This is a genomic window from Aquimarina ulvae, from assembly GCF_053613295.3.
In genome coordinates this window covers 403,701-461,371 of record NZ_JBSIBP030000001.1, presented here as the reverse complement: position 1 = coordinate 461,371, position 57,671 = coordinate 403,701, and the positions used below count along the sequence as shown (strand labels likewise).

At 33.9% G+C, this 57,671-nt stretch carries 50 protein-coding genes (2 of these 50 cut by a window edge); 30 read left to right on the top strand and 20 right to left on the bottom strand.

All coding sequences use genetic code 11. The features are described 5' to 3' along the window. Nucleotides 1-1,133 carry the 5' portion of a metallophosphoesterase gene (locus ACWGOQ_RS01995; protein WP_452056877.1) on the bottom strand. Its footprint begins 106 nt before the window's first position, so only the first 1,133 of its 1,239 coding nucleotides appear in the window; it begins with the start codon at nt 1,131-1,133; the stop codon falls past the left edge of the window. A gap of 398 nt (nt 1,134-1,531) precedes the next feature. On the opposite strand from ACWGOQ_RS01995, the gene polA reads away from it, so the two are divergent. Both polA and ACWGOQ_RS01985 read left to right on the top strand, forming a co-directional pair. Further along, nucleotides 1,532-4,363: a DNA polymerase I gene (gene polA, locus ACWGOQ_RS01990; protein WP_452057202.1), complete on the top strand. Its 2,832-nt coding sequence runs from the start codon at nt 1,532-1,534 to the stop codon at nt 4,361-4,363. Between the two features lie 69 nt (nt 4,364-4,432). Then, nucleotides 4,433-5,263, top strand: a complete 831-nt coding sequence (locus ACWGOQ_RS01985; protein ID WP_452056876.1) for a TerC family protein — start codon at nt 4,433-4,435, stop codon at nt 5,261-5,263. A 77-nt stretch (nt 5,264-5,340) separates the two neighbouring features. On the opposite strand, the gene ACWGOQ_RS01980 is transcribed toward ACWGOQ_RS01985, so the two are convergent. The 3 genes from ACWGOQ_RS01980 to ACWGOQ_RS01970 form a co-directional block, all read right to left on the bottom strand. Continuing rightward, complete coding sequence (locus tag ACWGOQ_RS01980; RefSeq protein ID WP_452056875.1) at nt 5,341-5,826, bottom strand: lipocalin family protein; 486 nt, start codon at nt 5,824-5,826, stop codon at nt 5,341-5,343. Between the two features lie 87 nt (nt 5,827-5,913). Further along, the gene (locus tag ACWGOQ_RS01975) at nt 5,914-7,113 is read right to left on the bottom strand and encodes a serine hydrolase domain-containing protein (RefSeq protein WP_452056874.1); all 1,200 of its coding nucleotides are present in this window, start codon (nt 7,111-7,113) and stop codon (nt 5,914-5,916) included. A 75-nt stretch (nt 7,114-7,188) separates the two neighbouring features. Next, nucleotides 7,189-9,885, bottom strand: coding sequence for a DUF5916 domain-containing protein (locus ACWGOQ_RS01970; RefSeq protein WP_452056873.1), 2,697 nt, complete (start codon nt 9,883-9,885; stop codon nt 7,189-7,191). 276 nt (nt 9,886-10,161) lie between these two features. On the opposite strand from ACWGOQ_RS01970, the gene rplM reads away from it, so the two are divergent. From rplM to asnS, 9 genes are all read left to right on the top strand, one after another. Further along, entirely contained in the window at nt 10,162-10,617 is a 456-nt protein-coding gene (gene rplM / locus ACWGOQ_RS01965) for a 50S ribosomal protein L13 (RefSeq protein ID WP_452056872.1), read from the top strand. Further along, a complete protein-coding gene (rpsI, locus tag ACWGOQ_RS01960) occupies nt 10,617-11,003 on the top strand; it encodes a 30S ribosomal protein S9 (RefSeq protein ID WP_452056871.1) in 387 nt (128 codons plus the stop codon). Before rplM ends, rpsI begins: the two co-directional genes overlap by 1 nt. 129 nt (nt 11,004-11,132) lie before the next feature. Continuing rightward, the gene (gene rpsB / locus ACWGOQ_RS01955) at nt 11,133-12,011 is read left to right on the top strand and encodes a 30S ribosomal protein S2 (protein WP_452056870.1); all 879 of its coding nucleotides are present in this window, start codon (nt 11,133-11,135) and stop codon (nt 12,009-12,011) included. Nucleotides 12,012-12,174: 163 nt separating this feature from the next. Further along, nucleotides 12,175-13,140 carry a translation elongation factor Ts gene (gene tsf / locus ACWGOQ_RS01950; protein WP_452056869.1) on the top strand — a complete coding sequence of 322 codons (966 nt, stop codon included), beginning with the start codon at nt 12,175-12,177 and terminating at the stop codon, nt 13,138-13,140. A gap of 454 nt (nt 13,141-13,594) precedes the next feature. After that, nucleotides 13,595-14,302 (top strand): UMP kinase, encoded by a 708-nt coding sequence (gene pyrH, locus ACWGOQ_RS01945; protein WP_452057201.1) that lies wholly within the window; start codon nt 13,595-13,597, stop codon nt 14,300-14,302. Nucleotides 14,303-14,353: 51 nt separating this feature from the next. Further along, nucleotides 14,354-14,917, top strand: a complete 564-nt coding sequence (frr, locus tag ACWGOQ_RS01940; RefSeq protein ID WP_452056868.1) for a ribosome recycling factor — start codon at nt 14,354-14,356, stop codon at nt 14,915-14,917. Nucleotides 14,918-15,003: 86 nt separating this feature from the next. Next, nucleotides 15,004-17,445, top strand: coding sequence for a DUF5686 family protein (locus tag ACWGOQ_RS01935; protein ID WP_452056867.1), 2,442 nt, complete (start codon nt 15,004-15,006; stop codon nt 17,443-17,445). An 85-nt stretch (nt 17,446-17,530) separates the two neighbouring features. Further along, nucleotides 17,531-19,939, top strand: a complete 2,409-nt coding sequence (locus tag ACWGOQ_RS01930; RefSeq protein WP_452056866.1) for an efflux RND transporter permease subunit — start codon at nt 17,531-17,533, stop codon at nt 19,937-19,939. A gap of 680 nt (nt 19,940-20,619) precedes the next feature. Continuing rightward, a complete protein-coding gene (asnS, locus tag ACWGOQ_RS01925) occupies nt 20,620-22,062 on the top strand; it encodes an asparagine--tRNA ligase (RefSeq protein ID WP_452056865.1) in 1,443 nt (480 codons plus the stop codon). 8 nt (nt 22,063-22,070) lie between these two features. Here the strand turns inward: asnS and ACWGOQ_RS01920 are convergent, their stop codons facing one another. The 6 genes from ACWGOQ_RS01920 to ACWGOQ_RS01895 form a co-directional block, all read right to left on the bottom strand. Next, nucleotides 22,071-22,652, bottom strand: a complete 582-nt coding sequence (locus tag ACWGOQ_RS01920) for a hypothetical protein (protein WP_452056864.1) — start codon at nt 22,650-22,652, stop codon at nt 22,071-22,073. Next, nucleotides 22,649-23,116, bottom strand: coding sequence for an ankyrin repeat domain-containing protein (locus ACWGOQ_RS01915; RefSeq protein WP_452056863.1), 468 nt, complete (start codon nt 23,114-23,116; stop codon nt 22,649-22,651). The genes ACWGOQ_RS01920 and ACWGOQ_RS01915 overlap by 4 nt, the downstream gene beginning before the upstream one ends. Before the next feature lie 156 nt (nt 23,117-23,272). Beyond that, complete coding sequence (locus tag ACWGOQ_RS01910; RefSeq protein WP_452056862.1) at nt 23,273-24,037, bottom strand: LytR/AlgR family response regulator transcription factor; 765 nt, start codon at nt 24,035-24,037, stop codon at nt 23,273-23,275. Nucleotides 24,038-24,041: 4 nt separating this feature from the next. Continuing rightward, nucleotides 24,042-25,055: a sensor histidine kinase gene (locus tag ACWGOQ_RS01905; protein ID WP_452056861.1), complete on the bottom strand. Its 1,014-nt coding sequence runs from the start codon at nt 25,053-25,055 to the stop codon at nt 24,042-24,044. A gap of 723 nt (nt 25,056-25,778) precedes the next feature. After that, nucleotides 25,779-28,145 carry a TonB-dependent receptor gene (locus tag ACWGOQ_RS01900; protein WP_452056860.1) on the bottom strand — a complete coding sequence of 789 codons (2,367 nt, stop codon included), beginning with the start codon at nt 28,143-28,145 and terminating at the stop codon, nt 25,779-25,781. A 172-nt stretch (nt 28,146-28,317) separates the two neighbouring features. Continuing rightward, nucleotides 28,318-29,076, bottom strand: a complete 759-nt coding sequence (locus tag ACWGOQ_RS01895) for a helix-turn-helix domain-containing protein (protein ID WP_452056859.1) — start codon at nt 29,074-29,076, stop codon at nt 28,318-28,320. 325 nt (nt 29,077-29,401) lie between these two features. Here ACWGOQ_RS01895 and ACWGOQ_RS01890 point away from each other — a divergent pair, with 325 nt between their 5' ends. From ACWGOQ_RS01890 to ACWGOQ_RS01835, 12 genes are all read left to right on the top strand, one after another. Next, nucleotides 29,402-29,797, top strand: coding sequence for a type III secretion system chaperone family protein (locus ACWGOQ_RS01890; protein ID WP_452056858.1), 396 nt, complete (start codon nt 29,402-29,404; stop codon nt 29,795-29,797). 4 nt (nt 29,798-29,801) lie between these two features. Continuing rightward, nucleotides 29,802-30,515 (top strand): PspA/IM30 family protein, encoded by a 714-nt coding sequence (locus ACWGOQ_RS01885; RefSeq protein WP_452056857.1) that lies wholly within the window; start codon nt 29,802-29,804, stop codon nt 30,513-30,515. Between the two features lie 62 nt (nt 30,516-30,577). After that, entirely contained in the window at nt 30,578-30,736 is a 159-nt protein-coding gene (locus ACWGOQ_RS01880) for a heavy metal-binding domain-containing protein (protein WP_452056856.1), read from the top strand. A gap of 35 nt (nt 30,737-30,771) precedes the next feature. Next, nucleotides 30,772-31,497 carry a hypothetical protein gene (locus ACWGOQ_RS01875; protein ID WP_452056855.1) on the top strand — a complete coding sequence of 242 codons (726 nt, stop codon included), beginning with the start codon at nt 30,772-30,774 and terminating at the stop codon, nt 31,495-31,497. Nucleotides 31,498-31,503: 6 nt separating this feature from the next. Beyond that, nucleotides 31,504-33,570 (top strand): flotillin family protein, encoded by a 2,067-nt coding sequence (locus ACWGOQ_RS01870; protein ID WP_452056854.1) that lies wholly within the window; start codon nt 31,504-31,506, stop codon nt 33,568-33,570. Between the two features lie 216 nt (nt 33,571-33,786). Then, on the top strand, nt 33,787-34,038 hold the full coding sequence (locus tag ACWGOQ_RS01865; RefSeq protein WP_452056853.1) for a hypothetical protein: 252 nt from the start codon (nt 33,787-33,789) through the stop codon (nt 34,036-34,038). Continuing rightward, nucleotides 34,038-34,337, top strand: a complete 300-nt coding sequence (locus tag ACWGOQ_RS01860) for a hypothetical protein (protein ID WP_452056852.1) — start codon at nt 34,038-34,040, stop codon at nt 34,335-34,337. The genes ACWGOQ_RS01865 and ACWGOQ_RS01860 overlap by 1 nt, the downstream gene beginning before the upstream one ends. 16 nt (nt 34,338-34,353) lie before the next feature. Then, a complete protein-coding gene (locus ACWGOQ_RS01855) occupies nt 34,354-34,734 on the top strand; it encodes a P-loop NTPase family protein (RefSeq protein ID WP_452056851.1) in 381 nt (126 codons plus the stop codon). 33 nt (nt 34,735-34,767) lie between these two features. After that, a complete protein-coding gene (locus ACWGOQ_RS01850) occupies nt 34,768-35,247 on the top strand; it encodes a hypothetical protein (RefSeq protein ID WP_452056850.1) in 480 nt (159 codons plus the stop codon). Nucleotides 35,248-35,278: 31 nt separating this feature from the next. Continuing rightward, a complete protein-coding gene (locus ACWGOQ_RS01845) occupies nt 35,279-40,210 on the top strand; it encodes a DNA repair ATPase (RefSeq protein WP_452056849.1) in 4,932 nt (1,643 codons plus the stop codon). Between the two features lie 4 nt (nt 40,211-40,214). Further along, entirely contained in the window at nt 40,215-40,787 is a 573-nt protein-coding gene (locus ACWGOQ_RS01840) for a hypothetical protein (protein ID WP_452056848.1), read from the top strand. A gap of 115 nt (nt 40,788-40,902) precedes the next feature. Further along, the gene (locus ACWGOQ_RS01835) at nt 40,903-41,067 is read left to right on the top strand and encodes a GIY-YIG nuclease family protein (RefSeq protein ID WP_452056847.1); all 165 of its coding nucleotides are present in this window, start codon (nt 40,903-40,905) and stop codon (nt 41,065-41,067) included. A 321-nt stretch (nt 41,068-41,388) separates the two neighbouring features. Here ACWGOQ_RS01835 and ACWGOQ_RS01830 read toward each other — a convergent pair whose 3' ends face one another. Then, nucleotides 41,389-44,556: a DUF5060 domain-containing protein gene (locus ACWGOQ_RS01830; protein WP_452056846.1), complete on the bottom strand. Its 3,168-nt coding sequence runs from the start codon at nt 44,554-44,556 to the stop codon at nt 41,389-41,391. A gap of 301 nt (nt 44,557-44,857) precedes the next feature. Between ACWGOQ_RS01830 and ACWGOQ_RS01825 the strand changes: the two genes are divergently transcribed. Together ACWGOQ_RS01825 and ACWGOQ_RS01820 are read left to right on the top strand one after the other, a co-directional pair. Further along, on the top strand, nt 44,858-45,340 hold the full coding sequence (locus tag ACWGOQ_RS01825) for a MarR family winged helix-turn-helix transcriptional regulator (RefSeq protein ID WP_452056845.1): 483 nt from the start codon (nt 44,858-44,860) through the stop codon (nt 45,338-45,340). Nucleotides 45,341-45,343: 3 nt separating this feature from the next. After that, complete coding sequence (locus ACWGOQ_RS01820) at nt 45,344-45,817, top strand: GNAT family N-acetyltransferase (protein WP_452056844.1); 474 nt, start codon at nt 45,344-45,346, stop codon at nt 45,815-45,817. Between the two features lie 66 nt (nt 45,818-45,883). Here ACWGOQ_RS01820 and ACWGOQ_RS01815 read toward each other — a convergent pair whose 3' ends face one another. Together ACWGOQ_RS01815 and ACWGOQ_RS01810 are read right to left on the bottom strand one after the other, a co-directional pair. Beyond that, nucleotides 45,884-46,738: a hypothetical protein gene (locus ACWGOQ_RS01815; RefSeq protein ID WP_452056843.1), complete on the bottom strand. Its 855-nt coding sequence runs from the start codon at nt 46,736-46,738 to the stop codon at nt 45,884-45,886. 30 nt (nt 46,739-46,768) lie between these two features. Continuing rightward, nucleotides 46,769-47,587: a hypothetical protein gene (locus ACWGOQ_RS01810; protein ID WP_452056842.1), complete on the bottom strand. Its 819-nt coding sequence runs from the start codon at nt 47,585-47,587 to the stop codon at nt 46,769-46,771. 728 nt (nt 47,588-48,315) lie between these two features. On the opposite strand from ACWGOQ_RS01810, the gene ACWGOQ_RS01805 reads away from it, so the two are divergent. From ACWGOQ_RS01805 to ACWGOQ_RS01785, 5 genes are all read left to right on the top strand, one after another. After that, nucleotides 48,316-49,056, top strand: coding sequence for a hypothetical protein (locus ACWGOQ_RS01805; protein WP_452056841.1), 741 nt, complete (start codon nt 48,316-48,318; stop codon nt 49,054-49,056). Nucleotides 49,057-49,697: 641 nt separating this feature from the next. Beyond that, nucleotides 49,698-50,489, top strand: a complete 792-nt coding sequence (locus tag ACWGOQ_RS01800) for a sensor histidine kinase (RefSeq protein WP_452056840.1) — start codon at nt 49,698-49,700, stop codon at nt 50,487-50,489. A gap of 238 nt (nt 50,490-50,727) precedes the next feature. Next, nucleotides 50,728-51,366, top strand: coding sequence for a response regulator transcription factor (locus ACWGOQ_RS01795; protein ID WP_298541748.1), 639 nt, complete (start codon nt 50,728-50,730; stop codon nt 51,364-51,366). A 303-nt stretch (nt 51,367-51,669) separates the two neighbouring features. Beyond that, on the top strand, nt 51,670-53,130 hold the full coding sequence (rpoN, locus tag ACWGOQ_RS01790) for an RNA polymerase factor sigma-54 (RefSeq protein WP_452056839.1): 1,461 nt from the start codon (nt 51,670-51,672) through the stop codon (nt 53,128-53,130). Further along, a complete protein-coding gene (locus tag ACWGOQ_RS01785; RefSeq protein WP_452056838.1) occupies nt 53,130-53,735 on the top strand; it encodes a hypothetical protein in 606 nt (201 codons plus the stop codon). The genes rpoN and ACWGOQ_RS01785 overlap by 1 nt, the downstream gene beginning before the upstream one ends. Here the strand turns inward: ACWGOQ_RS01785 and ACWGOQ_RS01780 are convergent. The 7 genes from ACWGOQ_RS01780 to ACWGOQ_RS01750 all read right to left on the bottom strand — a co-directional run. Further along, entirely contained in the window at nt 53,730-54,431 is a 702-nt protein-coding gene (locus ACWGOQ_RS01780) for a porin family protein (protein ID WP_452056837.1), read from the bottom strand. The genes ACWGOQ_RS01785 and ACWGOQ_RS01780 overlap by 6 nt on opposite strands. 160 nt (nt 54,432-54,591) lie before the next feature. Continuing rightward, on the bottom strand, nt 54,592-54,945 hold the full coding sequence (locus tag ACWGOQ_RS01775) for a biopolymer transporter ExbD (RefSeq protein ID WP_452056836.1): 354 nt from the start codon (nt 54,943-54,945) through the stop codon (nt 54,592-54,594). A 148-nt stretch (nt 54,946-55,093) separates the two neighbouring features. Then, nucleotides 55,094-55,234 (bottom strand): hypothetical protein, encoded by a 141-nt coding sequence (locus tag ACWGOQ_RS01770; protein WP_452056835.1) that lies wholly within the window; start codon nt 55,232-55,234, stop codon nt 55,094-55,096. Next, the gene (locus ACWGOQ_RS01765; protein WP_452056834.1) at nt 55,224-55,709 is read right to left on the bottom strand and encodes an ExbD/TolR family protein; all 486 of its coding nucleotides are present in this window, start codon (nt 55,707-55,709) and stop codon (nt 55,224-55,226) included. Before ACWGOQ_RS01765 ends, ACWGOQ_RS01770 begins: the two co-directional genes overlap by 11 nt. 381 nt (nt 55,710-56,090) lie before the next feature. Next, nucleotides 56,091-56,576 (bottom strand): ExbD/TolR family protein, encoded by a 486-nt coding sequence (locus tag ACWGOQ_RS01760; RefSeq protein ID WP_452056833.1) that lies wholly within the window; start codon nt 56,574-56,576, stop codon nt 56,091-56,093. A 21-nt stretch (nt 56,577-56,597) separates the two neighbouring features. Next, nucleotides 56,598-57,206 carry an ExbD/TolR family protein gene (locus tag ACWGOQ_RS01755; protein WP_452056832.1) on the bottom strand — a complete coding sequence of 203 codons (609 nt, stop codon included), beginning with the start codon at nt 57,204-57,206 and terminating at the stop codon, nt 56,598-56,600. Nucleotide 57,207: 1 nt separating this feature from the next. After that, nucleotides 57,208-57,671 carry the 3' portion of a phosphoethanolamine transferase domain-containing protein gene (locus ACWGOQ_RS01750; protein WP_452056831.1) on the bottom strand. 31 nt of this gene lie beyond the right edge of the window, so only the last 464 of its 495 coding nucleotides appear in the window; its start codon lies beyond the right edge, outside the window — the gene reads right to left on this strand; the stop codon is at nt 57,208-57,210.

Below are 57,671 nucleotides of genomic sequence, written 5' to 3'. Positions count from 1 at the left end.
TAACGCCCCATTTCATTATACATTCCGGCCCATTGTTTGTATACATACTGAACTGGGCTCCATTTTAAAAACCCGGGAATCTCTATCCCAAACTGAAATCCATGAGTATGTCCACTCAGTGTTAGATGATAATGATCCTCGTGTTTCTTTACTTCATACTCCCAATGTGAAGGGTCATGACTCAGCAAAATTTTAAAATCTTCTTTAGAAACACCTTCTGCCGCTTTCGTTAGATCACCAGCTTTTTTAAAGTTGTGCCCCCAATTCTCTACTCCTACTATAGCGATACGTTCTCCGCCTTTTTCTACAAAAGTATTTTCGTTAAGTAACAACTTAAAGTCTATTTTAGAGTGCACCTGTTTTATCGCTTCAAAATTAGCTGCCTTTTCTTCTTCAGTTTCCCAAGTCACATATTCACCGTAGTCGTGATTACCTAAAATAGAATATTTACCATAAAATGGGGTTTTCAACCTTTTAAAAGTATCAATCCATTCATCCATTTCACTGGCCATCGTATTTACGATATCTCCTGTAAAAACTAACAAATCAGTTTCCTGTTGATTAATTAAATCTACTGCATATTCAATTTTAGCAACCTCATCAAAACTACCAGAATGAATATCAGAAATCTGAGTCAATCGAAATCCATCAAACGCTTCAGGTAAATCATTAAAATAGAGTACATGATTTATCACCTTGAAATTATATTTCCCTCTAACTATTCCGTGGATCAATCCAGCAAAAGGTATAGCAGCAACACCAACAGCAAGCTGGCTAATAAATTTCCTTCGATCAGGTAAATACCTAGTAGCGTTACCATCAAAAAAAGTATTGGTCAAATACGTATATCCCGCAACACATAGCCTTATAATATCCTCTCCAAACATAAACAATACCAGAATTAATTTAGGCGCCAGTGTAACCAATAGTAAGCCACTTGCTCTAAGAGTGTATTTTGTAGGGCCTACACTTCTGTCATAATTAGCAAACACATACACTACATATCCAATAATAAATAACGAAATAACCAAATATACAACGTGTAACCATTGATATTTTGTAATAGTTCTTATTACTTGATATGCATATATTTCTATAATTACGTAAAGTATTAAAGGGATAATCCAACGCATATAACTGATAAAATTTGTTTACCAAACAAAACTATCCCTCCTATTATCAATCCTAGTTATATTTAAGTAAAAATTAACGATTTGCGAATGTATCACATAAAAATATCTGTGATTATGTAGTTGTACAGAGACTTACCGCTATAAATCTTATAATTTTCTTTTATATGTAAACTTTTTATTCGTACCTTCGTTTCACCATTTGATTATGGGGGATTTACAAAAAAATCTACTTTATTTAGAAAATATTACTATCGTATTTATAGCAATTGATAACATTGTTATCAATTTTATTTTGGGGCGAAATGCCGTCATTCTTTGACGGCATTTCTTATTTAATAGAATTTTGAATCCATTTTCACTAATCTTCTTTTTATATTGCGTTTCTAAAAACTAAACAAATTATGTCACAAAAACGTCTTTTCCTTCTGGATGCTTATGCGCTGATTTTTCGCGGCTATTATGCTTTGATAAAAAATCCAAGAATTAATTCAAAAGGACAAGACACCTCTGCAATCATGGGGTTTGTCAACTCACTTTTTGATGTAATTAAAAGAGAAAACCCAGATCATCTTGCCGTAGCTTTTGACAAAGAAGGCAGTAAAGATCGTGTAGAAATGTATGCAGATTACAAAGCCAATCGCGACGAAACTCCTGAAGCCATAAAAATAGCAGTTCCTATTATACAGAAAATATTAAAAGCCATGCATATCCCAATTATTGAAAAAGCTGGGATTGAGGCAGATGACCTGATCGGAACTCTTGCAAAACAAGCTGAGAAGGAAGGCTATCAAACCTTTATGGTAACGCCTGATAAAGATTATGCGCAGCTAGTGTCCGAAAACATTTTTATGTATCGCCCTGCCAGAATGGGGAACGGTATTGAAATATGGGGAATTCCTGAAGTACAAAAAAGATTTGAAGTTGAATACCCTGAACAGGTTATTGATTATTTAGGTATGATGGGGGATGCGGTGGATAATATTCCTGGTTTACCAGGTGTAGGAGATAAAACTGCGAAGAAGTTTATTGCTGCTTATGGATCTATGGAAGGGCTCTTTGAAAATATCGACCAGTTAAAAGGTAAAATGAAAGAAAAAGTTGCAGCTAATAAAGAGCTAGGACTTCTATCTAAAAAATTAGCGACTATCATGCTTGACTGTGATGTTACTTTCGATGCAAAGGATTATGAGATTTCTGAACCAGACGCAAAAAAAGTACAAGAGATTTTTGAAGAATTAGAGTTCAGGAGATTAACTGATCAATTTACTAAAATCTTCTTCCCTTCAGAAACTTCATCAAGTTCTTCGAACAACATTATATCATCTAAAAAACAAGGTGAGCAAGCTGGTGCAGGGCAGTTTTCATTATTTGGCGACAATCAACAAAACACCGCTTCAAACAACTCATTTTCAAGCAGAAAAAATATTTCGAATACAGAACATCTCTATCAATGTGTTTTACCAGGAATGGCAATGAAGTTGTTTCTTCAGAATCTACTTAAACAGGAAAATGTTTGTTTTGACACAGAAACGACAGGTCTTGATCCGCTTACCGCAGAATTGGTGGGTATTGCTTTTTCGTGGGAAACAGGAAAAGGATTTTACATTCCGTTTCCGGAAAACCAGAAAGACGCTCAGGAATTAATTGAACAATTGAGACCATTTTTTGAAGCTGAAAACATAACTAAGATTGGTCAAAACCTGAAATATGATATTAAAGTATTAGCCAAATATGATCTTACCGTTAAAGGCGACCTTTTTGACACGATGTTAGCTCATTATTTGATCAATCCTGACATGAGACATAATATGGATGTACTTTCTGAAACTTATCTTAATTACACACCTGTTTCTATTTCCGAATTGATAGGAAAAAAAGGTAAGAATCAGTTATCATTCCGACAAGTTCCACAGGAGCAGCAGACAGAATATGCTGTAGAAGATGCAGATATAACCTATCAATTAAAGGAGCATTTTACTCCAGAACTTAATGAAGCCAATATATTATCATTATTTGAAGATATCGAAGTGCCCTTACTACGAGTGCTCGCAGACATGGAAATTGAAGGAATCAACTTAGATAAAAAATTCTTAAAATCGCTTTCAGAACAACTAGATAAAGATATTAAAGCATTAGAGTCCAAAATTTATACTGAGGCTGGAGAAGAGTTTAACATAGCCTCTCCTAAGCAAATGGGTGTTATTTTATTCGAAAAAATGAAGTTGGTAGACAAACCTAAAAAAACAAAAACAGGCCAATATTCTACTGCAGAAGATGTATTGTCTTATCTGGCAAAGGATCACGAAATCATTCAGAAAATATTAGATTACCGAGGGTTATCAAAACTAAAAAGCACCTATGTCGATGCATTACCCAATCAAATAAATGAAAGCACGGGTCGTGTACACACGGATTATATGCAAACAGTAGCCGCTACAGGCCGATTAAGTTCTAACAACCCCAATTTACAAAATATCCCAATCAGAACAGAACGTGGACGACAGGTTCGAAAAGCCTTTGTACCAAGGAATGATGAATATACTTTGCTCGCAGCAGATTACTCTCAAATAGAATTAAGGATCATTGCAGCGCTCAGTGAAGAAGAGACCATGATCAACGCTTTTAAAAACGGGGAAGACATTCACGCTTCTACCGCTGCAAAAGTATTTAACATCCCTATTGAAGAAGTAACTAGAGAGCAACGAAGTAATGCAAAAACCGTAAACTTTGGGATTATTTATGGTGTTTCTGCTTTTGGATTAAGTAACCAAACAAATCTTTCCCGAAGCGAATCCAAAGAATTAATAGACACATATTACAAAACCTACCCTAAACTTCGCAATTATATGAGCGAGCAGGTTGATTTTGCCAGAGAGAATGGATATGTACAAACCGTACTAGGAAGACGTCGTTATCTCAAAGATATTAACTCTGCCAATGCAGTCGTAAGAGGAGCCGCAGAACGAAATGCTGTAAATGCACCTATACAAGGTAGTGCCGCTGATATTATCAAAATAGCCATGATCAATATACATCAGAAATTGAACGAGGGCAAGTATAAAACCAAAATGCTACTACAGGTACATGATGAATTAGTCTTTGACGTATACAAACCTGAATTAGAAAAGTTACAGTCACTTATAAAATCCGAGATGGAAAGTGCTTATAGCCTTGCGGTGCCGCTAGATGTAGATTTGGGTCTGGGAAATAACTGGCTTGAGGCTCATTAAAAAAGCAACTGCTTTTGATACATATATAACTATATAGAAAAACATAACGAACTAATCATTATTTATTTTATGGAACAACTTTTTACTGCTGATAGTCTTTTTACTTTATTTATGCTTGTTTTGTTACAAGCAGTATTGGGTTTTGATAATCTTTTATACATTTCTTTAGAATCTAAAAAAGCCCCCGCAGAAAAACAAAGTTTTGTTAGAAAAATGGGAGTAGGACTTGCCATCATACTTCGTATCGTATTACTTTTTGTTTTGATGTCGTTAATTCAGTTTTTTCAGGATCCGTTCTGGAGTCTCCATGATAACGGTATTATAGAATTCGAATTCAACGTGCATAGCATCATTGTTCTGGTGGGTGGAGTATTTATTATATATACGGCCGTTAAGGAGATTTGGCATATGATGCTTCTCAATGAGCACGAAGAGCAGCATAAAGACACACAAAGAGGCTCTACAAAAAAAATCATTTTTTGGATTGTCATTATGAACCTGGTATTTTCTTTTGATTCTATTCTAAGTGCGATGGCATTGACTAGTCACATGGAGTATGCATCTCAATTAATTTTAATGTCCATCGCCATCATTATGGGCGGTGTTTTAATGATTGTTTTAGCAGATAAGGTATCTAATTTCCTTCAGAAAAATAGAATGTACGAAGTATTAGGGCTTTTTATATTATTCATCGTAGGTATTATGTTGTTATCAGAAGGCGGTCATTTGGCACACTTACATTTATTCGACAATGCGATTACACCTATGAGTAAAACAACCTTCTATTTTGTTATTATTGTCTTGGTGATTGTTGATATAGTACAAGGACGTTATCAAAAGAATTTATTAGCTCAAAAGAAACGTAAAGAAGTTTTAGTTGAGAAAGAGGACGATAAATAACTTTTAAGAGATTATAATGCATAAAAAAGTCGCTTCTTTTTTGAAAGAAGCGGCTTTTGGTTTAAGTACATCGTGAATTACTGTCTGGTAAAGATTAACGCTACTGCGCCTAAATCCGTTACTTCATCTGTAAAAGAAAGTGTAGTCTCTGTTAGTGTAACCGTTACCGTTTTTGGATCCATTCCAGCAGGAGTAAATGTCAATTGATCAGCATCCAGCATCCACGCACCAGTTTCTGTAAGCGTATTACCCGTGCAATCTGCAGTTACTACAGGAGGAATTCCTGGTTCAAACATAACCGAAATTTCAGTAACATTCTGATCATAAGTATTATCTTCATTTACTGTAATATTATCTTCAAAGCAAGGTAACTCCTCTAGCAAATTAGTAGATGCGGTTCCGTCCATATTAAGATCTACAGGTCCTGCACCAGAAGCAGAAGTAAGTTTCCAAACCCCTACTAACGAAACATTTATTGGGTCACCCCCGTTATCATCATCAGAACTACAGGATGTATAGAACAATGTAAACGACAATGCGAAAAGAAAAAATTTAGCTTTCATAATTTGAGTTTTAAATATTAATAACGATTCATTCTAAACTATTAGTATGTATGAAAGAATAATATGCTTATCTAAAAAAGTACTACTTTAATGGGTAGCACTTTTAGTTGCAGTAAAAAAGTCATAGTAATTTAAAAACGTAGGGATTACTGGACCATTAAAAGAATTAGGGGCATTAAATAAAACACATACACCGATTTTATTTGCTGGATCTATCATTAACTGTGTTTTATATTGATTTACATTTCCGCCGTGATAAATTATAACTCTATCCCTATAATCTAAAACTCTCCACCCTTTCGCATAATAAGAATCTGTAACTCCATCCCATAAATTTACATACGTATCTTTTTGACTCGTACAAATCATTGGGTTAAAAATCTCCGTCAGGCTTTCTTTAGAAATAATATCGGGACGATATCCTAATAACACTTTTAAATATTCAGCCATATCAGATATCGAAGCATTAATTCCTCCGGCTGCCGCCACGTTATAATAATTTTTATGAATAGCTGTTAGATAAAACTTTTTAGAATAATGATTCCATTTATGCGGCAAGGCTACGTTAGAATGCTGCTTGATATCAATAAAAGAACTAGAAGCATTCTTCATTCCTGCCTGGATAAATAATCGTTCTTTAAGTAAAGTGTCGAAAGATTTTCCCGTTGCATTTTCCATTACTTTTTCAACTACAGAGAAAACAGCATTTTGATATTCATAGTTGGTTCCTTCTCTGTCAACAACTCCGTTTCTCTTAAAATTGGATATGATATTTTTTAAGGACAGTCCCTTATGTATAAGCTTAGAGTTGGTATACTTATATAATCCGGTAGTATGAGACAACAGATGATTTACTTGTAATCGGTTGGCTTGTGCTTTATCTCTTAGATCAAAATTACTCACCGATTCTTTTACTCCCTGATCCCATTGAAGTTCTTTGCGATCAACCAGATTTCCTGCCAAAACAGAAGTCACTCCTTTAGACAAGCTTGCAATCCTAAATACGGTGTTTACATTAACTGAATCGGTTGTATGGATTTCTTTTACTCCAAAACCTCTTTTATATATCACTGTAGAATCTTTTACGATTACTATAGCCGCACCGGGGCACTCTGATATATTAAAGTTGGTCGCAAAAAACTTCTCATAATGTTCCAAAAAAAATGATACAGAATCTCTTTTGTTTACCACTGGTTTTTGATCTACAACCACCACTTTTTCTTCCATTTTAGAAGTTGTACATCCGACAATTAAAATAGAAATAAAAAATCCAAGAAAGTTTTTCATATAGCCATAATCTAATAGGCTGCAAAATACAGGTAAAAACTTTTATCTGAAAAATTCCAAGATCCTTTTTATATTTTATAATACAAATCTATAAGTAGCCTTAATTAAGAATGTATTGTCAGGTTGTTGACCAAAAATTTGATTATCTAAACTTCTAAACAAATGATCTCCTGGATCACCTGAACCATTAACCCCTTGCGACCATACTACGAAGATCTCTGATCCTGGTATATACTCCCAACGTAATACCAAATTAGACCGAAACTGCACAAAGGCAAAATCAGGATTGTCGATTGTATAATCCTCTGTACCATCCCTATTTTCATCGACTGAATAAATATCATCTGTAAAAGATATTTGTTCTTCATCATATAGAGTTACTCGCTCATTTAAATCTACTGCCGTAGCATTGTTTACGTAGTTGAAATCCGTATATGTACCTCTAGAAATAAATGGTTGTCCGTAATATTGGATTGTAAGATTCGGGTTGATATTGTAATTTAAGCGAATACTAGCACTTAAGGTTTGCTGATCAATTCTTGCAGTTATATACCTTGGTGTCCCTGCAAAATTGGTCTCCGTTACATATTGCGTTTTATTAGGGTTTCTTTCAAATTCTGGATTTATGGACATACTAAATGCATTAAATGGTTGATATTTTAGCCTCAAAACATATCGTTGCACGGAAAAATTATTTTGTCGTGCCCCCGAATTCACATAGCCCATTGTGAAGTTAAACTTCTTTCTGCTATCTGAGCCAAAAAACAGAAAGGCAAAATTCTCTTCGGAAAATCTCCATCTAGGACCTCCTCTTAAAATAGTATTTGTAAAAATTCTAGGTTTATGAGCTGCCCCTATCTCAGTCCACCAGTTGTTTTGATAATTGATATAACCGTTGAATTCATATTGAATTCTATTATAATTTCCTTCAAAATCAAAAGCAGAGGATTGTTCGAAACTAACATTAGCACGTCTATAGAACTTTGTGGGTTTCAGGAATAAATAACGAACATTGACAAATTGTCGTATATCATCAGCCTGTCTTAAGAACCCTACATCGTTTAACTCTAATTCCGGAGATCTCCAGAAGACTCCCGCTGTATACCTCCAGTTCCCACCACCTGATTTACCTCCTATAAGTTTTCCTCCTGTTCCGGTAAGCGATGTTCTATTTGGATCTACTTCCACATGGCTTGCATCTACTCTTTGAAAAAGGTGCGTTAACTCATTTTGTGTTGCTTCAATTGCCTCTTTGGATCCTTCTACATGACTTGTCACTAAATTTCCTTCTATAAAATATTTCCTTTCTTTCCAATTATGCCTAAAATCTAATCCTCCTGTATATGCAGATTTTCTTAAAAAGTTCAGATTATTTTCTCTCAATCCAACTAATTCTGATGTTTCATCGGTATTCGGATTATCATAATCTACATTAAGTATATCTCCAAGATTACGATTTGTAGCTGTAAAAATACCTCCTATATAACTATTACGGTCATTAAAATCCTTTTGCACTCTACCTACAAAATAGTTTGTTAGCGGCTCTACGATAGTTTCTCTTCTATTTCCATCAGCATCTTCAATTTTAGCTATTTCTCTCTCAGTAACACTTTCTAAAATGCCAATAGACCATCCATCTTTGGTTTTACCACTAAACTTAGCAGCCCCCAAAATAGTAGTATTATTAGGCCTATCCACGAATTCTGTATTTATAGGGCTCGAACCAATAGAACCTTGTGGACTTCTTCCGATTCTTCTAGAATAAAATACATTATCTTGACCATTAGCAAATCTATAGTCAAAAATATTTTTGTTTTCTACAAAAAATGGTCGTTGTTCTCTAAAGAAAATCTGAAAACCATCCAAAGCAATAGCCGCAGGATCTGCTTCCACTTGACCAAAGTCCGGATTAACTGTTAAATCCATGGTAAGATCATTAGTTATACCAATTTTAGCATCAAGACCGCCGTTTAACTTAAAATCATCTCCATCTCTAAAAGGATTACCACCTTCTTCTGGAAAAGTGTCGTATTGCACAACTCCAAAAGGCTGGATTTCTAATTGTTTTTGCGGTTCTATATTGATCAATCCGTGTAACTCTCCAAATTCACTAACCCATCCGGGAGCATCCTGCGGAACTCTTTGCCATACGGATTTTTCTTCTTTTCTAAAAAATCTTCTGGTCAATTGAAGTCCCCATATTTGTTCTTTACTCTTACCGAACTTCAATTGACTTAATGGAATCTTCACTTCTGCGGTCCAGCCTTTGTCATCAATACTAGTCGCAGTATACCAGATAGGGTTCCAACTACCATCCCAATTATTCCCATTATTAGATATAAATTCATCACCTTTTACTCCTGCCGCAGTAATCGTAAAAGAGAATCCAGTGCGCTTGTCGTGATAACTATCTAAATTAATTTCTACCCAATCTCCGGCAAAGCCATCTCTTCTTGACAACCTTTTTTCTATTTTATCAGGTTCGCTATCATAACATCGATACGCAATGTAAAGGTATTTCTGATCATATAATATTTTAAATTTTGTTTGTTCACTTGGCGGTGTATTCTCGTCGGGTTGATTCTCTATAAAATCTCCTGACCACTCTACTAAGTCCCAGCTCGATTCTTCTATTATTCCATTAATTGTTGGTGCATCTAACCCTTTGAGAGGTTTAGTAGTATAGATTCTCTTTTTAACAACCGTAGAATCCTGGGCATTCGCAAATAATGTAAAAAGAAATACTCCTATTACTTGAATAGCGCTCTTCATGTCGATTAGTTTTGTTGATTGATGTTTAATACAGGACATAAAATAGGAATCTTTGTCACAGTTATCTCTCCTTTTTAATAAAATATTAACATCAATAGAGAACTTTTATAAAGCAGAATGATGAAAATCACACCATATGATCAATGTATCTGAAAACCAACGGATCATAGTTCTAAAATAATATCAATTACCTGTTTGCTATATAAATATATAATTGTACATTTGCACCCCTATTTTATATAGGAAAGGAATGTTTAATTAGTAAAATTAGTTAGTGTGGACACATTAAGTTACAAGACAGTATCTGCCAATAAGGCAACCGTTTCTAAGGAATGGTTACATATAGATGCTGAAGGACAGACTTTAGGACGTCTATCTTCTGTAGTAGCGATACTATTAAGAGGAAAGCGTAAACCTAACTTTACCCCACACGTTGATTGCGGTGATAATGTAATTATTACAAACGCCGAAAAAATCAACTTAACAGGAAAAAAGTGGACTGATAAATCGTATATCCGTCACACTGGATACCCTGGAGGGCAAAGAAGTCTTACTGCTCAGGAGTTATTTGACAAAAACCCAGAGCGTTTAATCGAAAAATCGGTAAAAGGAATGCTACCTAAAAACAAACTAGGAGCAGAATTATTCCGTAATTTAAAGGTTTATGCAGGAGCAAATCACAATCAAGATGCTCAGCAACCTAAAACTATTAACTTAAAAGAATTTAAGTAATGGAAGTTATTCACAAAATTGGTCGTAGAAAAACGGCTGTAGCTCGAGTGTACCTTAAAGAAGGTTCTGGAAAAGTTACGATCAACAAAAAAGATCTTAACGTTTATTTTCCGACTGCTACGTTACAATACAAAGTGAACCAACCTTTTGCCTTAACGGACAATGAGGAAAAGTTTGATGTAAGTGTAAATGTATATGGTGGGGGTATTACAGGGCAAGCTGAAGCAGTTCGCCTGGCATTATCCAGAGCTATGTGCGAGTTGGATCAGGAAAACAGAGCAATCCTTAAACCAGAAGGCTTATTGACCAGAGATCCAAGAATGGTAGAACGTAAGAAATTTGGGCAGAAGAAAGCTCGTAAGAAATTCCAGTTCTCTAAACGTTAATTTATTAAACAGTATTTGTTGTTATCCCCAATTTTGGGAGGTTAGTTTAGCATCTAAATACTCATGGCCATATCAAATTGATAGCCACTTGGGTATTGCTAATTCAACAGAACGTAAACTATTACAAAAATGGCAAACAATATCGAAGTAAAAGACTTACTTGATGCAGGTGTACATTTTGGTCACCTGACAAGAAGATGGGATCCAAATATGGCACCGTATATCTATATGGAGCGTAATGGAATCCATATCATAAACCTATACAAGACGGCTGCAAAAATCGATGAAGCTAGTGAGGCTTTAAAGAAAATCGCAGCTTCTGGCAGAAAAATCCTTTTTGTCGCTACCAAAAAACAAGCTAAAGAAATTGTTGCAGAAAAAGCAGCAAAAGCTAATCAGCCTTACATTACAGAAAGATGGCCAGGTGGTATGCTTACGAACTTTGTTACTATCCGTAAAGCTGTAAAGAAGATGGCTTCCATCGATAGAATGAAGAAGGATGGTACATTTAACACTTTATCTAAGAAAGAACGTTTACAAGTAGATCGTTTAAGAGCTAAATTAGAAAAAAACTTAGGCTCTATATCTGATATGACTCGTCTACCTGGTGCGTTATTTGTTGTTGATATTACGCGTGAACATATTGCGGTAAAAGAAGCTCAAAAATTAAACATTCCTATTTTTGCAATGGTAGATACTAATTCTGATCCACGTCAGGTTCAGTATGTGATCCCTGCTAATGATGATGCTTCTAAATCTATTGACAAAGTAATGACCTTTGTTAGCGATGCAATTATCGAAGGACTAAGTGAAAGAAAAGCTTCGAAAGAAGCTCCAAAAGGTGAAACTACTGCTAAGACTGAAAAAAAAGCACCAGCTAAAACCGAAAAGGCTCCGGCAACAGAAGCTTCAGCACCAGCTAAAGCTGAAAAAGAAGAAGCTGCTGTAGCTAAAACCGAAAAAACAGCACCAGCAGTAACTGAAACTGCTAAGCAAGAAGAAGAATAAACATTCATTGATTGCTTTCAATCATTAAAGATTATACTATTAAAGAATAAGCACTAAAACTTAACTTTAATATAGAATTAATGAGTCGTTTAGTTCTTTACTTTTGTAGTAATCATAGCTAAACGACTTATTTTTTACACAAACACATTAAATATTCAAAGATATGGTTAAGATAACCGCCGCAGAAGTTAATAAATTAAGAAAAGCTACAGGTGCAGGAATGATGGACTGCAAGAAAGCATTAGTTGAAGCTGAAGGAGATTTCGACAAGGCTATAGATGTATTACGTAAAAAAGGACAGAAAGTTGCAGCTAAAAGAGCTGATCGCGATTCATCTGAAGGAGCTGCCATTGCCAAAGTTAACGGAGACAACACTGCTGGTGTATCTATAGTTTTAGGTTGTGAAACGGATTTCGTTGGTAAAAATGAAAGTTTTGTTGCACTTGCAAACCAACTAGCAGAATCAGCATTGAATTACGATTCGAAAGAAGAGTTTTTAGCTTCAGATTTTGGAGGAATGACTGTTGCAGAAAAATTAGTTGAACAAACTGGTGTTATTGGTGAAAAGTTAGAAATTAATGCATTTGCTAAATTAAAAGCTCCTTATGTTGGTTCGTATGTACATATAAACAAAATTGCAGCACTCGTTGGACTTTCTTCTAAAGTGGATAACGTTGATGTGTTAGCAAAAGATTTGGCTATGCAGATTGCTTCTATGGGAGCTACAACACTTTCTTATAAGGATTTTGATCCTGCTTATGTCGCTTCTGAAACTGAAGCTAGAATTGCAGTAATCGAAAAAGATAATGAAGAATTAGGTCGTTTAGGTAAAACACTTAAAAACGTGCCTCAATACATATCAATGTCTCAACTAACTCCTGAAGTTTTAGCAAAAGCAGAAGAAGATGCAAAAGCTGAACTAAAAGCAGAAGGTAAACCAGAACAAATATGGGACAGAATTCTTCCTGGAAAAATGGAAAGATTTATTTCTGATAATACTACACTAGATCAAGAGCAATGCCTTCTTGATCAAAATTTCATAAAGGATGAAAAAATTAGTGTTGCTAAGTATGTTGAATCATATGGAGATATTAAAGTAACTGGATTTGAAAGAGTGTCTCTAGGATAATAGAATATTAAGAAATATTACTTATCTTCTAAAAAATAAAAAACCGCTTCAATTGAAGCGGTTTTTTCGTCATTTTTCAAAGCATTTTTTCTATAGTAGCCAAAATATTCTTTTTAAACATTTTGGACCCCTCCAAAATGCTACCCCAAAAAAGACTAACTCCCCAATCAGCCCAGAATACAAACTACACTATTGTGAATGTATATATTCTTAAAATATCTAAGTACTATTTCAAAAACACCTCTCATCTCCCTATTTTTGTTTTCCTGTGACAAACCTATAACTTTATCCAAAGCCGATCAATAGCATCGCTAGGGGAAAAGAACCCTTTTTTAATATTTATCACTTCAATTGTTACAATCCCGACATTTCAAATAAAGATTTAGCTTTAGTTACTAAAGTATTTTCTAAACTAAGAATATCATTATATTTGCACCACAGTTCCAAGCAAATGATGAAATACAAAAGAATATTACTAAAATTATCAGGAGAAGCCCTGATGGGAGAACGCCAATATGGTATTGATCCTAAAAGATTAGCAGAATATGCAAATGAAATCAAACAAATTACTGATAAAGGTGTAGAAGTAGCTATAGTAATAGGAGGTGGTAACATCTTTAGAGGTGTAGCCGGAGCCAGTAAAGGCATGGATAGAGTTCAGGCAGATCATATGGGCATGCTAGCAACAGTTATCAATGGATTAGCCTTGCAGAGCGCACTAGAAGATGCCGATATACCTACAAGATTACAATCTGCAATAAAAATCAATGAAGTAGCAGAGCCATTTATTAAAAGAAGAGCGCTTAGACATTTAGAAAAAGGAAGAGTCGTTATTTTTGGTGGAGGAACCGGAAACCCTTATTTCACTACGGATTCTGCAGCAGTATTAAGAGCCATAGAAATCAATGCAGATGTAATCCTGAAAGGAACGAGAGTAGATGGTATCTACACTGCAGATCCAGAAAAAGATTCTCAAGCTACTAAATTTGATTTTATTACATTTGATGATGTTTTAAGGAAAGGTCTTAAAGTAATGGACACAACAGCATTTACATTAAGCCAGGAAAATGAATTACCTATTATAGTTTTCGATATGAACAAAACAGGCAATCTGCTAAAAGTGATTTCTGGAGAATCTATCGGAACAAAAGTAAACCTATAACAAATAGTGGCTCGTTTTTTGATCTACTGAAAAGAAAAGAATTATTTTAAGATGAACGAAGAAGTAAAATTTATTCTGGATTCAACTAAGGAATCTATGGAGGGCGCTATAGCTCATTTAGAAAAACAGTTAATTGTAATTAGAGCTGGAAAAGCTTCTCCGGCTATGTTAAGTGGGGTGATGGTAGAATATTACGGAAATCCTACACCATTAAATCAGGTAGGTAATATAAGTACTCCTGATGCCAGAACTATCACTATTCAACCTTTCGAAAAGTCACTTATTCAAGAGATCGAAAAAGCAATCTTGATGGCCAATCTCGGCTTCAACCCTATGAATAATGGAGAAAGCGTAATCATCAGCGTTCCTCCTTTGACCGAAGAACGTCGTAGAGAATTGGTAAAACAAGCAAAAGCAGAAGCGGAAGACTCCAAAGTCGGGGTGCGTAACGATCGTAAAAATGCCAACAACGATATTAAAAAATTAGAAAAAGAAGGACTGTCTGAAGACATGGCTAAAAATACCGAGACTGACATACAGCAGTTAACCGATAGCTACATTAAAAAAATTGATGATATGTTTGCCGTAAAAGAAAAAGAGATTATGACCGTTTAATATTCCACAAATACAAGCGCAGAAGTATTGTATCAATAAAAATACTTCTGTGTACCCTAATCAATACTTATGAATCAATTCGGATAATGCAAAACAAACTATTCTGTTTATTATTTTTCACCCATTTTGTTTTACTGTCCCAAATTAGCATTACTGGAAAAGTAATTGATCAAAGTACTAGTTCACCGCTACCTTTTGCTACCGTAAAAACAGATAACAACACCTATGCACTAACTTCTTCTAAAGGAGAATTTGTAATACGATGTGATAGCTATCCAGTCAATCTAACCATTAGCTATATTGGGTATACAACAAAAAGCTTTTCAATTAAATCAGAAGATGTAGTAAAAGTCGAAATACTTCTTGCTCCTAAACAAGAAAGATTAGAAGCAGTAGAATTAGATATTCCGGGAAGCATTGCTTCCAATATCGTTAAACAAGCCATTAACAACAAAGAAAAGAATAACCCGGACAAAGTTTTATCTGGTTATAATTATAAAACATATAATAAATTCAAAATTACTGAGGATAATCAAGCAAGATTCGAAACGCCAGATACGACAGGTGCGGATATGGAACGTATATTTAATGACGCCCACTCTTTTCTTTCTGAAAAAGTAAGTCTTCATGAATTTAATAAAGGACGTGATGAGAAAGAGACTGTTCTGGCGTCCAGAATGACAGGGTTTAACAAACCTGTCTACAATGTTTTAGGAATAAAGATTCAATCAAACTCCCTTTATGAAGAAAACTATGTAATTTTTAATAACAGATATGCAAGCCCCTTATCCAAAAAAGCTCTTAAAAATTACTATTACAAAGTGCTGGATACTACCCAAGGCAAAAGGCCTGCATATGTTATCCTTTTTCAGCCAAGAAGGTCTAAAAAAATTGCTAGCCTAGAAGGGGTATTGTATTTGGATATGGAAACATTGGCCATCCAAAAAGCTATTGCGGAATTAAGAGGAGAGCTTAACGTTATGGTGACTAACGACTTTAATTATGATGAAAAAGAAAAATTATGGTTTCCATTAAGCCAAGAAGTCTCTATTACACCGGGAATTGGAAAACAAAAAGTTACGTTGTTTGGTGGTCAAATATCTGTTGGACGATTAGGTAATGACAAGAAAAGTTTTACCGGCAATAATGATTTTCTTGTTTCTAAAACCGACTTTTTTGATTACGATACAAAATCAAATACCAAAATAAAACGACAACAATCTGCAATAGAAATAGCCCCTGAAGCTACGACTAGAAGTGAAGAATACTGGAATACATATAGAACTAGTGCCATAACGGAGAAAGATCTAAATTCTTTTCCTGTTGTAGACAGCATCGTTCAAGCTCAAAACATAGAACGAAGAATAGATGTAATTCAAAGTTTCAACATTGGATATTATCCGGTAGGTTTTTTTGATTTTGACCTCACCTACCCGATTAAATACAATAATTTTGAAGGCTTACGAATCGGACTTGGAGGCTTAACAAACGAAAAATTATCAGAACGGTTTCGTGCTGAAGGATATCTGGTGTATGGTTTTAAAGACAGTAAATTCAAATTTGGAGTAGGAGGCGGCCTTTTACTAAATAAAGATTCGGGATCTTGGTTAAATATAAATTACAAAGATGATCTTCGTGAGGTCGGAAGTTTTTTTTATTTAACAGACAGACGTGTCTATTCTCTATTTGAACCTCGTTTAGTTAACATTGATTTCTATTATAAACACAGAACCTGGAGTACTAGTTTGCAACATAGAATTTTCCCAAAATTGCTATCAGAAACTCAATTATCAGTTAGTAATATAGATCAGACAGGTGGTTATACCTATCTGGATAACGGTACTGCATTCTCTCAATATAAAACAGCAGAATCTACAATAGCATTAAGATGGAGTCCTTTTAGTAAATTTTTAAAAACACCAAATGGTTTTAGGGAAATACAAGATGGATACCCAAAAATTACCGCTCAATACACCCAAGGATATAAAGGCATCTTTGATAGTGATTTCAGTTACAGCAAAATAGGAATAAAAGCAGAATATATTATTAATCGTCTCAACCAATCGAGAACCAGTTTACTACTGGAAGCTGATATCGCAAGTGGTGACGTACCGTTAACCCACTTGTACCATGCTTATCCAAATGCTCCAACAAAAGAGACCATTTTCCAACGGTTTTCTGTAGCAGGAAGAAGGAGTTTTGAAACAATGTATTTTAGTGAGTTTTTTAGTGACCGCCTAGCCACTTTACAAATTAGACACAAACTAAGACCTTTTAAAATTTCTAGTTGGTTTAAACCCGAGATGGTATTCATCACACGGTATGCAATAGGTGATGTTAGCAACCGAGACAAACATCAGGGAGTAGATTTCAATTCTCTTCAACAAGGTTATCAGGAATCAGGATTTGAAATCAATAAACTTTTTGCTGGCTTTGGATTAAGTTTTGCCTATCGATATGGTGCTTATCATCTACCAAAAGTTGAGGATAATATTGCCTTTAAATTTACTTTTTATCTAAAGCTTTAATACGTTATTATTTATTTATTTTCTTTTGAATATTTTTCAATTATTAAAACCTCAAATTCTTACATTTGCAGAAGGAAAATAGAGAATGGCAAAGTTATTAACTTTCGGGTTTTGGAATACATTAGCTGGGATTATATTACGTAATAGAGCAGCAATATTTATAATTATTATTGGAATAACAGTCTTTCTTGGCTTTCAGTGGAAAAATATGCGTTTTTCTTTTTCTGAAGCAAATCTTCTTCCAGACGATCACGAGGTAAATATAAAATATCAAGAGTTCCTTGATAAATTTGGTGATGAGGGCAATCTTATTGTAATGGCTGTAAATGACAGCTCTCTTTTTACTCCAAAAAAATTAAAGGCCTGGAACGATTTTAATGACTCTTTTAAACAATATAGTGAAATTGACCTTGTCATTTCTGTCAGTGACTTAAAAACGCTCGAAAAAAAGAATAACCCAGCCAGATTTGAACTTATATCCTTCATAAAAGATACCGTATACACAGCGAAAAATGTTTCGGATTACCAAAATGAACTGTTCAATAAACTGCCCTTTTACGAAGGGCTTATCTATAGCAACAAATCTAATACAATACAAAGTGCTATTTACTTAAATAAAGACATAGTTAACACCATCGTTAGAAAAAAGTTTATTGAAGATATTTTAAATCCTAAAGTAAAAGATTTTGAAAAGAAATTCGGAATGGATGTAAAAGTATCCGGAATGCCTTATATAAGAACCATGAACTCTCAGAATATTATGGATGAGATTCAGATTTTTATTTTAGCTGCATTATTGGTTACCTCATTAATTTTCTTTTTCTTTTTTAGATCTTTTAGAGCAACCTTTATTTCTATGACCGCAGTAATCATAGGTGTAATGTGGGCATTCGGTTTGCTGGGACTCTTGCAATATGAAATCACTGTTTTAACTGCAATTATACCTCCTTTGGTTATTGTAATTGGTATTCCAAACTGTATTTTTCTTATTAATAAGTATCAACAGGAAATAAAAAAACATGGGAATAAAGCAAAATCTTTACAACGCGTTATTACTAAAGTAGGAAACGCAACACTAATGACCAATGTTACTACCGCTGCAGGTTTTGCCACTTTCGCCCTAACAGAAAGTAAATTATTGAAGGAATTTGGCATCGTGGCCGCTTTAAATATCGTGGCATTATTCATTTTATGCTTACTGGTTATTACGATCATTTATAGCTATATGCCTCAACCCAAAGAAAGGCATTTAAAACACCTGGGAAGACGTTGGGTGGAGCGATTAGTGAACTGGATGGAACACGTTGTTAAAAACCAACGTATTACCATCTACATTTCTTCTGTTATAATATTAATTGTTAGTATTATAGGGATTTACACTATCAAAGTTTCCGGAAGCTTATTAGAGGACATGCCCAAATCAGCTGGCTTTTTTAAAGATATCCAGTTTTTTGAAGATGAATTTGATGGTATCATGCCATTAGAAATTTTAATTGATACAAAACGCAAACAAGGAGTTCTCAAATTACCAACATTAAAAAAAATGGCTCAATTAGAAGAGCTGCTTGAAGAAATACCAGAACTATCAAAACCTATCTCTATTGTAAACTTAGTTAAATATGCTAAGCAAACTTATTACAACGGAAATCCCAAATATTACCAACTACCTACAAGTCAGGAACGAAATTTTATTCTTCCCTATGCTAAAAGTTTTGAATCTGAAGCGGGAGCAATGAATAGCTATGTTGATTCTACTGGTCAATATGCGAGGATAACCACATTTATGAAAGATGTAGGTACAGAAGAAATGGAACGGATTGAAGCTAATTTGGCTCCAAAATTGGCAAAACTATTTCCCGAAGATCGCTACGAAGTTACCTTTACAGGAAAAGCACTTATCTTTCAGAAGGGCACAACTTATCTTGTTTGGAACCTTATCTTTTCTTTAGGGCTAGCAATTATCCTTATAGCCCTCTTTATGGCTTGGATGTTTAGATCCTTCAAAATGATTGTTATATCCCTCATACCTAATTTACTGCCATTATTAATGACAGCAGGTTTGATGGGCTTTTTAGGAGTACCAATAAAACCATCTACGATATTGGTTTTTAGTATCGCTTTTGGTATTTCTGTTGACGACACTATCCACTTCTTAGCAAAATATAGACAAGAACTAAAATCAAATCACTGGAGAATCCGTAAGTCTGTTTTTGCAGCCTTGAGAGAAACCGGAGTGAGTATGTTCTACACTTCTACGGTCTTATTCTTTGGCTTTTCGGTATTTATGATCTCCAGTTTTGGCGGAACAAAAGCTTTGGGAGGATTAGTATCCGCGACGCTGCTATTTGCTATGTTGGCTAATTTGTTATTATTACCTTGTTTGTTACTTTCTTTAGAAAGAAGTATTGCCAACAAAAAGACCTTAAAAGAGCCTGCATTAAAAATTATTGCTAATGATGACGATGATGAACTTTCTGAGGAAGAAGAAAGATAGCTAATCACTCTCATTTATTTATAACTAAAAAGAAGCCTCGCTAGTAAACTAGCGAGGCTTCGTGTAAGATAGATTACCCCAAAACCTATCGAACTAAACTTAACGTAAACACAATCGTCATAATTGCATATGCAAGATACGTTCCCTTTTTGTATTTTGAAACACCTTTAAGAGGGGGATTTCCCCCTTTCAATAAAACAAACTAAATTTTAACATTTTATTAATAGTCCAAAACCATACATTTAAATTTTAAAAGATTTAAAATCAAATATTTATATAATTAAAATGTGTAGGAAATTTTAGCGTTATTTTTAATAAATACTCAAAAAAAAGTGATTTTTTCCCTTAAAAATTGGTTTTTTACGGTTTTAACATAGAATCAGTCCGTCAAAAACAGTCAGATTTTGTCTTGTTTTAAAAAAATGCTATTTTTTATCAAATACAAAAGCGGCATGAAATTATAATGACAATTAGCTTTTTTTGAAGAGCAACAGTATGCATCAATTCGATTAAAAATTTATCTTTGCTACCTTAAATTTTAGATACTTAATTCAGGAAATTAAAATTGAGTTGACGGTCTAATAAGCTTTTTAGTTAAAATTAGTCTTCAGATAGACAAAGAAAGTATTGTTAATATACCAATTCCATCAGACCGATGTAAAACAAATAAAATTAAATTGATGAAACATACCAAAGTAATAGACGTTTTAAAGAGTGATAAACTGTTACAACCTGTGACCGTAAAAGGATGGGTTCGTTCTTTCCGTAACGATCGTTTTATAGCAATAAACGACGGATCTACTATAAGAAATATTCAATGTGTGATCGAAGATCAGACCATTGATTCGACTATTACTGATAAAATAAATGTTGGTGCTGCCTTGGTAGTTGTTGGAACACTTACAGAAAGTGAGGGAAAAGGACAACGTGTGGAGGTTAAAGTTACTCATATAGAGATCGAAGGAGAAGCGGATCCAGAAGAACTAAAATTAACTATTCTTTCTCCAAAGCGTCACAGTTTAGAAAAACTAAGAGAACAAGCACACTTAAGAGTTAGAACCAATACATTTGGAGCAATAATGCGTATGCGATCAAAATTGTCCTTTGCCATTCACGAGTATTTTCAGAAAAACGACTTTTATTACGTGCATACACCAGTTATTACCAAAAGTGATGCTGAAGGAGCCGGAGAAGCTTTTAAAGTAACAAACCTGGATCTTAATAACATTCCAAAAAATGAAAATAGCGAGGTAGATTATAAGCAAGATTTCTTTGGCGGTGAAACTAACCTAACAGTTTCTGGACAATTAGAAGCCGAAACCTATGCAATGGGATTAGGTCAAGTCTATACTTTTGGACCAACGTTCAGAGCAGAAAACTCTAATACATCCCGTCATCTTGCAGAATTCTGGATGGTTGAGCCAGAAGTTGCTTTTTGCGATCTGGATGGTAACATGGATCTAGCAGAAGATTTTATAAAATACGTGCTACAGTATGTCTTAGATAACTGTAAGGATGATCTAGAATTTTTAGAAAACAGACTTGTTCAGGAAGACAAACAAAAACCGCAAGCAGAAAGAGCAGAAATGCTACTTACAGATAAACTGAAATTTGTTTTAGAAAACAACTTTAAACGGGTAAGTTATACAGAAGCTATTGAGATTCTTAAAAACTCTAAACCAAACAAAAAGAAGAAATTTAAATTTCCAATTAACGAATGGGGTGCGGACTTGCAAAGTGAACACGAGCGTTTCCTTGTAGAAAAACATTTTAAATGCCCGGTAATATTATTTGATTACCCCGCTGATATCAAGTCTTTTTATATGAGACTTAATGAAGATGGTAAAACAGTGAGAGCGATGGATATCCTTTTCCCAGGAATAGGTGAAATAGTTGGCGGTTCACAGCGTGAGGAACGCCTTGATGTTCTTAAACAAAAAATGGCCGCTCTAGACATCCCAGAAGAAGAATTATGGTGGTATTTGGACACACGTCGTTTTGGAACCTGCAAACACAGTGGTTTTGGACTTGGTTTTGAGCGATTGGTATTGTTTGTAACCGGAATGGGTAATATACGTGATGTTATTCCTTATCCAAGAACACCGTTGAACGCAGAATTTTAAGCCAGCGATTAGTTTCTATGTTTTTTCAATAAAATCTCAGAAATCAGATCATCGATTGCCTTTTGGTTATTCTCTGATTTCTGATATTTGTTTGTTTTATTTTGAATTTTATCATAATGCGGAACCTTTCCGGTTTCAGCAAGAACTTTTATAGCATCCTCAAAAAAAGTATTTAAGATAGGCATCACATACTCACTTTGTACATTTCTATTCCTCAAATGGTGAAACTTTTTTGCATACGCCAAAAATAATTGTGGATATTGGGCAAATGTAATTATTGCTTCTGTAAAACTCTTTTGCACATCAAATTTAGTTAGAGAGTTCCTAAATTTTAGTTTAGCAGCATCAATATGTTGAAGCATATAGCCCAATGCACTTTCGCTTATAAAATTACTATAATTACTAGCTGAATAGTAATAAATTCCCATTCCGATATTAGTATTGATAATAAGCACATCATCACCTATACTACTTTTAAGAAAAGACTGGAATGTATCCACGTTGGTTAAGGACATTAATAAACGTCTTTTTAAATCTGTAGATCGTATATTAACGGATTTGATATCTTCTTTTGTACCATCTACACTCACCTCGTAACGTTCATTAGTTCGGCAAAATCAATCCCTTGATTTTGCGCATGCATTGCTGCAGTATATCCTTTATGATCCTGAGCAGAAACATCTGCTCCCTTCTTAATCAATAATTTTATAATTTCTTTCTGACCAAAAGTAGCTGCAAAAATTAGTGCGGTAGCTTCATTATAGCTTTTGATATTGACATCAGCTCCCTTAGCAATTAATAATTCTGCTATTTCGTAGTGCCCTTTAAAACAAACCCCCATTAATGGAGTATTTCCTGAAGCGTCTTGTTCATTTATATTTGGTCCATAACTAAGAATAAGCTCTACGATATCTAAAAAGCCATAATATGAGGAAAGTAAAAGTGGCGTAGAACCCCTTTGATCCTTTTTATTTACTAAGTCGTTATCTTTTATAAGAAATCCCTGAACAGCTTCTATATCTTCAGATCTGATCGCGTCAAAAATCGTATCCATTTGGTGTAAAATTGTTATTAAAACAAATGCTTACTAATGGTAAGCAAAACTTTTCTGAAGATATTAAAAAAAAATCCAGCTATACTGTAATTAGCAGAATTTTATAACTTTTAAAGGTAAAAGCAATCATTAAGATAAGCAATGAATAAGATAACGCTACTCTTCTATCCATTTTCTAAAATCAGAAGTATTAGAAGAACTTGTCATCACCTTCTCCTTGACACCTCTCATTTGTATAAGCAATCTATTTTTAAAATGATTTTCGATTGCTTCTATATAGTCAATATGAATAATTTGACTCCTGTTAATTCTAAAGAACTTCTTAGGATTTAATTGTTGGATCAAAACTCCAATTTTTTCCATAATTGGATGTGTTTTTCCATAATAATCTGTAGCTACACAAAAATCTCCAGACGCAGTAATCAAGCTTATGTCAACTGTATTTAACAATTGAATTCCGTTTGTTCGTTTAATTACAAATCGCTTTTTAAATTGTTCCTGTCCCTGTTGTATTGATGCCTTCAACAGATGAATTGTCTTATGATCTATAGTATGATACGCGCCTTTCTTAAACAAAGACTGATATTTTTCTAAAGCTCTTTTAAAATCATTTTTAGAATACGGTTTTAAAATATAGGCGATACCATTGGTGTTAAAAGCCTGAAACAAATACTCATCGTGAGCAGAACAAAAAATTATAGGAGATGCTACGGTTACCTTATTAAACAAATCAAACGACAAACCATCTAACAACTGAATATCGGATAATATAAAATCATATGTATTATTATGTAAAAAACTTTCTCCTTCTGCAACAGAACGAGACCAATCATGAGATAAATGTTCACCGAAAAAATCATTCAAATGTGATATTAACTTTTGATATGCCGGAATTTCATCCTCCAGAATTAGAATATTCATAGTTTTAAGATTCGTTACTTAATTTAACAATAGGAATAGAAACTTTAAAAGTTACATCAGTATTAATGATTTGCACCTCTTGATCTGACAATAGTTGGTAGCGTGCCTTTAAATTCTTTAACCCAGTCCCAAAAGACTCTTCTTTGGATTTGATTTTAGATTTAGTATTCACAACAGTCAACCAGTTTTCTGCTATAGTCACCACTACATCGATAACACCATCACTATCGATCTTATTATGTTTTACTACATTTTCTAGCAATGTTTGTATAGATCCCGTTGGTAGAAATTTATTTCTAAGTGAGGCGTCTCTTTTTATTTGAAAATTATAATCATTCCCAAATCTGGTTTCTATTAAAAAAATATAGTTTTCGGCAAAGGCTATTTCCTCAGAAAGCTCCATCACCTCAGCATCCTTAGTCTGGATTAAATATCGGTAGATTAGTGACAAACGATTAATATACTCTTTAGCTTTTAAAGTATTACTATCAATTAATGCATCTAATGTATTTAGATTGTTAAATAAAAAATGAGGATCTATTTGAGACCTTAACAGCTTCAATTCATTCTCTTTTTGTTGTTTTTGGACATTAAAAAACTGAGCTTGACCTTCATAGAATTTTTTAGCTAATAAAATCCCAAAAACAAAACCAGCATCATCGGATAACCTAAAAAAAATTTGCAATAAAAAATCATACCACTTTGGAAATTTATTCCAATCTCCGTTGCCTGTCCAATATCCCGCAACAAAATCAATAGCACCAAAAAAACAAAGTACCAAGAGTCCATAGAACACGAAATGAAAATATTTTTTTTCATTTACGATATAACTAGGAATCAACCAATACATAAAAATTAGAATGACGCTAAAAGAAAGTATGGCCGTTAGAGGTATATCAATAAGGTATTCAATTAAATCATTGTCTTCTCTATAATAATCAATACAATTAAAAATAATTGTAACTGCATATACAATTCCAATTACTGTATAATCTGATTTGTTTAGCCTAGTATCCATATTCTAATTCTTCTTTTTTTTGCGTTTTCTTATGCTTCTTTTGATCCACTTCACAAAATTAATATCACAAGAATAAGTAAAATTGTGAAGAGACTTATGGTAATATATCATTAAGCGTTACTAGAATCCAGTACCATATAAAAAAACACATCTTGTTCTAGTTCTTCACCATATTCAGAATTGGTAAACAATACATAACCATAATCTTTTTGAGTATGTATGGTAAACCAACTCGTAAATCCAATATTATTAAATGTCTATGAAAGGCAATAGTATATTTATAAAACCGACCGTATACCTTATATCAAAATCGTCATATGGAACTTTGGAATGCTGTTTTAATAGTTCCTCGTAGCTTTTATCCAATAAAATTCCCTCATTCATCATAGCAATTCATCCATTTTGAAAAATCCATAGACTTTGAGTAAATCGAAGCTCCGTCAAAAATAGTTTGTTCCGTTACTGGTAACTTTTTTATACATTAGCATATCCATTTACTTTATGACACACTACTTCTCCGTTATTAATTACAACAAAGGAAATTCCATTAATGTTATATGTATCCATTTTTGCTTTTATAAAAGTATCTAAAGAACCTTTAGGAATATAAAACCCTAAATAACTATCGATTGTATTATTGTTTTTGAAAGCACAACCAATTCAGAAATTCGCAATTAGTGATGTAAAACAGAATAATTTTATAAATCTTTCTATACTACTCTTTTAATTTTTATCATTAATCCTATCACGCTCATCTTCAGAAATATTATCTCTCTTTTTCTTTTTACTAAACTTAGATCCGAAATTATAATTAAGTTGAAGAAACAGATTTTGTCTCGGCCAATCATTTACAATTGTAGCATTTACATTATCATAATTAATATTACCTAAGAACTTTCTAGTAAGAATCTCCTCGAATTCTAAACTAACTTTCAATCGATCATTCATAAACTTTTTACTAATCGCAATATCAATACCCGCTATCCACTTATATTCTATTTGCCCTTCTAATCCACCAGTAGAATAATATCCTGAAACTTCAGAATTAATACCCCAAGGTAATTGATACTCTGCACTTGTATACCATGTTAAACTCCATTGGGACAAATCCAATGCTGGTGTCAATCTTTCTGACGTATATTCGTTATAATTTACTATGACCCCTGTGTATCCATCTAATCCTTTTACGAAATCTAATGGACCAAATAAACTAGCTGTGAAATTGTTGTTTTCTGCAATGTTAATAACCGAACGAGAAGTTTCTGCAGAAGTATCATTTTGCGTAATAATTTCAAATAAAGCATCCTTTGTTTGTCCATAACTTACACTAAAAAATGGTTGGTCGTCATAGGTAAGATTAAAACGAAAATTATTGGTAAATGAAGGCTTCAGATTTGGGTTCCCTTCTTCAAAAGTAAAAGGATCGTAATAATAAACAAACGAATTTAGAGAACTATATGATGGTCTTTGTATTCTATAACTATATGATGCATTAACTCCTAATACTTCGGTAATTTCTCTCCCCAAGCTAACACTAGGGAATAATTTAGATATTTTCCTTGATCTTGTTTCATTTTGTGTGAGCGAAATCCCCTTAGTTTCACTTTCCTCCCAGCGGACACCTCCAGAAAACGACCATTTATTATACTTGGCATTGAATTTTGAATATACTGCCAGAATACTTTCATCTATTAAAAATCGATTAGTCTGACCTTCATTATTCTCAAATTCTCCTTGATCATTTTGTGTAAAAGATTGTAAATCACTATCAGAATTTACCTGTGAATACTTTGCTCCTGCTCCCCAACTAAAAGTATCGTTCTGTGTTCGTTTATAATCTCCTTTATACGTGAATATCTCATAGTCCGCATTTTGAAAATATCGTTGGTTATCATATGCTACAGGACTTTCTTCAACTTTAAACAAATTATTCTCGTTCTCAAAAGTGTAATCGATATAATTAAAATCTAAAGTTATCTTATTCTTCATGTCATCATATTCATAATATGGATTGAGCGTAAATGTAATCCTATCCCTATCGTAGCTATTATCTGTGAATAGCGTTACTGACGAAATCACATCGGTGATTGTCGTATTGTTTTTAGTAATTCGATCAGATAGGGATTGAATTCTATTAGTATTTATGCCAATTGTATTTTTATCATTTAGATAGTAATCGAAACCTCCACCTATGCTATAAGTTTCAGGGTCATAAGGAGAAATTGAAGTTTGATTATACGTTTCGTCCAGAACTTGTCTGGATATTATTAAATCTTCTCGCCAAGAGGATTTATTATAGCCTGCGCTAGCCTGCCAGTTTAGTTTATTTTTATAACTAGCGATAGATGTATTCGTTCCATAAGTGAAATCGTTAACATATCCTACCGTATTTCTTATACTTCCGTGAGTTCCTAATTTTACATTTTTCTTTAAAATGATATTAACGAGAGGACCTGATCCTTCTGCATCATATTCAGCTCCAGGTTGCTGAATAAGTTCCACTCTGGCAATATTATCTGCCGGCATTTCTCGCAGAAGAGAAGCAACATCCATATAATCTGTTGTTTTTCCATTAATAAGTATTCGTATATTTCCTTGACCGCCGTAACTTATATTCCCATTAGTAACGATGATTCCAGGGACTTTTTTCATTACATCTTGTAAATTTGTATTAATCATTTCAGATTTTTCAATATCAACGATTAATTTTTCAGCGGTCTGTTTTATAATGGGTTTCTTATAAGTGATTAATACTTCATCCAACTGCTCAGATTCCAAAATAAAGTTCATTCGTAATTCTTTCTCATCTTGTCTAAAACTAAAAGTTTCAGATATTTTAGTTTCATAACCAAGCATGGATACTTCTATTCGATATATGCCCTTTTTAATGTTTTCAAAAAAATACGCTCCTTTTTCGTCAGTTGCCATTGCCGAAATTGCCATATTCGTTTTATCTTGATAAAGAATAACATTAGCAAAAACTAAAGACTCCTTATTTTGATCTGTAATATTTCCTGTGATTGAGTGCTGTGCACTCGTAGTTTTCGCTACAATGAGTAAAATAAATATCAGTGTTTTTTTGAATCCCATAACTTTTCGTTTCTTGATTGATGATGAAACAAATGTAGATTCAGAGGATTCTATTATAAAGTAGATTCTGCCCAATTGGGTCAAAAAGCTGCTGAATGTGTATATTTCTACTATTAGATTATAAAACAAAAAGAGGAGCAGTCGCTCCTCTTTTCATATATTTATATAAAAACTATCCTAGTTTTTCCTTCATTCTAAGTAATTCTTGTTCGATCATTTGCAATTTACCTTCCATCCCATCCGTAAATTCAGGAATACGTTTACAAAAAACATAACGTACACGCCACATTTCTTTAATCTGAGAGATCGGATGCTCTTCATCCTCGATATTCTTATGATCTGCACGTAATACTACACTGTTTTTGGTTATGTAAAGCCTTCTGAAAATTAATTTCGTATCGGTTAATGCTACTACCAAGGTTCCATTATTCAATTTCTTAATAACATCAGCAGGTACTTTTTCTCCAATCACGATATCTTTAGGATAAAAACCTTGATCATGATTTGTCATTTCTAAATTCAGCACCGTATACCCCCTAAACTCTTTTGTTGGATTTACAGGTAATTGAATTGTAGGAAGTTCTTTTATAAAATTACTTTTATCATGTAAAGAAATATACTCGCCTGCGGTACTTTCGGTAACACAAGGAATTAACGCAAATTGCTCTCGCTTTATATCTTCGGCATATGTGGTAAGATCTCCCTTAAACTTCAGAAGTTCATTAACGGTTAGCTCACTAGTTAGTAACTTATCTATTTCAATGCTAAAATAATTAGCTATTTTTATAATGGTATCGATTTTAGGCTCACTCCTTCCTTCTTCGTAGGCTCCTAAAGTCCCTCTTTTTAAGTCAAAAAGCTCAGCAAAAGCCTGCTGACTCAAACTTTTCACACTTCTAATTTTTTTAATATTTTTTCCAAAAAATGACATTTTTGCTAATTTTATTTGCAATTATAAAAATTTATTGTACCTTTACCCTAACAATATTAGCTAATATATTTAATAAATGCTAATTTTAGTAGAATTACTTTCATAAAGTATATTGATTTTGGGCAAAATCATGTGTGATACTAAAAATTTTAGCAAACAACTAATTCATTAACTTAAAAAAATACTATACTCATGATATCCATCGTACAATATCTTGCCAATTTAGCTGTCGATATAGTAGAAAAGTTATCGTACTTTTTGTAATATTGATACTGGGTCGTAACAAGAAATAAATTACTAATAATCAATCAAAAACAACCATCACATGCAAGATCATTTTCAACAGGTGAAAGATTACTTACTGAAACTCAACTTTACTATAGTTCACGAAAATAAGAAAGACGGAATTATAATGATAAGTAAGGAGAATGAAGGGATCAAAAATCTCATTCTTGGTGTAGCATTACCAATTTTAATTATTGAACAATACATTTTTAATATCAAAAACAAAAATGAACTCGTATATCGTAGTTTACTTCAAAAAAATAGGGATATCGTTCATGGAGCATTTGTTCTGGATGAATCCGGAGAAAAGGTAATCTTTAGAGATACCTTGCAACTAGAAAATCTCGATCTAAATGAATTAGAAGGAACACTAAACTCCCTAGGTCTGTTATTAAGTGAATACTCGCAACAAATTATAAATTTTTCAAAATATTAATACTATGAACTTTTTCAAAAGACTATTTAAAATAGGTGAAGCTGAAGCAAATTCTGCGATCGATAAAATGGAGGACCCTATCAAAATGACCGAGCAGGGAATACGTGATATGAAAGTCGATCTCGAAAAAAGCCTGGAAGCACTGGCGCAAGTTAAAGCATTAGCGATCCGATCTAAAAATGATACAGAAGAATTTGCTACAAAAGCGGAAGATTATGAGCAAAAAGCCATGTTAATTCTTAAAAAATCGCAAAGTGGAGATCTTGAAACCTCAGAAGCAGACAGGTTAGCAAAAGAAGCTTTGATCAAAAAAGAAGAATCTCTACAACATGTTACTCGCGGTAAAGATGAAACAGAAAAATTTGAAGGATCTGTATCTCAACTCGAAAAAAATGTTGAAGAAATCAAACAGAACATCAGCAAATGGGAAAACGAATTAAAAACCTTGAAAGCAAGAGTGAAGGTATCTGCTGCAACCAAAAATGTAAACAAGCAAATGGCAGAGATAGATAGCTCTAGTACCGTTTCTATGTTAGAACGTATGAAAGACAAAGTAAATCAGGAGGAAGCATTAGCAGAAGCATATGGCGATATCGCCAACGCCTCTAAATCTATTGATGATGAGCTGGATCAAGCTGCAGATGTTACAAAAAGTAATGCAGAAGATGATTTAGCAAAGCTAAAAGAGCAATTAGGGTTGAATGATAAAAAGAAATAAAAGAAATTAATAATCAGATATTTTTAGTCTGTTCAGCAAATTACTAACAAAAAAGATAAACCATGGTAACATTTACGACAGAAAAGACACCAAGTAAAGAAGTAATTCAGATTTCAGGAATTGCAAGAGGGAGTGCCGTAAGAACAAGGAACATTGGTAGCGGTATTTTTGCAGGACTAAAGAACATAGTTGTTAGAGAACCAGAAGGTTATGAAAAATAGACAACTAAATAACTATTAACTAAACAACTAAAACATTGAAGGAATTATTCGACATAGCAATTTCCATAGTCAACTTACCTTTGACTGTCCTTTTTGGTCTATTGATCCTCTACTGGATTTTAACCACTCTTTCGGGGTTAGACTTAGACTTTTTTGATGCTGATATAGACATCGATGTAGATGCAGATGCGGATTTTGATCTAGATACGGATACAGATTTTGATGCAAGAGCAAATTTAGATGTTCAGGATATCTCTAACACTGAGGTAAAAAAAGAAGATGTTATTCGCAGAAGGGGAAAGTTAAATTTCTTTCAGGTATTTCTAATTTATTTCAACTTTGTTGGTCTTCCATTTATGTTCACTTTTACATTTTTTGTGTTGTTTTGGTGGGCTATAACGATGACTGGGACATCCATCACTCATAGTTATGACAATGATTTTGGGTTTATCTTTTTCTTTGGAGGAATCATTCCTGCATTGATAATCACCAAAATAATAACAACTCCGTTTAAACAATTTTTCACCAATTTCAATAATAAAGGAGAACGTAAGTTAGAGTTGCTAGGGAGACAAGGTGTTTTACAAAGTCCCATTTCTGGCGAAAGAATTTCGACTATAGAAATCAAGATTCAATCAGATCCTATTAAAGTTATGGTAAAATCTAAAGATGGCATTGAAATAGCTGCTAATACACCTGTAGAAATCATAAATCAAGTAAAAAACAAACAACTATATATCGTTAAACCATTAAACTACTAAAAAATCATGAGTAATGTAGCATCAATAGCCATCGTCGTGTTGGTATCAATAGTACTTCTAATAGTACTCTATTTCATAATAATTGCGATTTTCTATAAGAAGATTCCTCAAGGAGAGGCTATAGTCAGAACTGGATTTGGGGGAACTGCAGTAGCGTTTGATAAAGGTTTGTATGTAATTCCGGTGCTACACAAAGTTGAAATCATGGATATTTCTATCAAAAAAATTGAAATAGAAAGAACGGGGTTAAGTGGACTAATTTGTAAGGATAATATTAGGGCTGATATTAAAGTTGCTTTCTTTGTAAAGGTAAACAAGTCTGTAGAAGATATTATCAATGTAGCTCAGACAATCGGTTGTAATCGAGCCTCAGAAATAGACACACTACGTAGTTTATTCGATGCAAAATTCTCTGAAGCATTGAAAACGGTTGGTAAAAAATTCGAATTTGTAGAATTGTATGAGGCCAGACGTGAATTTAGGGATGAGATTGTAAATATCATCGGTACCGATCTTAACGGATATATTTTGGATGATTGTGCAATTGACGATTTAGAACAAACATCTCTTAGCGTAATGAAAGCAGATAACATTCTGGATGCAGAAGGGATTAAAAAGATCACCGAATTAACCGCTGCACAGAATGTAAAATCTAATCTCATCAAACGTGATGAGGAGAAAGTGATCCGCAAACAAGACGTAGAAGCTCGAGAAGCAATTCTAGAATTAGATAAACAATTAGCAGAAAAAGAGGAGCAACAAAAACGTGAGATATCGAATATCAAAGCCCGCGAAGAAGCAGAAATACTCAAAGTATCTGAAGAAGAACGATTAAAATCTGAAACAGCTCGTATCTCTACAGAGGAAAAGGTAAAAGTTGCTGAAGAAAATATGCAACGTCAGATTATTGTTGCTGAAAAAAACAAACAACGTACTGATGCAGTAGAGACAGAAAGAGTAGAAAAAGACAGAATGTTGGAGGCTACAGAACGTGAACGCATCGTGACTTTGGCTCAAATAGAAAAAGAGAAAGTAGTAGAGGTTGAAAAGAAGAACATCCAGGATGTGATTCGTGATCGTGTGATGTTAGAAAAAGGCGTAGTAGAAGAGCAGGAAAACATGAAAGATATCCAAGCTTTTAAAACTGCAGATCGAGATAAGCAGGTAAAAATTACTATAGCTGAAGCAAATGCAGAGGAGTCATTAATTTCGACCATTAAAGCTGCCGAAGCACAAAAAGAAGCTGCCAAGCAAAAAGCACAAGAAATCAATATCGAGGCACAAGCACAGAAAGAAGCTAGTGAAAAGGAAGCAGAAGCTCGTAAAACACTTGCCGAAGCAACTGCCAAAGAAGAAGCTACTCTCGGTTTATCTGAAGCACAGGTAATGCATGCTAAAGCAGATGCTAATGAGCGTCAAGGATTGGTAGAAGCAAATATTATTGAGAAAAAAGCAAAGGCAGAAGCTGCCGGTATTCTTGCCAAAGCAGATGCTATCAAAGAAGAAGGTTTAGCAGAAGCAGTAGTAATCAAAGAAAAAGCACTTGCAGATGCCGCCGGAATCGAAGAGAAAGCAGAAGCAATGAAGAAATTAGATGGTGTTGGTAAAGAACATGAAGAATTCAAGCTTCGTCTAGATAAAGAATTACAAGTAGACTTGGCTGAGATCAATATCCAGAAAGAGATTGCGGATGCACAGGCAGATGTTATTGGTGAAGCATTAAAAGCTGCTAATATTGACATTGTAGGTGGAGAAACCATGTTCTTTGATCAAATTATTGGTCAGATTACCAAAGCTAAAGGATTTGATAGACTTGTAAAACACTCTGATAACATTCAGGATGTAAAAGATGCTATTCTGGGTAGTGATGATGTAAAAGGAAATCTTTTAGAAAAAGTAAAAGAATTTGCTACAAAGTACGGTATCTCTTCTGAGGATATCAAAAACCTAACTATTGCAAACATTTTGATGGATCTAAAACAGAAATCCACTAATGAAGAAGAAAACACCTTGTTTAGCAACCTATTTAACCTGGCAAAAGGTTTGGGATTATCTGATAAGAAATTGAAATAACAATCAAAAGAAAGCTCTCCTCCTTGTCAAGGAGGAGAATGAATTCTGCTAAGCGGAAGAAAGAGGAGGTTAGGAGCCTACAAAACTTTATGAATAGTATCATAAATACATTTTTAGACCCGTAAAAGTCAATCCCTGAAAGTCTTGAGCTCTCTTTGGGGTAGCGAATGATTGACTAGTTGGGATTTGTTTAACTTTTTAAAATACGGTTTAATTATGAGTATAGCAGCTATGATTACTTCGATTAAATTTAATGATCGAAGGAATAAAAGAGAAGCATTTAGTGCTATTAGCGGAACTACAGATACCAAAAGTCAAGGTGTCCAAATAGAACCAGTTTCTGAAGAAACATTACAAGAGATCAGAGACAAACTAAAGAAACAACGATTAACTCTTTTTAAAAAGCGATTATTTGTTGCTGGATTTTTAATAGTTCTGATTACATCCGTCATAATATATATAGTATAATGATGGGTGGATATGGCCATAACCTAAGTAATCTACTCAAAAATAGTAGAAGAAAAGAACGAAAAGCATATGATGGATGGAAAGAAAGCGACTCAGAAAGTAAAGGTATCAAAACAGTACCCGTTTCTGAAGAAGTACTCGTTGAAATTAGACAGAAAATAAAACAACAACAGCTTCACACGAGAATACGAAATATTTTAATCGTTGTAATAACCATGTTATTAATAGGTATTCTTGTGGGGGCTATGGTGTTACATTTTCAGAATGATCCGGGAGTTAGCTTTGGCCCTTATAGATAATAAAAAAGAAATAATTATGAACAGAAAATTTTTAAGACTAATAGGGATTTTATTTATCGCAGTAGGTGTTTTAGCATTTAACAACTATTATAAAAAAGAGGGATTAATAAAAAATGGAGTTGCTATATCTGCGGTTATAGAAAAAATTTCTGCAAATAAATTTGACAATGAATTCTCTCCTACTGTAGAGAATATACATGTCAAATACGTGTATACCGTGGATTCTGAAACGTATACAAAAACTCAAGAAATTTCAAGACATGAGCACGATCTATATTTTTCTAAAACGGGTAAAACAGGTGATTCCATAAAAATTATTTATGATGCGGAAAAACCCACGAATTCCAAAATACAAAAGATGGACAATAAAGGAAGTTTTTCGACAATCTCTAACTGATATCTAAACTAAAAATTTACAGAAATAAGGTATATGACAACAGATATTCATTACTCAGAGAAACAAAAGTTTAGGCAATCTTGGTTATGGGCTTTAATACTCATTTCTGGAATTGTAGCCATCTTATATTTTGTTAATTATAAAGAGATAAAGACAGCCGCACTCGTAACTATAACCTGCTCTTTTGCGGTAGTGATTTTAATTTTTGCTTTGATGAAGTTAGAAACAGAAATTAAAAATGACGGAATCTATATCCGGTTTTTTCCATTTCATTTTAAATTTAAAAGATATCAATGGAGTACTATTAAACGGCTATATATTAGAAAATATGATCCGATTTATGAATATGGAGGATGGGGAATTAGAATCAATATTATAGGAAAAGGGGTAGCATTTAATATTTCTGGAAATAAAGGGTTGCAATTGGAATTCAACAACAATAAGAAATTATTAATAGGGACCAATAAGCCAAAAGAACTTTCTGAAGCTTTGAAAAAAATTGGCAAACTTTAACCAGCTCTAACTAAAACCTAGAGGAACAACTATGGAAGAAACCAACACTAACAACAATATAAACTTGGACGGCGGAACCTATGAGATCATCCAGAATCGTTTACTAAAACAAAAGGGTAAACTCCAAAACCGTCTTACTCAATTAAATGATGCACGAAAAGAAGTTTTTGGAAGTGTAGAAACCAAACTCATTGCTAATAATCGAATCAATACAAAGAATAACTGCATCGCCAGGGATATTGTTACTATCAGTGATATTTGTCTTTTTGGTTATAATGTCCATTTTGGACTACGGACAGCGATAAAACTAGATGATGTATTTAGTATCTACACGTATGCTGATGATCACTTTATAAATAAAAAATTAGACCTCATCAATGATCCCATGTTCATTGATGACTTTACCAATCTTTATAAATATTACAGAAATACTATCTTTTCTAAATTTGCCATTGTTGGAAACTATCTGCATATGGTTTTTCAGTTAAGCGAAAGTGTTTCGGATATTAAAACCTTTAAATGGTTGATCAATGAAGGTACACTTACCTATGTGGATAATCGCAGCGAACACGAATTTAAATTTCCAAAACAGTATGAGTTTGAGTGGATGGAGGTTACACGTGATATGCATCGTTACGGAACACATCCACATATCTCAATATTGGACAAAGTTTTTGTAGAAACAGTTGGTGGTGATCTTACTATAAAAATTGAAGATAATACTGACGATGGAAAAGGAATATATGATGAAGCGGTAGAACAAGTAGATCAAACTTTGGATGATGGCCAATATAGATATGCAGATCTTGGCAATCTCATTGCTTTAGAGATTAAACCTTTTCAGGAGTCCCCACGATATTTTGTATACAATCACAAGGTACAAGAAGTAAAAAAAATAGCGTGTATTAAAGATGCTTGTGTGCTCTTACCAGATGATCAAGGAATCATATACCCTAATGGATACTATTTACAATCTGGAGAAGTAAAACTATTCACTAATGAGGTTTCTGATGTTCAGTTTCAGGAAAAAATTAGTTCTCCAAATGGAGAGGACTTCTTATATGTTTTTTATGAAAGCGAAAAAGGCTTATATACGCTGATGTCCTATAATGTCATTGAACAAGAAGTGAAAATTCCTATAGTTTGCAATGGCTTCACTATTTTGGAAGGTGGAGAATTATGTTATTTCAAGACTGAAAACGAACAAACAAAACATCATGTCATACAAATATGGCAAACACCTTTCTTAAAAGGAAATGAGATTCCCTCAAAACATACGGACACTTTATTATACAAAATCGGGAATAAAGATATTGTAAAAGCGATGGCCGAATGTCACGCGCTTATCACATTACTGAATAAAGAAGATAACTATGATGGCCTTTATGATGATCTGGCTAAATCTTCTAATGATATTATTGACAGTTATTACTGGATTCGCGAAGAAGATACATGTCGACTGGATATTCCTTTAGGAGAAATCAGCAATGCTGCCAATGCTGCTATTGATGAGTTTGAAAAAGTAGTACAATTAAGAAGAACTGCTGCTAATGTAACCAAAGAAACTAAAGAAACTGCTGAAAATATATTCAACAAGATAAAAAGCAGTTCCTTTCGATCCATAGATGATTTTGTACAAGTATTGTCTCACTTAAGAACCTTACGTGGTGAAGTTATTGGCCTAAATGATATACGATATATTGACACACAATTTATCACCGATCTCGAAGCTGAAATTGCCGAACAAACCGACAAAATTTCACAACGTTGTGTGCAATTCCTACTGGAAGACAAAGCACTACTCCCCTATCACACCCGAGTAGAAGAAAAACAGCAAGCGCTAGAGACTATAAAAAAAGTAATAGAAGCAAAGAAGCTCGAAGAAGAGGTGAATCAGATCGCAAAAGATCTGGAAATGTTGATTGATATTGTATCAAATCTGCAAATTGAAGACACCTCACATTCCACTAAAATCATTGATAACATATCGTTGATTTTTGCTACTATTAATCAGCTTAAAGCTGGTATTAAAAATAAAATAAAATTATTAGGTACTACGGAAGCCAACGCAGAATTTGCTGCCCAGCTAAAGCTGGTAGATCAGAGTATCATCAACTATCTTGATATTGCCAATACTCCAGAAAAAACAGATGAACTTTTAAACAAAGTGTCTGTACAACTGGAGGATTTAGAAGGTCGATTTGCCGATTTCGAAGAGTTTATTACTCAGATTATCGAAAAACGAGAGGAAGTGTATAACGCCTTCGAAGCACGAAAAAACAGTTTAATCGAAGCGCGAAATAAAAAGGCTGTTGCGCTAGAAAATGCAGCAAACCGAATTTTAAAAGGTGTTACTAAAAAAGCACTAAGTTTTGATTCTGTAGCCGATATCAATGGGTATTTTGCCTCTGATCTAATGATCAACAAGCTTAGGGATATCATTGCGAGTTTAACGGACTTGGATGATGCCGGTAAAGCCGAAACTATCGAAACAGCGTTAAAAGTAGCCAAAGAAGATGCATCCCGAAAATTAAAAGACAAGCAAGATCTGTATGAAGACGGTGAGAATATCATACGACTAGGAAAGCATAAATTTGGTGTAAACAAACAACCATTAGACCTTACCATCGTTTACAAAGACAAAACGTTACAATATCACCTTACAGGAACCGATTTCTATCAAGAAATTAACAACGAGATCCTATTACAATCTAAAAAATATTGGGATCAGGAATTGATTTCTGAAAACTCTGAAGTATATCGTGCTGCGTATTTAGCATACAAAATATTTACTACAAATAAAGATGGGCTATTAAATCTGGAAGAAAAAGAACTGCTAGAACTTATAAAATCGGAAAGCAGTAAAAACTACGCAGAAGGATATGTAAAAGGAGTCCATGATGTAGATGCTTCCAAGATTCTAAAAGTTTTAGTCAACAAAGATCATGATTTGGCGTTATTGCGGTACGATGCGTTATCAAGATCGTATGCACAATACTTTTGGAATAGTCTCGATACCGATAAAAAAACATATTGGAATGACATGATAAAAGCTTCAGGAGAAGTTTTAGAAACATTTACCAATAGTACAGAGTATCAGACCGTACTTTCTGATTTAGAGAAAGAGATTTCGAATTCTGAAATTATCAGAGCGTTATCAGAAGAAAAAGGTTATCCTGAACAAAATCAAAAGGCTCAATCCGGCCATAATTTTTCTGATGTACTACTAAGTCTGTTGAATCGAATTGCCAATTATCTTTTTACTGAACTGCAAACAGATGATATATTTTGTATTAGTCAAACCGCTAATGAGCTACACGATTTATTTCTGACGGAGTTAGAGAAGAAAAAAGTAGTAACGAAGTTCAAGAAATCTATAGAATCTATAGACGTAAAAAATCAGAAGGATTCCATACGTTTAGCATTGCAATGGGTAACTGCTTTTCTAAAAACGCATCATCCTGAGCAGATTAACTATGTGCACGAAATTGTTTGTATTTTGTTATATAAAAGAGAAGCTGTTTCAGAAGTAATTCATGTAATTCCTTCACAAACTATTGAAGGGTTAAAAGGAAGCCACCCTTCTATTAAAGAAGGAAATTTTGAATTTAATTATCATCGCTTTATTGCAAAATTATTAGATTTCTCCACTATTGAAGTTCCTGCTTTCGAAAGATATCGAGAGGCAAAACACTCCGTAACTGAAACTTTAAAGTCAACTCTTAAACTTGAGGAATTTAAACCAAGAGTTTTGTCGTCTTTTGTACGTAACAAATTGATTGACCAAGTGTATTTACCTTTATTTGGAGACAATCTTGCGAAGCAGTTAGGAAGTGTTGGCAAGAACAAGCGCACCGACAGAATGGGCATGCTATTATTAATTTCGCCTCCTGGTTATGGTAAGACTACCCTAATGGAATATATGGCAAATCGCTTAGGATTGGTATTTATGAAAATCAACGGTCCCGCGATAGGTCACGAAGTTACTTCTGTAGATCCCATGGCAGCTAACAATTCTGCTGCAAGAGAAGAACTCAAAAAACTAAACCTTGCATTCGAAATGGGTAATAACGTAATGTTGTATCTAGACGATATTCAGCATTGTAATCCTGAGTTTTTGCAAAAATTTATTTCATTGGCAGATGGCACTCGTAAGATTGAAGGAGTTTACAATGGAAATTCAAAAACCTATGATTTACGCAGTAAAAAGTTCTGTGTGATTATGGCAGGAAATCCATATACCGAAAGCGGAGATAAATTCCAGATTCCTGACATGTTAGCCAATAGGGCTGACATTTACAACCTGGGAGATATCATTGGCGATACAGCAGATTTATTTAGGTTAAGTTTGATCGAAAATGCATTAATTTCTAATCCTGTGTTGCATCAGTTGAGCAGTAAGTATTTTGAAGATATTTATGGATTGATTGAAATGGTAGAGAGTGGCACTCAAGAAGGTATAGAATTGAAAGGAAATCACACGAAGCAAGAGGTGCAGGATTATCTAGCGGTATTAGAAAAAGTAGTTACTATTCGTGATACGGTAATGCAGGTAAATGCTACTTATATACAATCTGCAGCGATGGAAGATTCCTATCGTACCGAACCTTCTTTTAAATTACAAGGGTCTTATCGTGATATGAGCAAATTAGTAGCCAAAGTCGTTCCTATTATGAACGAAAAAGAATTGCAAACCTTACTCTTATCCCATTATGAAAATGAATCACAAACATTAACAAGCGCGGCCGAAGCCAATCTTCTGAAGTATAAAGAATTGACAAATACTATTTCAAATGAAGATGTTATCCGATGGGAAACGATTAAAGAAACTTTTGTAAAAAATAACAAATTAAAAGGTTTTGGTGATAAAAATGAAATGGCTCAGGTATTAGCACAAATGATGCAATTTAGCGAACATTTATCTGGAATTCAGGAAGTACTAAAAAAGGGATTGAAAAAGTAATACTATGGTAAAATCAAAAACATTAGTCACCCTTTTAATTTTGTGTATATGTTCTTTTTCTTTAGGCAATTGTTCTAGAAAGAATCAAAATACGCTATTAGTTCAAAAGTATTACGACCACCTAAACCATAGTAATTTTTTAGAATTATCAGAACTTATTGGTGATAGTATAACCATCAATGAAGGAGATTATAATATGAATTACTCTCGAAACGACTATTATACATTCTTCCAATGGGATTCGGTATTCTCTCCCACATATGAACTATTAGAGATTAAACAAGTTGATAAAAAAATAGCAGTTAAAGTTTCTAAAACTTGTACTAGAATTAAATTTCTAAATCAAAAATCTATGACCTCAAAAGAAGTATTTGAAATAAAGAATCAAAAAATTTCTAAAATAAAAAATGTAGAAATGGACTCTGATTTTAAGCTTTGGAATGCTACAAAAAATGAGATAGTAACTTGGATCAAAAAAAATCACCCAGAGTTAGATGGTTTTATGTATGATCAAACTAAGGCGGGCGCTCAAAATTATGTGAAAGCCATGGATTTGTATAAGAAATTTAATAATTGATAAGAGTTTAGAAATAAAAACGAAATAGTACAAGTATTAATATGAAAAATTTCATCATATTTAGGATCCCAGCCTACGTTGGGATGACAAACTAAACCTCAAACAATCATAAAACTTGTCATTCTGGCGTAGGCCGCAATCCATAACACATAATTCAGTATACATTCTTTCTAACAAGACAAATGGAACTCTTTATATTGGGATGACAAATAATTTAGAAAAAAGAGTTTTTGAACACAAAAACAAATTGATCGAAGGGTCTCCGAAAAATATGGTTTGAATATTTTGGGTTATTTTGAAGTGTATCAGTACATAAATGATGTAATTTTAAGAGAGAAAAAACTAAAAAAATGGAACCAGTAATTGAAAATAAACGTAATAGAGAAAGAAAATGCTGATTGGAGCGATCTAGCAATGGATTGGTATCATTAGCACAGATCGTGGGTTCCGACCTACGCCAAAATGACATGCACTATATGAACTGATTGTATCCAAATCATTAGAAATAACCTGTTCACCAAACACTTGCAGAATATAAAAACGGCTGAAATTACTAGTAATTTCAGCCGTTTCACAAAAATAGTTAGATAGTTAGTTCCTACTATTGTTTTATAAACTTTAGCGTGTTTTGGCTTTTCCCATCCCTGATAACCATAAAATAAACTCCGGAAGGAATTCTAGATATATCAATAGCATTATTTTCAGATTCCGGAATAGTTATAGAAGACATTACCTTTCTTCCAGTTGTATCATAAATAGAAACTTCTGCTGTAGTCAATCCTTGTATGTTGATAAAACTTTGTGCCGGGTTTGGATACAGTCTAAGCTTTTGTTTATTAACATCTTCTACAGAAAGTGAACAATCAGTCAGTACCTCATCCGGACCGCTACCATTTGGTTTTGTATAGGATTGAGAAAGTACAAACTTATCGATTTCCACTCCATCTTCTCGCATGGAGAATGAAATAGTATGTATACCTGCAGTTGGAACATCTAAGTATATTTTTTGAGCTTCACCGCAATGATTTGCATCCGTTCTCTGTTTACTTTCCCATGTCCATTGATTTTTCCCTGCACACCATTGCATCCGTTGTCCTGAAGCTGGCCATGTACCATCTATTCCTACGTGTATTCCGTTATCTTCTGACCCTGTAGAATATAACCGAACCCATACAAAATACCGTCCTGGTGTTGTAAATTTTACTTTATAATCCAAAACCCCTAAAACACCAGGAGTGTTAGAGAAACTTTCGCCATTCACCAAGGGATCATCGTGCGTTACTCTAGTATCTGGCAAAATCTCTAAATACCCATCACCGCTAGCATCAGTATGGTGACTAGGATCTGGATCCGGAGTAGGTGTCGATACAGTTCCATCTTGAAAATACCATTCTCTCTTATCAGTTTTTGATTGGCTTTCGAAATGCTCTGCTTCAACAGCTACAATTCCGTTTTCTTCCAAAGCAACACAACCTTCATTATCATCGCCATCATTACAATCAACAAGTTCCAAAAGTAATCTTGGTGGCACACTACCTTCTTTGGAATGGAAAGAAACATCATCTGATCCAGAATGCTTTACTATTAATGAAATTGTTTCTCCTTGAGTTACTCCAGACAACGCCCATTCATAAGATTGCCCTCTGTTAAAGGCTCCACTAATAGATCCAACTTTATTTCCATCTGATGGTTTATTAGCCTCAGATAAGTTTCCTTCTGTCCAATTATTTGAGCTCCCTTTGTAAATATCAATAGTTCCCTCACCTGGATCATCATTTACGGTTAGCTTCAATACAATAGCACTAACTTCTTCTTGAGTAGAAGGAACTTCAAATTGCAAATATGACACTCTATTTCCTTCTTCCACTCGCAATTCTTCTGAATTAAACAGTGTTGTTCCCTGAAGGTATGCATCCTCAGTAGCAGCACTTTCTAAAGCATCACAACTAGGTTCTCCATCGGTTTCTCCTGTAATCAAAGCCACCCAATCATTACTATTCGGAGCAACCAATGAATTGGTAATAGCTTGTGGAGACGATAAAGCACCACCTGATCTTGGATTAAACCATTGCACTTGCCAAGTTCCTGAGGGTAAATTAATGTCTGTTGTTCCTCCATTAGGTCGGAAAACTACATACACCTTGTCGGTTTCTGCAAACACATAGTCATTATTATCGGATGTTACCTCATCCGAAGATTTCATATTAGGTAAATATTCTTGAAGATGATCATTTAAAAAATTCAGCGCATGAGCGACTTGTGTATATTTTGTATCACGAGACCTATGATTTTCTGCACTTAGATCGGTTTCCCCGGTTTCATATCCATAATAATATTCTACACCCATTCCACCGGCCATAAAAGTAGGCCATAAAACTTCTTCTCGAACTTCATTAATATCATTTGGATCGCTGTGAATACCAATAGAAGCATTTCCAGGTTCATCACATGCTACAACCCATTTCTTACCAGCATTTCTGGATTTATCTACCCATTCCTTCACAGGACCGTGAATATTAAAATTATTAGTTTGGATGGATGGTCCCGTAAGTTCAGAATTATCACCCAACAATGGGGTATATCGCTCCGATCTCTGATTTGGATATGTATGTAATACAATATGGTGATCATATGGGTCTACATTTTTTATGTATGACGCAATGTCTTTGACAACATCATCAGGGATAGTAGACTCTTCTGTGATGTTCCAGTTTAATGCTAAATGATGACCAAATCTGGCAATAAGTTCGCGATAATACAATTTTCGTTGTCTGCCATTAGAATTATCGTCCATTATATTATCATTCTCTGTCTCCATGGTTTTAAAATGCATAAACATTCCTTTCTTATCTCCATATTCAAAGATTTTTTCCCATTGAGCTAATTTTGAAACATCAAAACGATCCTTATGAACTCCTTGATTCCATTGTTGCTCATCATTGTATCCATTATACGTACTGACGCCTACTTTTAATTTATGAGGAAATACATTTTCATCATCTCCATGAAGGCTTAGTGTTAAAAAAGAAAACGCATTCAATCCTTTATTAAATAAATAGTTAATGGCTCCAAGCAATTCTGATCCTTTTCCACCATTCCAGGTATAAGAAGATGCATCAGATGCTACATAATCCTGTTGATGAGGAGACCAAGATTTTCTGCGGCTACCCCTATTTGGTGTAGCGTCAAAATCTTCATAGGCTAATGCATTCTCTGGCGAATCTGCTCCTCCTTTTACAAACCAATCTCCATTAGGATTTTCTGGATCTGTCCCAGAATATCTAAGATAATGCTCTCCTACATATTGTAACCTGCCTTTTTCTTTGGCACGATGATCTCGTCCTGTTTTATCAGATTCCACGATGCTAAAAGAACCAGTATCTCCATCCATAAATCCAGCAGAAACCCCTCCTGTCTTAATTGCTATATCCTCTCCTGCTTTAAAAGACGCTGTCCAGTTCCAAGCACCTGTTTTACCAGGTGCAAAATGTACTTTCCATATAGCCCCGGAGTCGCAACTGGATTCTTCAGGGTCTTCGCAACCCGCATAATATCCAGGTATAGTATAAGAAGTTACACCATTGGTAAATGTTACATCTAAGCGATAATCAGAAAACGGATTTGGATTTGCCGACTCAGAAGTATTTGGACCAGTAAAAGAAAGCGTAACCTTGTGCCATCTTTTTAATTCGCCTTGAGGATCTTGAGCATTGACTGTAAACATGGTAAGAGCAAACAGTGCAATAAGTTTAAGTTGAGTTGAAATCATAATAGTGTGGTTAATTTTTTTGAGTGTTATATCCTGACTTATTTGTAATAGCCTCTAAATGAATACTACATATACAATAACACATGTAAAAATAATCTACAACTTACCAATTAGTGTTAAAAAACTTAACTGAATAGTATTCGTAGGTTTTCATAAAGTATCCGTGTTAATCTTATGAGAATTTGATTCTTAATTTATTTATTAGGAGAGTTATCATTCTTATTACACTCACGAATAAAAATGTAATTTGCTTAAAACTTCATATTTACATATATTTACATAATTACTTATATAAATACTTATGCAAGATAAATTACAGGAATTTGGTGAATTGGGTTTAGGGTCTCGATTAAAACGGTTAAGTGATTTTATGATGAAAGAAATTCAATTGGTGTATGATGCTGCCAATATTGATTTTGACCCCTATCTCTTTCCTGTTTTTAAGATCATTATTGATCAGCAGCTTGCAACTACTACAGATATCCAAGAGGCTTTGCAATACACACAACCAGCAATTACACAAGCACTAAAAAAGCTAATTGACAAAAAACTAGTTGTTTATAAAATAGATCGTACTGACAAACGCAAAAAAATATTTAGGCTATCCACAAAAGGAGAAAAACTTCGCCAGCAAATACAGCCTTTATGGAAAGTAATCGATGAACAGGTAAAATGGATAACCGAAGGAAGCACCACAAGTTTAATACGGCATATCGACCACGTAGAAAACCAACTAAAACAAAAATCATTACATCAACGAATATTAGAAACCTACAATCAATAAGCTATGGAAACAAAAAAAAATATTGCAATCATACCTTTTGATCCAAAATATGCTAAAGATTTTACTGACCTTAATGTGGAGTGGCTAGAAAAACACTTTGTGGTAGAGCCACACGATGTAGAACTTCTGGAACGATGTGAAGAAACGATCATTAATAATGGAGGTTATATTTTCTTTGCCTTATCCGGAAATAAAATCGCTGGCACCTTTTCACTTATTAAAGTAAAAAATGGGGTATATGAATTAGGTAAAATGGCAGTATCACCAGAGTTTCAAGGACAAAAAATAGGGCAACAACTTATGCTTTTCTGTCTTGATTTTGCAAAACAGGAACACTGGAAAAAACTTATTTTATACTCCAACACGATACTACAGAATGCTATCTATATATACAGAAAATTTGGTTTTGTGGAAATTGAATTGGAAAAAAATTCCCCTTATCTGAGGAGCAATATTAAGATGGAGTTATTGTTATAAAAAATAAAAGCCCGCCATACAAACACACATGCAAGGCGGACTTTTTCATTAAATAAACGTCTTTATTTAATTGTTAGATTTTATAGCTACGGTATAATTTTTACCATAATTATTATCCCAATATTCATTACCATTAGCTCTATATACTACTGCATATTCTAACTGGTCTTCTGAGGCATCTAACCCCACATATCCTTGCCATCTCTCAATATTATAACTATTTGGACTTTCTATACTAAAAAGTGGTCCGTTCATCCAAGTTGATCTAAAGAATAATGGTAAGTAGCCTTGCGTTTGCCATCCATCCGAAGAATATATTACTCCTACTTCTTTTACCGGCGCCAAATTTCTAACATCTACCGTTACACTTAACCTATTCTTATTATCATAAGGAGAATAGTTCAGTGATACAAAATCTGTATCCACACTTACATTTAGATCAGGTTTGGCAAACAAATAACCTTCGTGCTGTTCTATTCTATAGTTAGCTCCAGCATTATTATCCCAGTACGTGTTTCCATTAACAACATATTTAATAACAAACTCATCATCATACTCCTGTGTTATACTATAGCCAGCTTGACTGTACCCACCAGTCCATAACTCTGTTTGACTATCAATAGTAGTGTGGTATGACAAAGCAATTTCATCCCAACTACCGTCTCTCTTTTCATGATAAATCGACACATTCTTATCATATGCCAGATTCACTACTTCTACTGTAAATTTATGATTATATACTGTGTATCCACGGTAATATCCTAATGATTTCCACGCCTTTACCAATTTTATGGGAGAAGCATTCTTTGCTACAATTTCAATATTATGGATGTTATCAACATCCTGATTTTCTATAAAATCGTCTTCAGTGCTACACGATAGCACTAGTATACTTATCAATAAATAAAAATATTTTTTCATTGTTATTAGTGATTTGTGATTGTTTAATGATTAGTAAATGACACTATTCAAAGTGTAGTTGTTTCCGTAATTGTTATCCCAATATTCTTGTCCGTTCACCTTATATACTACAGCAAAATCTATGGACTGTATCTCATCAGGTACTCGTATAGTAGCAGTATAAACATCTACATCAAATTGATTAGGACTCATTACATAATGTGCATATCCCACTCTGAAATATCTCTGATATGATAATAGTACCGTGTTTTTTGTAGCCCAACCATCAGTTGTATATACTACTTCTACAGTAGCCACAGTACCATAATTACGTCTGGCATTTACATTGATGGCAAAAGATGAGCCACCGGTAGACCTTGTAAAACTTTTGTTAACTTCCAGATTTATTTCTGGTGCTAAGTAACCCCCAATATTTACCAGCATGCTATAATTCTTACCTTGATTATTATCCCAATATGTTTCTCCATTCACTGTATATTTAACTACAAAATCTGTACTATAGACTTCGCTGTCAGGAGTAACTTCTCCAACCCAAATCTCCTCATCATTCCCAATGGATTGTTCATATGCAAGGGGAATATCAATCCAATTACCATCATTCATTAGATGATGAATAGCTACTTCTTTTTGATATGCTAAATTTTTGACCTTTACTTTAAACTTCCTTTGATAATTTATATGTACAGGACTGCTTCTATTAGCCGTCCAAGCACTCAATAATTTCACATTTTCAGAACCTATTTTTGTAGATAGTTCGATGGATTTCATTTCAGAATCCAGTTCTTCAATATCCGAAGTACATGAATAGAGCGACAGAATCACACTTAATACTATATAAATTTTTCTCATGATTGTGGTTTGTTTAAGATGTTAGTTGCAAAAGTTGCTTTTCGAAAAGTTTAGTTCTTTGTTTTTATAGCTATTATGAAGTACGCAAAGAAAATGGCAGGCAGTTATTTTGAAGCTTTTATTTAACATTTATTTTAACAAAAAACGTTTTCGAAATATGTAAGTTTTAACATTTTTTTATGCTTTCTTTTTTGGGATTACAAAGTGTCATATTATTCTTATTTTTAATAAGAAAACCTTGATACTCCTCGAAAATATTTCGTGTGATTTTTCGAAAATATTTAGTGCTAATAATCAGTAAATAAGACCTGTACGAAAAAAAAGCTGTTTTTATAGTTGAAATTTAAATATCCTTCCAAAAATCCAATTCGACCATCTAAATAACTCAAAAAAACAGTAGTGCCTCTTATTGGAAAGAGAGTTGGAGATCAATGTTTTTAAATCTGTTATATTAGAAATCAATTCTAAAAACCACCGTTATTCCCCTTTTTATCACAGGGGTGTTTACCCCTTTTGTCATATCAACCACATTTACAAAGACCTCTGAAAACCATTGTGGATCAATACTTTATTTTATTTAATCTACAATTGTAGCAGCGTTAAATTTTTTTAAACTATTTAAAATGGTATTTTTAATTCTTAGAACTTAACGAAAATTAAGTTTTTTAACTAACAATCATTTTGGTGCGTACCAAAATCACACAAATACTTAATAAACCATATCAAAAATGAAACGACAAACTAACCGCATTAAACCGTATGTAATTATCGCATTAACATGTATCCTGATGGCTTCTTGCAATGAAGCCGGACCAACGACAGATTCTGCAGCATTAGCAGAATGCAAAAAGAAAATTGAAGCATACGAAAAGGAAATCGCAGCTTTAAAAGAACAATTAGGAGATGTTGTTGAAGATAAACGCAGCCGACCTGAAAACATTATCCAATCCAGCTTTGCCAAAGAAATATATCATTTATACAACGAAAGAGAAGAACTGATCAATGAAGTTGTGGGACAAGATGGAGACGGAGATGCTTTTAAAGCAACCCGATCATTATTTTATGATATTAATGATTTACAACACTACATCCAATACGTAAAAAAACAATCGCGTAAAGCCAAAGTAAGACCATCAGGGTTTAGATTTTACTTTGCCCTGTATCCAGATAATTATATTCGCGATAGAGAAAATAAGAAATACGCAAAACGACAAACACTTTTTATCGCACCTACTAAAGCGGTAAAAGATTCTAATGGAAATATAGAACAATTAGGCTATACATTAGACAACAAGTTCAATGTAGAATTATTAAGAGAAAAGATTGGTACTGGAAGTAGAATTGGTAAAGACGGAAAAGTGTATCAAAAGGCAGGGGTTTTTAATCTCAACCTTAATACTTTTGAAGAAGAAAATAGTCTAATTGCTAATGAACTTGCTGGTTCACCTCCAATGGGAAAAGATGAATAATCAGTAATGAATTTAAGTAACGACTTTTTATATTTACTTATTGGAATTGGTATTGGGGTAGAATTATTAGCTGCAATAGCAGCCACTGTGTTCTATCCCAAATATAAAAATTCGTCTATTCTGAGATATTTTTTGTTTTTTTTATGGTATGTAGCAATTAACGAATTGATTGGGTTATCTATTAGGTTAGATGATCGCATAAACGCGAGTATATATAATATTTACCATGTGATCAATTTTACTTTTTTCTTTTTCCTTTATCGGCACTACCTAAACAATATTAAAAATAAAAAATTAGTACTTACACTTTATATCATTTATATTATTTCATTCATAATTAATGGGTTTTATGAGAATTATTTAATTCAGCATCAAAGATTCCCATATATAATAGCCTCATTTTTCATTGTAATTACTGTTATATTATATTTTTTCGAAGTTTTGAATTCTGAGAAAGTTCTACACGCAAAAAAAAACCTACTCATTTGGATAAGCTTTGGGCTGTTAATTTATTTTGTTGGTAATTTACCTTTCGGAATCTTAAGAAATTATTATGAAGAGCTAACGGATGCCACGGTCTCTTTTCTCGTGAAGTTTACAGTTACTGTGGTAATGAATACTTGTTTTATTATTGGATTTATATGCAGCGACAAGAAACAGCAATATTAATAGCTACCGTAGTACTGATCATACTGGTAGTACTGATCATCACTCTTTTTTGGGTATTCCAAAAAAGAAAAAACAGTCTTTTATTACAACAAAAAGAAGCGGAGAAAAAATTTGAACGTGCGATTGCAGAAACACAGATAGAGATACGAGAAGAAACTTTACGTAATATCAGCTGGGAGCTACACGACAATATTGGTCAGTTACTGACATTGGCAAAAATACAGGTGGATGTGGCAAAAGAAGATCCAGAAAGGCTTTCAGAAGTGACAGAAACCATTACAAAGAGTCTTACGGAACTTAGAGCATTGTCTAAACTTATCAATCCGGACGCCATCAAAAGCCTGAGCCTTACAGAAGCCATTGGCTTAGAAGTCGAACGATTTAATCGTTTACAATTTATAGATGCCACTTTAAGTAGTAATACCGAGGTAAGAACGTTAGATGATAAAGCAGAAATCATCATTTTTAGAATATTACAGGAGTTTTTTAGTAATACCATTAAACACTCTAAAGCGTCGAAATTGAATGTTAATGTACGCTATGACACTGAAAAATTAGTAATTAATGCCAAAGACGATGGTGTTGGCTTTGAAATGAAAGACCTTACCTCCAGACAACATATAGGTATTGGATTATGCAATATGCAAAATAGAGGAAAATTAATAAATGCAGTAGTTAGTATCGATTCTGCTAAAGGGAAAGGCACAGCAATGACATTGACATATCATTATAAAAAAATAATTACAGAAGAGGAAGTTGAGTGATTTAGTATTGAAATACTATAAAGTCTGGTTTTTATCTTAGGCTATTAAAAATAATATAACAAAAACATCCATCCTTTTCCAACGCTACGACTCGCCCATCGCTGTCGCGTTATCGTTTCAAAGGAAGGTAGCAAAAAAGTGTCCTCACCGTGGTGAAGAGATTTAGAGGGATCTAAAGTCATATATAATTAAAAAGTAAGCTTTTTATAGAAGCTTTGTTCACACAAAATACATACTCATGAAATATTCAGTAGTCATTGTAGAAGATCATATCCTTTTATCGCAAGCATTAGCGGGATTGGTAAATGGGTTTTCTAAATTCAAAATATTATACCTGTGCAAAAACGGAAGGGAATTGCTCACACGATTGAAAGACCCCAAAAACATCCCTGATATTGTATTAATGGATATCAACATGCCTATAATGAATGGTATTGAAACTACCATCGCACTAAAAGAGGAGTATCCGCAGGTAAATGTTTTAGCGCTTTCTGTAGAAGAAGATGAAAAAACCATCCTCAAAATGCTTAGAGCTGGAGCCAAAGGGTATTTACTAAAAGATACTGAAAAGAGTATTCTGGAAAATGCCTTGGTAGAAGTTCAAGAGACTGGTTTCTATCATACCAAAGACGTCACTAATTTATTATTAGGATCCTTAAATCCTAAAAAAGAAAATAAAGTTTTATTGAAGGAGCGTGAGATGGAATTCATCAAACACGCTTGCACAGAAAAAACATACAAAGAAATAGCCAGTGATATGTGTCTGAGTCCTAAAACTATCGAAGGCTATAGAGATTCTATATTCGAAAAACTACATCTAAAAAACCGAACCGGACTGGTGATTTATGCCATTAAAAACAAAATTTTTATTCCTTAATATGTACCACTATTAGCGCATCTACGATTTTAAAATAATTTTTCTCTTCAGGGTAATAAATCAATTTTGGCGCGTTTATTGATCAGTTGCATAAAATAGTTTTGAAAATTTATTTTTTGGAGCACATTTTCAAACTATATCCATGAGATTCCGCACAGAGTACGGGATTCGCTCAACTATCTTTTTTTGATCCTCGTTTTTTAGCGAGTTTTGAAAAGAGTTTCACTAAACTAACCATCGATTACCTACAGAAATACGCTGTATTTTGTTTATTTTTGTGAGTATAAGAACATTGACATTTTTATGCTAAAGCAACAGTTAAATTTTAAACTTTCTCAAAAACTTTCTCCCCAGCAAATTCAGTTGATGAAGCTAATTCAGCTTCCTACACAAGCTTTTGAACAGCGTTTAAAACAGGAGATGGAGGAAAATCCTGCGTTGGATAGCGGTAAAGAAAAAACTGATGAGTTTGAGGACACCTTTAGCAATGAAAATTCTGCAGAGGATGATTATGGTACCGAAACCATAGAAACCGACATCAATGTAGACGAATATCTTAGTGATGATGAAATACCAAGTTATCGCTTAAGTTCCAATAATTATAGTGCTGATGACGAAGAGAAAAATGTGCCATACGCTTCTGGAACATCGTTTCATCAACATCTGATAAATCAATTAAACACGTATCGATTTGATCAAGAGGAGCGAGAAATTGCAGAATTTCTGGTAGGGAGTATTGACGAAAGTGGTTATATCAGAAGAACGGTAGCGGATATTTTGGATGATCTTGCTTTTACTCAAAACGTATATACTACCGAAGAAAAGATTGAAAACATCTTAAAAACTGTACACCAGCTGGATCCTGCGGGAGTTGGAGCCAGAAACCTTCAGGAATGTTTATTAATTCAATTGGATAGAAAAGAAACTACATTGCCGATTAAACTGGCATCTCAGATTTTAGAAAAATCTTTTGATCATTTTAGCAAAAAGCATTATCAGAAGCTTTTAGCAAAATTTGACATAACAGAAGATTTATTAAAAGAGGCAATTGAAGAAATTGAGCATCTTAATCCTAAACCTGGTGGTGCTTATGCGGGAAACAATAAACTTGTAGAACATGTAGTTCCGGATTTTACCATTAGGATTGTGGATGGAGAACTAGAACTCTCGCTAAATGGACGTAATGCTCCAGAATTACACGTGTCAAGAGAATACAATAATATGCTTCAGGGCTATAAAGCCAGTAAAGAAAAGTCTAAATCACAGAAAGATGCTGTGATGTTTATTAAACAAAAACTCGACGCAGCCAAATGGTTTATTGAAGCTGTTAAACAAAGACAACAAACACTTTTTTTAACGATGAGTGCAATAATGCATTATCAAAAAAGTTATTTCTTAAGTGGAGACGAGCGTAATTTAAAGCCTATGATCTTAAAAGACATAGCCGACGAGATCGATATGGATGTCAGTACAGTTTCGAGAGTAGCTAATAGTAAATATGTAGATACTCCTTACGGAACGAAACTGATCAAAGAGTTTTTCTCAGAATCTATGACCAATGATCAGGGAGAAGAAGTGTCCACACGAGAGATTAAAAAAATATTGGAAATTACCATAGGAGAAGAGGATAAGAAAAAACCTCTAACTGACGAAAAGTTAGCTAAAATCCTAAAAGAAAAAGGATATCCTATCGCCAGAAGAACTGTAGCTAAGTACAGGGAACAATTAGATATTCCGGTTGCTAGGTTACGAAAAAAGATTTAATGAACTTTTTACTTAAGAGTATTTCATATATTTTTCATCCTTTATTGATGCCCATTGCAGGCTCAATAATTTATTTTGTAACAGCCCCCAGGTTTATTCCTGAAAATATTATTCTGGCTAAAATTTTTGGCTTAGTCGTCGTTACCATTCTTATTCCGATTGTGCTATACTTTTTTCTTAGAACTACAGGGCTTATCACCTCTATTCATTTAGAAGATGTAAAACAGCGTAAAATCCCCTTACTATTTCAATCTTTATTACTGCTCGTAGTAATTAAAATGATTGTAGACGCCTATAACTATCCCGAGTTGTACTTTTTCTTCCTGGGAGCATTATTATCCTCACTAAGTGCTATTTTTATTGTGTTTTTTGGTATCAAGGCAAGTCTTCATATGATGGGATCGGGAGCCGTTACCATGTTTACAATTGCGTTAAGTATACATTTTGAAATAAATCTTATTTTACTAATAGCTGCAATGATAGTCGCCAATGGCCTTGTTGCCTCATCCAGACTACACTACAAAGCGCATACTAATCTGGAACTGATTCTGGGATTTTTAGTAGGTGTTATCCCTCAACTTACCTTAGTTAATTTCTGGTTATAGAATATAGAACATTAATCCAATTTTAGCCACATTAAGACCTACTTCTTCATTACCAATAACGGCATTATTATCAAATAGAGAGTTTAGACTGTAATAGAAGTGAAAGTTAAATGTGTTCCATCCAAAGGTAAATGTCGCTCCAAACCGCCAACGATTCAATTCATCAATTTTTGTTTGACCTACCTGATTCCCAGTCTGTTCAAAATTAGAATTGAAATAATACAAATACCCCATTCTTAATCCCGTATAAATCCTCCAAAACTTATGCGTATCTGGAACCGAAGTTCTCCATCTAAATTCTAAAGGAGCTTCCACCAAGTGTGTTGTAAATCTATTTCTATCAAAATCAACACCCTCCAAACTACTAAAAATACTCTGTCCCGTATTCTCGTCTTCACCAATAAATAAATCTTGCCCATACGTATTAATAGAATAGCCTAAACCTAATCCAATGGCCACATTCCGTCTTTTATTTATGGGCATATCTCTTGTATATCCCAAATGAAATCCTCCAGAAAATCCAGACTGGTCAATATCTGAAGGAGTATTCCAAAGCAGGTTAAATGTAAAACCCACATAGAATTGATCTTCCCTGTATCTCGAGTCCAGTTCCTTCTCTTTTTTTAAATTAAGGCTATCTGTCACCGCTTCCTGCCCAAAAACAATACAGGCAATGAAAGAGAGGCTTAAAAACATGAGCAAATGTCTTTTTTTGCTAAGATTTTTTGATATCGGTTCCATAGAGAGCACTAAAATAAATTTATTTCTTTAGAAAATACAGGTGCTTTGCAAAAAACAACAAGAATTAAGTATCCAGCAAAAGATCACGGGATACTACTGAACCTAAAAAAATAAATTATTGTAAGCTATCGACTGCTTTACCTGTTTTTGTAGAATAATGTATTCTAAGCATATTTACCATTCTTAATTCCTTTTTAACATCACCAACGAGTCCCATTTTGGTATCTTTATCCACTTTTAACGCTGTGGTCATAAAAGGTCTTAGCTCTTCTGGGTTAGCTTCTATCTCTTCAAGAACGAATAGTTTAATCTCGTTAATCTTTGCAAACTTATTATTAAGTTGAATACTAGCTTCAGTTCCTACATTTTTATATCTGGAACTAGGCTTACCTGCATAAATGTGTATAACCATACTTTTTTTATCCAACTTTTCGACCTGATCCGCATACGGAAGCTTATTTTTAACCATTAATGTATCGTCTCGTATTACTCTGTTGCAACCATAAAGAAAAATACTAACATAAAAACTATATCGAGCAAAGATGCCGTCAAAATAGCAGGTGATGGTGTTTTTTGTTTTTTTTAAATATAGACATATTGATTTTATTAGGTAATTATTATTCTCCTTTGATTGGTTCTGCTTCTGAAAGCTTTTCTGGATACAACAGCTGAATATGTTTCATCTGTTCACGCAACGTTGTTTTATCTCCAGAATAACCAGCATCTTTATATTGTGCCTTCATTTGATCAAATGACACTCCATATATCTTTAACGCCTCCCTGTTTCGCAATGCTGCATAAGCACTCACTAACCTCATTCTGAACTGAGATGTACATTTCGTAAGTTGTTTCTCTACTATTTATGAAAGATATGACCGCCTTATTAGGATTATCAGATGATTTAGGATCTCTTTCCCCTTTACAATAACTACAGTATTCTGCAGCTTTGCCTCCTCCATTATCTAAAAAAGCGATTGCAGCAGACTTAAGCTCTGCCAAACGTAAAGGCTTCTTTTCAGCAAACAACTCATTCATTTGATTCAACTCTACCCTAAAAACGTTCTTTTCCTTAATTAAGATCTCCGTTTTAACCTCTTCTGGAGGAGGAGGTAACCTTCTACTGATTCCATAATCTGTTTCGATGGTAGTACTTACCAAAAAAAAGATAAATAATAAAAAGGCGATGTCCGCCATGGATCCCGCGTTGACTTCTGGTGCTAATCTTTTAGCCATAACAATACATATTTAGTTAATAATTACTCAATAGATCAACGAGCTGTTTGTCTGTATGCTAAATAGTAATATTAAGAAGAATAGTATGTGCTTAACGTAAACACCAAGGTATAAATAACCCTTAATAGTCAATCAACCTAGAAGTTTATTATGGCTCTACAACTGTATAGTTTCTATTATTTCAATACCACTAGCTTTTGGAAGGTTAGATATTGATCATTTTAACAGATCACAGTCATTCATAGAAACACAATTGTTATGCCAGTATGGTTGATTCATTAAAAAATTATGTAAAGAATGATAATCATTTGAGTAAACAAAAAAATCCCACTTAGCATACACCAAGTGGGATTTTTAAAATATACTAAATATTTTTAACCTTTACTGACGAAGATTATCAGTTGCCTCACCTTGTCTTGTGGTGTAATTAATTTTTAGCGCTTGAACTTCTCTCAGTTCCTTTTTTATATCGCCAACAAGACCCATATTCGTATCACCATCAACTTTTAATGCTGTAATAAGAAATGGTACTTCTTCTTCTCTTTTTGCAGCTCTTTCTGCCAATACAAAAGGTTTTATATCACTTACTTCAGCAAACTTATCATTCAGCTGAATTCTTGCCTGTGTTCCTGCACTTGCGGAATATCTAGAACTAGGTTTCCCAGCATAAATATACATCACCAGATTTTTCTTATCTAATTTTTCTGTTTGATCGGCAACCGGAAGTCTATTCTCTATTTTAAGATTATTCTCCCTCATTACGGTTGCTACCATAAAGAAAAACAGTAACATAAATACGATATCAGGTAAAGATGCTGTCGAAATAGCTGGTAAAGCACCACTTTTTTTCTTTTTAAATTTAGACATAATTACGTTTTTATGTTATACTTATTTCTTTGGTTCTGCTTCAGAAAGCTTTTCTGGATACATCAGTTGGATTTTCTTGATCTGATCTTTTAAGCGATCTTTACTTCCGGAATAATTTACATCCTTCAGATCTGCCTCCATTTGCGTAAATGTTTTTCCATAAAGACGTTCTGATTCTCTGTTACGTAACTCGGTATACGCAGCAACTAACTCATTTTGCACTGCTATATAGGTTGCATAGCTAGTTTCTCTATTATTACGTAAAGAAATTACCGCTTTTTCAGGATTATCAGAGGAGCTAGGGCTTCTTTCTCCCTTGCAATAACTACATGCTTCATCTCCGCTTCCTCCTCCATTATCCAAGAAAGCAACCGCAGCAGCACGCAGATCCTTTAACTCCATAGGAGCTTCTTCTACTAAGAGGTCATTATTTTTATTCAATTCTACTACAAAAATATTTTTTTGCTTAAGAATTGGAGGCTCTACTGTTTCGTCTAAAGGCGGTGGTAATTTACGACTAATACCTCTATCCGTATCAATGGTTGTTGTAACCAAAAAGAATATAAGAAGTAGAAATGCAATGTCCGCCATGGAACCAGCGTTTACCTCTGGTGCTGATCTTCTTGCCATATTATTTACCTATTAATTTTTTAACTCCTGATAATATCATCAGGGCTACTGCTATTGCAGCTAAAAAGTAGAACGCATATAAACCTGTTCCTACTAGTTTGGATCCACTTTCAGAAAGTACCTCCCCATCTTTCATCTCTGTCTCTACACCATTTGCCATTACATATCCAATAGCGATGATGATTAAGAAAGCAACAATCCCAATTCCAGCCTTTTTAAGACCCGCAGGGTTTTTCGCCAAAGCTGAAAAAACAGCAATTAATGTAGCTATTATAATAACCACAAAAATCACTAATGTTAAATTATACATAGGACTCACCAATGAAGTAGCTTCTGCAAAAGCAGATGAAGACGTATCTTTCACCAAATCCTTCGCTTCTGTAATACCATAGTTATCCATAAGAGTAGTGAAATTACCGCTCATTAAAAACAGCAATATCGCTCCTATAGCCCCTATAGCCAGTA

What these genes read in the sequence shown, in the direction of transcription:
- ACWGOQ_RS01985 (WP_452056876.1), top strand. Translation starts at nt 4,433, where the DNA reads ATGGAACAACTTTTTACTGCTGATAGTCTTTTTACTTTATTTATGCTT.
- ACWGOQ_RS01980 (WP_452056875.1), bottom strand. Translation starts at nt 5,826, where the DNA reads ATGAAAGCTAAATTTTTTCTTTTCGCATTGTCGTTTACATTGTTCTAT.
- ACWGOQ_RS01975 (WP_452056874.1), bottom strand. Translation starts at nt 7,113, where the DNA reads ATGAAAAACTTTCTTGGATTTTTTATTTCTATTTTAATTGTCGGATGT.
- ACWGOQ_RS01970 (WP_452056873.1), bottom strand. Translation starts at nt 9,885, where the DNA reads ATGAAGAGCGCTATTCAAGTAATAGGAGTATTTCTTTTTACATTATTT.
- rpsI (WP_452056871.1), top strand. Translation starts at nt 10,617, where the DNA reads ATGGAAGTTATTCACAAAATTGGTCGTAGAAAAACGGCTGTAGCTCGA.
- rpsB (WP_452056870.1), top strand. Translation starts at nt 11,133, where the DNA reads ATGGCAAACAATATCGAAGTAAAAGACTTACTTGATGCAGGTGTACAT.
- tsf (WP_452056869.1), top strand. Translation starts at nt 12,175, where the DNA reads ATGGTTAAGATAACCGCCGCAGAAGTTAATAAATTAAGAAAAGCTACA.
- pyrH (WP_452057201.1), top strand. Translation starts at nt 13,595, where the DNA reads ATGAAATACAAAAGAATATTACTAAAATTATCAGGAGAAGCCCTGATG.
- frr (WP_452056868.1), top strand. Translation starts at nt 14,354, where the DNA reads ATGAACGAAGAAGTAAAATTTATTCTGGATTCAACTAAGGAATCTATG.
- ACWGOQ_RS01935 (WP_452056867.1), top strand. Translation starts at nt 15,004, where the DNA reads ATGCAAAACAAACTATTCTGTTTATTATTTTTCACCCATTTTGTTTTA.
- ACWGOQ_RS01930 (WP_452056866.1), top strand. Translation starts at nt 17,531, where the DNA reads ATGGCAAAGTTATTAACTTTCGGGTTTTGGAATACATTAGCTGGGATT.
- asnS (WP_452056865.1), top strand. Translation starts at nt 20,620, where the DNA reads ATGAAACATACCAAAGTAATAGACGTTTTAAAGAGTGATAAACTGTTA.
- ACWGOQ_RS01915 (WP_452056863.1), bottom strand. Translation starts at nt 23,116, where the DNA reads ATGGATACGATTTTTGACGCGATCAGATCTGAAGATATAGAAGCTGTT.
- ACWGOQ_RS01910 (WP_452056862.1), bottom strand. Translation starts at nt 24,037, where the DNA reads ATGAATATTCTAATTCTGGAGGATGAAATTCCGGCATATCAAAAGTTA.
- ACWGOQ_RS01905 (WP_452056861.1), bottom strand. Translation starts at nt 25,055, where the DNA reads ATGGATACTAGGCTAAACAAATCAGATTATACAGTAATTGGAATTGTA.
- ACWGOQ_RS01900 (WP_452056860.1), bottom strand. Translation starts at nt 28,145, where the DNA reads ATGGGATTCAAAAAAACACTGATATTTATTTTACTCATTGTAGCGAAA.
- ACWGOQ_RS01895 (WP_452056859.1), bottom strand. Translation starts at nt 29,076, where the DNA reads ATGTCATTTTTTGGAAAAAATATTAAAAAAATTAGAAGTGTGAAAAGT.
- ACWGOQ_RS01890 (WP_452056858.1), top strand. Translation starts at nt 29,402, where the DNA reads ATGCAAGATCATTTTCAACAGGTGAAAGATTACTTACTGAAACTCAAC.
- ACWGOQ_RS01885 (WP_452056857.1), top strand. Translation starts at nt 29,802, where the DNA reads ATGAACTTTTTCAAAAGACTATTTAAAATAGGTGAAGCTGAAGCAAAT.
- ACWGOQ_RS01880 (WP_452056856.1), top strand. Translation starts at nt 30,578, where the DNA reads ATGGTAACATTTACGACAGAAAAGACACCAAGTAAAGAAGTAATTCAG.
- ACWGOQ_RS01870 (WP_452056854.1), top strand. Translation starts at nt 31,504, where the DNA reads ATGAGTAATGTAGCATCAATAGCCATCGTCGTGTTGGTATCAATAGTA.
- ACWGOQ_RS01865 (WP_452056853.1), top strand. Translation starts at nt 33,787, where the DNA reads ATGAGTATAGCAGCTATGATTACTTCGATTAAATTTAATGATCGAAGG.
- ACWGOQ_RS01860 (WP_452056852.1), top strand. Translation starts at nt 34,038, where the DNA reads ATGATGGGTGGATATGGCCATAACCTAAGTAATCTACTCAAAAATAGT.
- ACWGOQ_RS01855 (WP_452056851.1), top strand. Translation starts at nt 34,354, where the DNA reads ATGAACAGAAAATTTTTAAGACTAATAGGGATTTTATTTATCGCAGTA.
- ACWGOQ_RS01850 (WP_452056850.1), top strand. Translation starts at nt 34,768, where the DNA reads ATGACAACAGATATTCATTACTCAGAGAAACAAAAGTTTAGGCAATCT.
- ACWGOQ_RS01845 (WP_452056849.1), top strand. Translation starts at nt 35,279, where the DNA reads ATGGAAGAAACCAACACTAACAACAATATAAACTTGGACGGCGGAACC.
- ACWGOQ_RS01840 (WP_452056848.1), top strand. Translation starts at nt 40,215, where the DNA reads ATGGTAAAATCAAAAACATTAGTCACCCTTTTAATTTTGTGTATATGT.
- ACWGOQ_RS01830 (WP_452056846.1), bottom strand. Translation starts at nt 44,556, where the DNA reads ATGATTTCAACTCAACTTAAACTTATTGCACTGTTTGCTCTTACCATG.
- ACWGOQ_RS01825 (WP_452056845.1), top strand. Translation starts at nt 44,858, where the DNA reads ATGCAAGATAAATTACAGGAATTTGGTGAATTGGGTTTAGGGTCTCGA.
- ACWGOQ_RS01820 (WP_452056844.1), top strand. Translation starts at nt 45,344, where the DNA reads ATGGAAACAAAAAAAAATATTGCAATCATACCTTTTGATCCAAAATAT.
- ACWGOQ_RS01815 (WP_452056843.1), bottom strand. Translation starts at nt 46,738, where the DNA reads ATGAAAAAATATTTTTATTTATTGATAAGTATACTAGTGCTATCGTGT.
- ACWGOQ_RS01810 (WP_452056842.1), bottom strand. Translation starts at nt 47,587, where the DNA reads ATGAGAAAAATTTATATAGTATTAAGTGTGATTCTGTCGCTCTATTCA.
- ACWGOQ_RS01805 (WP_452056841.1), top strand. Translation starts at nt 48,316, where the DNA reads ATGAAACGACAAACTAACCGCATTAAACCGTATGTAATTATCGCATTA.
- ACWGOQ_RS01800 (WP_452056840.1), top strand. Translation starts at nt 49,698, where the DNA reads ATGCAGCGACAAGAAACAGCAATATTAATAGCTACCGTAGTACTGATC.
- ACWGOQ_RS01795 (WP_298541748.1), top strand. Translation starts at nt 50,728, where the DNA reads ATGAAATATTCAGTAGTCATTGTAGAAGATCATATCCTTTTATCGCAA.
- rpoN (WP_452056839.1), top strand. Translation starts at nt 51,670, where the DNA reads ATGCTAAAGCAACAGTTAAATTTTAAACTTTCTCAAAAACTTTCTCCC.
- ACWGOQ_RS01785 (WP_452056838.1), top strand. Translation starts at nt 53,130, where the DNA reads ATGAACTTTTTACTTAAGAGTATTTCATATATTTTTCATCCTTTATTG.
- ACWGOQ_RS01780 (WP_452056837.1), bottom strand. Translation starts at nt 54,431, where the DNA reads ATGTTTTTAAGCCTCTCTTTCATTGCCTGTATTGTTTTTGGGCAGGAA.
- ACWGOQ_RS01775 (WP_452056836.1), bottom strand. Translation starts at nt 54,945, where the DNA reads ATGGTTAAAAATAAGCTTCCGTATGCGGATCAGGTCGAAAAGTTGGAT.
- ACWGOQ_RS01765 (WP_452056834.1), bottom strand. Translation starts at nt 55,709, where the DNA reads ATGGCTAAAAGATTAGCACCAGAAGTCAACGCGGGATCCATGGCGGAC.
- ACWGOQ_RS01760 (WP_452056833.1), bottom strand. Translation starts at nt 56,576, where the DNA reads ATGTCTAAATTTAAAAAGAAAAAAAGTGGTGCTTTACCAGCTATTTCG.
- ACWGOQ_RS01755 (WP_452056832.1), bottom strand. Translation starts at nt 57,206, where the DNA reads ATGGCAAGAAGATCAGCACCAGAGGTAAACGCTGGTTCCATGGCGGAC.